This is a genomic window from Aeromonas sp. MaB10011B (assembly GCF_017939325.1).
In the GTDB taxonomy this organism is placed as follows: Bacteria; Pseudomonadota; Gammaproteobacteria; order Enterobacterales; family Aeromonadaceae; genus Aeromonas; species Aeromonas caviae.
In genome coordinates this window covers 1-41,618 of sequence record NZ_JAGKRK010000030.1, presented here as the reverse complement: position 1 = coordinate 41,618, position 41,618 = coordinate 1, and the positions used below count along the sequence as shown (strand labels likewise).

At 62.6% G+C, this 41,618-nt stretch carries 32 protein-coding genes and 1 other RNA gene; 19 read left to right on the top strand and 14 right to left on the bottom strand.

The window, feature by feature from the left end; genetic code table 11:
- Window positions 1-123: 123 nt before the first annotated feature.
- The 4 genes from J9893_RS09765 to J9893_RS09750 all read right to left on the bottom strand — a co-directional run bounded on the left by J9893_RS09765 (window position 124) and on the right by J9893_RS09750 (window position 4,611).
- Window positions 124-1,779: a cation acetate symporter gene (locus J9893_RS09765; protein WP_210600250.1), complete on the bottom strand. Its 1,656-nt coding sequence runs from the start codon at window positions 1,777-1,779 to the stop codon at window positions 124-126.
- On the bottom strand, window positions 1,776-2,087 hold the full coding sequence (locus tag J9893_RS09760; RefSeq protein ID WP_039039049.1) for a DUF485 domain-containing protein: 312 nt from the start codon (window positions 2,085-2,087) through the stop codon (window positions 1,776-1,778). The genes J9893_RS09765 and J9893_RS09760 overlap by 4 nt, the downstream gene beginning before the upstream one ends.
- 107 nt (window positions 2,088-2,194) lie before the next feature.
- Entirely contained in the window at window positions 2,195-2,821 is a 627-nt protein-coding gene (locus tag J9893_RS09755) for a 3'-5' exonuclease (RefSeq protein WP_210600249.1), read from the bottom strand.
- 2 nt (window positions 2,822-2,823) lie between these two features.
- A complete protein-coding gene (locus J9893_RS09750; protein ID WP_043156481.1) occupies window positions 2,824-4,611 on the bottom strand; it encodes a putative nucleotidyltransferase substrate binding domain-containing protein in 1,788 nt (595 codons plus the stop codon).
- A 157-nt stretch (window positions 4,612-4,768) separates the two neighbouring features.
- Between J9893_RS09750 and J9893_RS09745 the strand changes: the two genes are divergently transcribed.
- Complete coding sequence (locus J9893_RS09745; protein WP_109112109.1) at window positions 4,769-5,575, top strand: crotonase/enoyl-CoA hydratase family protein; 807 nt, start codon at window positions 4,769-4,771, stop codon at window positions 5,573-5,575.
- Window positions 5,576-5,642: 67 nt separating this feature from the next.
- Here the strand turns inward: J9893_RS09745 and J9893_RS09740 are convergent, their stop codons facing one another.
- Entirely contained in the window at window positions 5,643-7,142 is a 1,500-nt protein-coding gene (locus tag J9893_RS09740; protein WP_043156472.1) for an alanine/glycine:cation symporter family protein, read from the bottom strand.
- 375 nt (window positions 7,143-7,517) lie between these two features.
- Here J9893_RS09740 and J9893_RS09735 point away from each other — a divergent pair, with 375 nt between their 5' ends.
- Window positions 7,518-7,886 carry a GNAT family N-acetyltransferase gene (locus J9893_RS09735; RefSeq protein WP_246875543.1) on the top strand — a complete coding sequence of 123 codons (369 nt, stop codon included), beginning with the start codon at window positions 7,518-7,520 and terminating at the stop codon, window positions 7,884-7,886.
- 18 nt (window positions 7,887-7,904) lie between these two features.
- Complete coding sequence (locus J9893_RS09730; RefSeq protein WP_210600248.1) at window positions 7,905-8,714, top strand: M90 family metallopeptidase; 810 nt, start codon at window positions 7,905-7,907, stop codon at window positions 8,712-8,714.
- Between the two features lie 80 nt (window positions 8,715-8,794).
- On the opposite strand, the gene J9893_RS09725 is transcribed toward J9893_RS09730, so the two are convergent.
- The 8 genes from J9893_RS09725 to J9893_RS09690 form a co-directional block, all read right to left on the bottom strand.
- Entirely contained in the window at window positions 8,795-9,391 is a 597-nt protein-coding gene (locus J9893_RS09725; RefSeq protein ID WP_113977316.1) for a GPR1/FUN34/YaaH family transporter, read from the bottom strand.
- Between the two features lie 660 nt (window positions 9,392-10,051).
- Window positions 10,052-12,955, bottom strand: a complete 2,904-nt coding sequence (locus tag J9893_RS09720) for a DUF748 domain-containing protein (protein ID WP_246875541.1) — start codon at window positions 12,953-12,955, stop codon at window positions 10,052-10,054.
- Window positions 12,956-13,238: 283 nt separating this feature from the next.
- On the bottom strand, window positions 13,239-13,652 hold the full coding sequence (locus J9893_RS09715) for a MerR family DNA-binding transcriptional regulator (protein ID WP_010674587.1): 414 nt from the start codon (window positions 13,650-13,652) through the stop codon (window positions 13,239-13,241).
- 54 nt (window positions 13,653-13,706) lie between these two features.
- Window positions 13,707-14,678 carry a hydroxymethylglutaryl-CoA lyase gene (locus tag J9893_RS09710; RefSeq protein ID WP_210600246.1) on the bottom strand — a complete coding sequence of 324 codons (972 nt, stop codon included), beginning with the start codon at window positions 14,676-14,678 and terminating at the stop codon, window positions 13,707-13,709.
- Complete coding sequence (locus J9893_RS09705) at window positions 14,675-16,639, bottom strand: biotin carboxylase N-terminal domain-containing protein (RefSeq protein WP_210600245.1); 1,965 nt, start codon at window positions 16,637-16,639, stop codon at window positions 14,675-14,677. The genes J9893_RS09710 and J9893_RS09705 overlap by 4 nt, the downstream gene beginning before the upstream one ends.
- A 109-nt stretch (window positions 16,640-16,748) precedes the next feature.
- Window positions 16,749-17,597 (bottom strand): enoyl-CoA hydratase-related protein, encoded by an 849-nt coding sequence (locus tag J9893_RS09700; protein WP_042878770.1) that lies wholly within the window; start codon window positions 17,595-17,597, stop codon window positions 16,749-16,751.
- Between the two features lie 9 nt (window positions 17,598-17,606).
- A complete protein-coding gene (locus tag J9893_RS09695; RefSeq protein ID WP_210600244.1) occupies window positions 17,607-19,223 on the bottom strand; it encodes a carboxyl transferase domain-containing protein in 1,617 nt (538 codons plus the stop codon).
- On the bottom strand, window positions 19,220-20,368 hold the full coding sequence (locus J9893_RS09690; RefSeq protein WP_210600243.1) for an isovaleryl-CoA dehydrogenase: 1,149 nt from the start codon (window positions 20,366-20,368) through the stop codon (window positions 19,220-19,222). Before J9893_RS09690 ends, J9893_RS09695 begins: the two co-directional genes overlap by 4 nt.
- Window positions 20,369-20,634: 266 nt before the next feature.
- On the opposite strand from J9893_RS09690, the gene J9893_RS09685 reads away from it, so the two are divergent.
- The 10 genes from J9893_RS09685 to J9893_RS09640 all read left to right on the top strand — a co-directional run bounded on the left by J9893_RS09685 (window position 20,635) and on the right by J9893_RS09640 (window position 31,340).
- Complete coding sequence (locus J9893_RS09685; RefSeq protein ID WP_210600242.1) at window positions 20,635-22,146, top strand: CoA-acylating methylmalonate-semialdehyde dehydrogenase; 1,512 nt, start codon at window positions 20,635-20,637, stop codon at window positions 22,144-22,146.
- An 81-nt stretch (window positions 22,147-22,227) separates the two neighbouring features.
- Complete coding sequence (locus J9893_RS09680; RefSeq protein ID WP_210600241.1) at window positions 22,228-23,385, top strand: acyl-CoA dehydrogenase family protein; 1,158 nt, start codon at window positions 22,228-22,230, stop codon at window positions 23,383-23,385.
- A gap of 118 nt (window positions 23,386-23,503) precedes the next feature.
- Window positions 23,504-24,295: an enoyl-CoA hydratase gene (locus tag J9893_RS09675; RefSeq protein ID WP_041215244.1), complete on the top strand. Its 792-nt coding sequence runs from the start codon at window positions 23,504-23,506 to the stop codon at window positions 24,293-24,295.
- Window positions 24,296-24,373: 78 nt separating this feature from the next.
- Window positions 24,374-25,474, top strand: a complete 1,101-nt coding sequence (locus tag J9893_RS09670; protein ID WP_210600240.1) for an enoyl-CoA hydratase/isomerase family protein — start codon at window positions 24,374-24,376, stop codon at window positions 25,472-25,474.
- Between the two features lie 27 nt (window positions 25,475-25,501).
- A complete protein-coding gene (mmsB, locus tag J9893_RS09665; protein WP_210600239.1) occupies window positions 25,502-26,422 on the top strand; it encodes a 3-hydroxyisobutyrate dehydrogenase in 921 nt (306 codons plus the stop codon).
- Window positions 26,423-26,493: 71 nt separating this feature from the next.
- Window positions 26,494-27,255, top strand: coding sequence for an SDR family oxidoreductase (locus J9893_RS09660; RefSeq protein WP_103243199.1), 762 nt, complete (start codon window positions 26,494-26,496; stop codon window positions 27,253-27,255).
- A 365-nt stretch (window positions 27,256-27,620) separates the two neighbouring features.
- Entirely contained in the window at window positions 27,621-29,057 is a 1,437-nt protein-coding gene (gene arcD / locus J9893_RS09655; protein WP_201957260.1) for an arginine-ornithine antiporter, read from the top strand.
- A gap of 91 nt (window positions 29,058-29,148) precedes the next feature.
- Window positions 29,149-29,937 carry a sulfite exporter TauE/SafE family protein gene (locus tag J9893_RS09650; protein WP_171864759.1) on the top strand — a complete coding sequence of 263 codons (789 nt, stop codon included), beginning with the start codon at window positions 29,149-29,151 and terminating at the stop codon, window positions 29,935-29,937.
- A 102-nt stretch (window positions 29,938-30,039) separates the two neighbouring features.
- Window positions 30,040-30,136: signal recognition particle sRNA small type (gene ffs, locus J9893_RS09645), an RNA gene on the top strand.
- 85 nt (window positions 30,137-30,221) lie between these two features.
- Entirely contained in the window at window positions 30,222-31,340 is a 1,119-nt protein-coding gene (locus J9893_RS09640) for a site-specific integrase (protein ID WP_210600238.1), read from the top strand.
- A 223-nt stretch (window positions 31,341-31,563) separates the two neighbouring features.
- Here the strand turns inward: J9893_RS09640 and J9893_RS09635 are convergent, their stop codons facing one another.
- Window positions 31,564-34,230, bottom strand: coding sequence for a phage/plasmid primase, P4 family (locus J9893_RS09635; RefSeq protein WP_210600237.1), 2,667 nt, complete (start codon window positions 34,228-34,230; stop codon window positions 31,564-31,566).
- A gap of 490 nt (window positions 34,231-34,720) precedes the next feature.
- On the opposite strand from J9893_RS09635, the gene J9893_RS09630 reads away from it, so the two are divergent.
- The 6 genes from J9893_RS09630 to J9893_RS09605 form a co-directional block, all read left to right on the top strand.
- Window positions 34,721-36,694 carry a class I SAM-dependent DNA methyltransferase gene (locus tag J9893_RS09630; RefSeq protein ID WP_210600236.1) on the top strand — a complete coding sequence of 658 codons (1,974 nt, stop codon included), beginning with the start codon at window positions 34,721-34,723 and terminating at the stop codon, window positions 36,692-36,694.
- Window positions 36,691-37,980, top strand: a complete 1,290-nt coding sequence (locus J9893_RS09625) for a restriction endonuclease subunit S (RefSeq protein ID WP_210600235.1) — start codon at window positions 36,691-36,693, stop codon at window positions 37,978-37,980. Before J9893_RS09630 ends, J9893_RS09625 begins: the two co-directional genes overlap by 4 nt.
- Complete coding sequence (locus J9893_RS09620; protein WP_210600234.1) at window positions 37,977-38,933, top strand: DUF5655 domain-containing protein; 957 nt, start codon at window positions 37,977-37,979, stop codon at window positions 38,931-38,933. Before J9893_RS09625 ends, J9893_RS09620 begins: the two co-directional genes overlap by 4 nt.
- 5 nt (window positions 38,934-38,938) lie before the next feature.
- Entirely contained in the window at window positions 38,939-39,370 is a 432-nt protein-coding gene (locus J9893_RS09615) for a nucleotidyltransferase domain-containing protein (RefSeq protein ID WP_210600233.1), read from the top strand.
- Between the two features lie 8 nt (window positions 39,371-39,378).
- The gene (locus J9893_RS09610) at window positions 39,379-39,828 is read left to right on the top strand and encodes a DUF86 domain-containing protein (RefSeq protein WP_210600232.1); all 450 of its coding nucleotides are present in this window, start codon (window positions 39,379-39,381) and stop codon (window positions 39,826-39,828) included.
- Window positions 39,825-41,618, top strand: a 1,794-nt coding sequence (locus J9893_RS09605; RefSeq protein WP_210621917.1) for a DEAD/DEAH box helicase family protein, incomplete at its 3' end; no start/stop codon positions are given. The genes J9893_RS09610 and J9893_RS09605, both read left to right, overlap by 4 nt.

Genomic DNA, 41,618 nt, shown 5'->3' with positions numbered 1-41,618 from the left:
GGGGGGGGGGGAAGGTTTCACGACCAGGCCGGCAACGGGCTCCGGCTTCTCTTGCAGAGGGGAGGCGAGGGGCGGTCATGAAAAAAGCCGGCACTGGGCCGGCTTGGATGCGTGGGATGCCACTTAGTGGGCGGAGGCGCCGGAGGCACCGAGCCCGGTCTGGGATCTGACGAACTGCGGGAAGAACTTCGCATGCTCGTCGGAGGCTGCCTGGGACTTGTCGGTGACCGAGAAGAACCAGATCCCGATGAAAGCCAGCCCCATGGAGAAGAGCGCCGGGTATTCGTAGGGGAAGATGGCCTGGGCATGACCCAGCACCTTCACCCAGACGGTGGGGCCCAGGATCATCAGGGTCACGGCGCTGATGAGACCGAGCCAGCCGCCATAGACGGCGCCACGGGTGGTCAGGCGCGACCAGAACATGGAGAGGAAGAGCACCGGGAAGTTGCAGCTCGCCGCGATGGAGAACGCCAGGCCCACCATGAAGGCGATGTTCTGCTTCTCGAACAGGATGCCAAGGCCGATGGCGACCACACCCAGTACCAGGGTGGTCATCTTGGAGACGCGCAGCTCGTCGGCCTCGTTGGCCTTGCCTTCCTTGATGACGCAGGCATAGAGGTCGTGAGAGACCGCGGAGGCCCCCGCCAGGGTCAGCCCGGCCACGACCGCCAGTATGGTGGCAAACGCCACGGCGGAGATGAAGCCCAGGAACAGGCTGCCGCCCACCGCATCGGCCAGATGGACCGCCGCCATGTTGGTGCCCCCCAGCAGGGCGCCGGTGGCGTCCTTGAAGTCCGGGTTGGTGCTGACCAGCAGGATGGCGCCAAAGCCGATGATGAAGGTGAGGATGTAGAAGTACCCGATGAAGCCGGTGGCATAGAACACCGATTTACGGGCTTCCTTGGCATCGCTCACGGTAAAGAAGCGCATCAGGATGTGGGGCAGACCTGCGGTACCGAACATCAGGGCCAGCCCAAGGGAGATGGCGGAGATGGGGTCGGCGACCAGGCCGCCCGGGCTCATGATGGCCGCACCATTGGCATGCACCTTGACCGCTTCGCTGAACAGGGTACCGACGTCGAAGTTGACGGACTTCATCACCATGATGGCCATGAAGGAGGCACCGGAGAGCAGCATCATCGCCTTGATGATCTGTACCCAGGTGGTGGCCAGCATGCCGCCGAACAGCACGTAGAGCACCATCAGGATGCCGACCAGCACCACGGCCACGTGGTATTGGAGGCCGAACAGCAGCTCGATGAGCTTGCCGGCACCGACCATCTGGGCGATGAGGTAGAGGGCGACCACCACCAGGGAGCCGCTGGCGGAGAGGCTGCGCACCGAGGTCTGCTTGAGGCGGTAGGAGGCCACGTCGGCAAAGGTGTACTTGCCGAGGTTGCGCAGCCGCTCCGCGATCAGGAACAGGATGATGGGCCAGCCCACCAGGAAGCCGATGGAGTAGATGAGACCGTCGTAGCCCGAGGTATAGACCAGGGCGGAGATGCCGAGGAAGGAGGCGGCGGACATGTAGTCACCGGCGATGGCCAGACCGTTCTGGAAGCCGGTGATGCGCCCGCCGGCGGCATAGTAGTCGGAAGCCGAACGGTTGCGCTTGGAGGCCCAGTAGGTGATGAACAGGGTGGCGGCCACGAAGACCACGAACATCACGATGGCCGAGATATTGAGGGGTTGGCGTTGCACCTCGCCGCTGATGGCGTCGGCCGCCAGCAAGGGGGTGGAGATCAGACCTGCCAGCGGCAGCAGAAACTTGCCTTTCATGATTGCGCTCCCTTGAGGATCTTCTGGTTCAGCTCGTCGAACTCGCCGTTGGCACGAAATACGTAGATACCGGTCAGCACGAAGGCCGATACGATGAGACCAATCCCGACCGGGATACCACGGGTGATGCTGGAGCCTTCGCTCAAGGGGGTGCCAAGCCAGCCCGGTGCAAAGGCGATGAGCAGGATGAACGCCAGGTAGAGCCCCAGCATCAGGATGGAGAGGGTCCAGGCAAAACGCTGGCGTTTGGCGACCAGTGCCTGGAAGTTGGGATCTTGCTGGATCCGAAGATACGGTTGCTGTTCCATTGCAGTTCTCCATGACGTTGAGTGTCAGCGGTGGATGAGGGGTTCCCTACCGGACAGCACGGCTGTCCATGTAATCAAAATGTGAATCAAATGTTATTAGTGGACAATTAGACTTTGGGATAAGCCAGCGGGCCGCCCTGATGCAGGCGTACAAAGACAAGGGCGGCGGTGACGGCATCGCTCAGGGCGTCGTGGGGGGGCAGGGCTGGCAGCGCCAGATGGCGACAGATCGCGGCCAGGTGCAGATCGATGGCGGCATCGGGATAGCGGCGATAGAGGTGATCGTGATAGAGGCGGCTCACCTCGATGCCGCGCTGGGGCAGGGTGAGCCGCCACAGCCGTTGGCAGGCGAGGTTGAGAATGCGCAGGTCATAGGCTATGTGATACCCCACCAGCTCACGGGGGCCGATGAACTCCAGCAGCGCGCGCAGCGCGGGCTCCAGTGCCATTCCCTGTTGCAGATCCTGATGGCGCAGGCCGTGGATCACCACCGACTCGGCGGTGAGGTTGTCGGGTGGCAACACCCGCAGGGAGAGCGCTTCACCTGTCAGCAGCCGGTTGCCCCGAATGCGCACCGCCCCGATGGCGACGATCTCGGCCCGGTCGGGATCCAGGCTGGTGGTCTCGAAGTCGAGGGCCACCCATTCGTCGGCCGGGGGGGCGGCAAAGAGCGGGGCAAACTCCCCCTCCCGAAACGTCCTGCCAAGCCAGCGGCGGCGCCAGTGCATCCACATCGCTATTGCCTAAGACGAAAGTGCAAGGTGAGCCATTGCTGGAACTTCTTCACCTGGTGCAGGGCATGGCGCAGCAGATCCCGCTCTGCGGGGCCGAGGTCTGCCACCCGCACCCGTCCGTCTCCCTCCTGCAACTGGCTGCGCAGCCGAAGCCGCATGAACAGCCGGAAGGCCTCCGCCAGATTGGTGCCATAGTCCCGGCTGAGGCGTCCCTGGCCCACCAGGGCCTCGATGCGTCCTGTGGTCGAGGTCTCCAGGATCCCCGCCTCCAGGGAGAGCACCCGGACGCCGTGGACAAGGGGGAAGAGGCCGCCCCGCTTGAGATCCAGCCCCTCCGGGGCTTGCTCCAGTCTGCCAAAGAGGGTGAGGGGGGCGTGAAAGGCGACGGCGGCCCTTGCCATCTCCGCCAGCAGATCCGGCCGGTCGGCGAGGCAGGCCCGCAGGTGGCGGGCGACGGGGGCGAGCCGGGCGCGATCTCCCGTGATGGCCTGGGCATCGGCCAGGGTGGCGAGCCAGAGCAGATCCGCTTCGCTGGCGCGCACACAGGCCTGCTCTATCCCTTGCAGCCAGCCGCCAAGCGGCTTCACCCAGGCCGGGTTGTTGACCATCACCCTGCCCGGGCAAGGGGGATAACCCAGGCGCGCCAGCAGGGCGCTGAAGGCGGCCAGATCCGCCGACTGGGTGGGCCACGGCAGGCCATCCGGCAGGATCAGGGCATTGTCCTGATCGGTTTTCTGGATCTGCTCGCCACGCCCCTCCGACCCCAGCATCAGCAGGCACACCTGCTCTTGCTGCGCCGCAGGGATCACCAGGGAAAAGGCCTTGGCGATCAACTGCTCGTTGATGGTGGCGATGAGCTTCATCAGGAACAGGGTGTGGATCCCCTGGGCAAACAGGGAGCGAATGAGCTGCTGCTGCTCCCGGGCGACCGCCTCGAGGGCGGCCGGGGAGTCGGCGCGGGCGATGCGCAGGGTCAACACATGGGAGTGGGTGGAGAAGAGCCCGAGCACCTGGGTCAAATGCAGGATGCCTGCCACCTCCTGCCCCTGCCAGATGACCAGGCGCTTGATGCGGTGGCGGGTCATCAGCAGCAGGGCATCGAACAGATAGCTCCCCAGTGGCAGACCCGTCAGCGGGGTGGGGGTCAGCACCGCCAGCGGCGCACTGAGCGACAATCCCTTGAGGGTGAGGGCGTGGAGCAGGGTCTTGCGGGTGGCCAGGCTCAGGCTGCCGTCTGCTCCGGGATAGAGCAGGCAGTCGGTGCCCCTGGCCACCATGGCCTCGGTGGCGGCCAGGAGCGAGAGGCTGCTTTCCACGATCAGCGGCGCCTGCAGATGGTCGGGAGCGATGCGGGTCAGGATGAACTCTGCCAGGTTCTGCTGTCCGAGCTGGCCGCGGCGCTCCTGCTCCCGCTGGCGCTCCGCCAGGGTGGCGGTGAAGTAGCGGGCGATATGGGGGTGCTCGTCGCACAGGGCCAGAAAGACGGGGCGGGGAATGAGCTGGCAGAGGGTATCTTCCAGGGCGGCGAAACGGTGGCGGCAGTGCCCGTCAAACTGGGCACGGACGTCGAACATGTCCCCCTCGCCATAGTCGCCAAAGGATTGATGGGGGGCAGACTCTTCCACGGCCCCCTTGATGATGAGGTAGAGCCCGGCGGGCTCCTCCCCGGCGTGCTGCACCGTCTGGCCCGCGCGAAAGTAGCAGATGCTGAGGTGCTGACCGAGCCGCTGGCGTGCCTCCTCGTCCAGGCCGTCGAACGGTGGACGGGCAAAATTGAACAGAAGTGACATGAGAGGCTCCACCGTGACCATGGGGCCAGTCTGACAAAGGCTCCACCACCGGGCCAGCCGACTTTAGTCGCAGGCCTGGGGCGGCCTCCCTGTACCTGCCCATAACACTCTGGTAACGTTGTGGTATGACCAGTTGAATCAAAGGACGAAGACGGAGATGGAAAAGCCAAGGGTCAAATGGGTGTTTCAGGAGGGGATCGCCGAGGTGATGCTCTGCCGGGGGGACAAGCTCAACGCACTGGATCGGGCCATGTTCGACGCCATCGACGAGACGCTGAACGCGCTATCCCGGCAAAAAGGGCTGCGGGCCGTGATCCTGCACGGGGAGGGGCGGGCGTTCTGCGCCGGGCTGGATGTGAAATCCATGCTGAGGCAGCCGGTGGCGGCGCTGGAGATCCTCAAGCGCGAGGCGGACGAGGCGACCAACCTGGCCCAGCGGGTGGCCTATGGCTGGCATCAACTGCCGGTGCCCGTGATTGCGGTGACCCAGGGGGTCTGTTTTGGCGGCGGCCTGCAGATAGCGCTCGGCGCCGATTTTCGCTTCAGCACCCCGGATTGCCGCTTCTCGGTGATGGAGATCAAGTGGGGCATCATCCCCGACATGAGCGGCAGCGTCACCCTGCGCAACCTGATGGGGATGGATACCGCCATGGAGCTTGCCATGAGCGGGAGCGAGCTGGAAGCCAGCGAAGCCAAGTCCCTCGGCCTGGTGAGCCGGGTGTGCGCGGATCCTCTGGAAGAGGCGCGGGCCTTTGCCCGGACCCTGATCACCAAGTCGCCGGATGCGCTGGCGGGGATCAAGCAGCTCTACACCCAGGCCTGGGCTCGCAGTGACGAGGCCATGCTCAAGGAAGAGACCCGGTTGCAGAGGCAGATCCTGGGGCGCCCCAACCAGTGGCGGGCGACCCTCAACAGCCTGTTTCGCTGGCGCCTGCCATTCGGACCGCGCCGCAACGCGCTTTGAACCCCTCATCCATCCAACACAAATGAAAATGGCAGCCTAGGCTGCCATTTTGCATTGTGCCGTCTGATTACTTGGCAACGGTATCCGGGTCCGCCTCGAAGGGGTGGCCGGTTTGCTCGCGCATCAGGTTTACTTCGGCGCGGTTTTCAATCCAGTAGTCCGCGTTCTTGATGCCGAGCTTTTCCGGGTGGAACACGGGATCCAGACCCTTGGCCAGCTGTGCCTCGTAGTCCTTGAGGCAGGCGAAAGCCGGCTTTTGCAGCATCAGGATGGCACCGATGTTGAGCCAGGCCATCAGGCCGACCCCGATGTCACCCAGGCCCCAGGCCAGATCGGCGGTCTTGACGGTGCCGTAGACGGTGGCAGCCATCAGCGCAATCTTCAGCAGGAAGGTGAGCCAGGGGCGGTTAATCTTGCGGTTGACAAAAGCGATGTTGGTTTCGGCGATGTAGTAGTAGGCCACGATGGTGGTGAAGGCGAAGAAGAACAGGGCGATGGCGACGAAGTAGTTGCCAAAGCCTGGCATCATGCTTTCCATGGCGGTCTGCACATAGCCGGGGCCTGCCGCGATGCCGGCGATGCCGGTGTAGAGGGCGGCACCGTCCGGGCCCTGCACGTTGTACAGGCCGGTGATGAGCAGCATGAAGCCGGTGGCGGAGCAGACGAACAGGGTGTCGATGTAGACGGAGAACGCCTGCACCAGGCCCTGCTTGGCCGGGTGGCTCACCGCCGCGGCGGAGGAGGCGTGGGGGCCAGTCCCCTGGGCGGCTTCGTTGGAGTAGACCCCGCGCTTGACACCCCACATGATGGCCAGACCCAGAATGGCGCCGAAGCCGGCTTCCATCCCGAAGGCACTCTTCCAGATGAGCAGGATCACGCCCGGCAGTTGGCCGATGTTCAGGGCGATGATGACGCAGGCGACGATGATGTAACCCAGCGCCATGAAGGGCACCACGGTACTGGCGAAATTGGCGATGCGCTTGACGCCGCCGAAGATGATGAAACCGAGCAGCAGCGCCAGACCGGCGGCGGTGACGTTGGGATCGATGTCAAAGGCGGTCTGCAGGCTGGAGCCGATGGAGTTGGCTTGTACGCCCGGCAGCAGCACGCCGCAGGCGAAGATGGTGGCGATGGCGAAGGTCCAGGCATACCACTTCATGCCCAGGCCCTTCTCGATGTAGAAGGCCGGACCGCCGCGATATTCACCGTTGATCTTCTCCTTGTAGACCTGGCCCAGGGTGGACTCCACGAAGGCGGAGCTGGCGCCGAGGAAGGCGACCATCCACATCCAGAACAGGGCGCCCGGGCCGCCGAAGGTGATGGCAGTGGCCACACCGGCGATGTTGCCGGTACCGACGCGACCGGCCAGGGTCATGGAGAGTGCCTGGAAGGAGGAGACACCGGCATCGTTGCCCTTGCCCTGAAACATCAGGCGTATCATGCCTTTCAAGTGACGCAGTTGCAGGAAACGGCTGCGCAGGGAGAAGTAGAGGCCCACCCCCAGACACAGATAGATGAGCGCAGGGCTCCAAATCACGCCATTGATGGCATTGACGATCTCATTCATGTACAACAACTCCTTTGTTGCGCTGTCTTGGCGAGGTCTATATGCCTCGCTCCCTTAACATTGAAATATGCGGTGACCAAGGGGGTCACTCAGGATTGTGCGGGACTTTCGACTGGTTAGTCCGCGGGATTTAACATATCGGTTTGTTCAGGGCCTTCCTAGTGAAAAGTGTTGTGACTTTGTTAATTTGTGAATTGACATTAACAAATGGTGAATGGAACTGGACAAGATTCGGTACATACCCATCATCTGCCGCTTTGCCATGCCCAGAGGGCTGATTGGGGTAATGCAAATAGGAGGCCAGGAGTGGCAACAAGGGAAAACAGATACATCATTCGCCTCGCCGGGGAGGAAGATGGGGCCGGATTGACGGGGTTGTTTGCCCAGCTGGGCTACCCCAACCCTGACGGGGCGGTCAGCGCCAGGCTGGCCCAGCCCGATCCGGCGCGGGAGGTACTGGTGGCCCTGTGCGAGGGGATCCCGGTGGGGGTGCTGGTGTGGCACCACTTGCAACCCATGCACCTTGCACCAGCCTGGGGCCTGATCTCGGCGCTGGTTGTCGATGAGGGTGCAAGGGGCGGGGGCATCGGGGCCCTGCTGCTGGCGGCGGCAGAGCAGCGGGCGGCAGCCCTGGGGTGCGACCAGCTGGAGCTCTCCAGCAGCCTCAAGCGCGAAGGGGCGCACCGATTTTATCTGGCGCAAGGGTATTGCGAGCGTCCGAAACGTTTTGTGAAAGCTGTCTGATTGGCAAGAGGAGTCCGTGTGTTCTGGTCCAAGTTGAAAGAGGTATTGGGTGGTGCATCTCCCCGGGAGCCCCGTCTCCCAGAAGAGCAGGAGTGGCGCGAGGCGCTGGCGGCGGTGCCCATCTTGCAGGGGCTTGAAGAAGAAGAGGCGCAGAAGCTGATGGAGCTGGCGCGTCATTTTCTCTCGCGCAAGACCCTCACCCAGATCGGGGTGGAACTGACGCCCCGCCAGCAGGGGGTGCTGGCCCTGCAGGCAGTGCTGCCCATCCTGCACCTGGGGTTCGATTGGTATCGAGGTTTCCACGAGGTGATCATCATCCCCGAGCCCGTGACCCGTCGTCAGGAGGTGCAGGACGAGTTCGGGCTGGTGAGCGAATTTGAAGAGGAGAACGCCGGTGAATCCTGGCCCCAGGGGCCACTGGTGCTGGCCTGGAGCGAATTGCAGCAGGACGGGGACTGGGACGGATTCAACCTGGTGATCCATGAGCTTGCCCACAAGCTCGACATGCTGGGAGGGGATGCGGACGGTGCACCGCCCCTGCCGCGGGGCATGGATCCCCAGCAATGGACCCGGGCGCTGCAAGGTGCGTTTGACGAGATGAACGATCAGTTGACCAGAGAGGAGGTGACCGAGATAGACCCCTACGCCGCCTCGCACCCCGCCGAATTCTTCGCGGTGTGCAGCGAGAGCTTCTTCACCGATCCGTTGCGTCTGCGCGCCGTCTACCCCGCGGTCTATGACCAGTTCGCCCGCTTCTACGGCCAGGATCCCGCCGCCCGCTACCCGGCCACCCGATTGCTTGCTGGGGATCCCGGGGAGCAGGGCTGACCGGCACTGTGTCCGGGCGGCAGAAACACAAAAGGCACCCCTGAGGGTGCCTTTTTCGTGACAGCGATGTCGCCGGGTGCTTAGGCAGCGGCTTTGAGCTCGACGGGAGCGGCTTTCTTCTGCTCGCCGATGGGCAGCACGGTGCGGCCGAACTGCTCGTTGATCACGGTGGCCATGGCCAGGTAGATGGCGCTGGCGCCGCAGATGATGCCTTCGAAACCGGCGATGGTGCCGATCAGGGTGCTGCCGGTGAAGTCACGGGCGGCCAGCAGGAAGAACAGTACGGTCAGGGAGGCGAACACGAACTGCTTCACGCGCGGGAAGTTGACGGTCCCGATCAGCATGAACAGGGTGAACATGCCCCACATCAGCAGGTACCAGCCCATGTAGGCGTGGGGAGTGGCCTCGGCCAGACCCATGCCCGGCATCATCAGCAGGAACACCAGGCTCCACCAGAAGGTACCGTAGGAGATAAAGGCGGTGACACCGAAGGTGTTGCCACGCTTGTACTCCATGATGCCGGCGATGATCTGGGCCAGACCGCCATAGCACAGACCCATGGCCAGGATCATGGCGCTGATGGGGAAGAAACCTGCGTTATGGATGTTCAGCAGAATGGTGGTCATACCGAAACCCATCAGACCCAGAGGGGCAGGGTTGGCCAATTTTTCGCTCACGTGGCGTTCTCCAAAAATAGAGGTGGGGGTTGATAAAAGACGCGCGATTTTAGGCAGGCTCTTGGCCCCGGGCAAGAGGCGGAAGGGACGAAACAGTAAAAAAATAACGGAATTTTTTACCCGGCTAACCATTCGTGCGATCCAGGTAGATGGCAGGTAAATGAATGGTGCGGACAAGGTTGATAAATTGTATTGAGCAGAACGTTTCTGAAAGTTTCATACAGCTCGAGGCGATGGGCTGAGCCGCGCTGTCTACCGTATTTTCATCGCCAAACCTGAGCACCCCTGAGGCCAAAAAATACGCCCATATGCCATCAGACAAGAGGTATCAATAACCGGTTCAATGCAAGCAGCCTGACTGTCTGTCCGCGGCTTCGGCATGGTTGAGCAAGGGGCATTGCGCCGGGCTAGCGAGCTGACGAGGTGGATATCTGAAACAAAGGGTCAGGATGGGGGTGATAAAGTGTTGAACGCGAGCTTGGGTTCTGCAGTTGGCCTTATTCAGTGACGCAGATTGTTGCTGGATAGCCGAGAGGGCTGGCCGGATGAAGGGGGAAAGAAGGAACGCGGGCATGTGCTTGGCAACAGCCCTCGAAAGAAGGGCTCAATCCCAAAGAAGAGGGGGAATGGCATCCCCCTCATCCTGCTGATGTCACCGGCTCAATCGTCCAGGGTCAGTACCACCTTGGCCTCCTTGTCGGCCTCCTTGACCTGGCTGTCCAGCACAAACAGCCGCTCCGGCGCGATCCCCTGGCGGTCTACCAGAAACTCCTTGGTGTTCTGGGCGCGGCGCATGGCCAGATTGCGCAGGGACTTGGCGGTGATGAGCTGCTGATCCCGCAGCAGGATAACCGCCTGGGCGCGCAGGGCCGGACTCGCTTCATCGAGCTTCAGCCGATCGGCCAGATCCCCGAGATCTTCGTTGAAACGGGCCTCATAGGCCTCTGCCAGTGCCGATTGCATGGCGGGGTCCTGCTCCAGCAGATCGAGATCCACCGGATTGCCGGTGATCTTGGCCAGCACCCGCTCGAGCTTCTGGCGCTGTAAGATGGGGCGCTCCTCATTGAAGTTGACCTTGCCGCGAATGTTCATGCTGAGCTTGGGTCTGTCCTTGAGGGCCTGTGCCAGCTTGGTCAGCTTCTCCTGCTGAGTGGGAGTGAGATCCGGCTCACCAGGCAGGAAGGGCAGCTCGTCCAGATCCTCGCTGCCGCCCGCTAGGGAGGCGAGCAGCGAGAAGGGGGAGGTGACCGCCTTGCGCAGGGTGTTGCCGAGCACGTCCCAGAAGATGTTGCCGAGGCTGAAGTCAGGCTGATCCAGATTGCCCTTCACTTTCAGGTTCATCTGGATGACGCCGTTGGCATCGCTCAGCAGAGCAACCGCCAGCCCCAGCGGCAGATCCTTGGCCTGCTCGCTCTTGACCTTTTCCCCCAGTTGCAGCTTCTTGATGGTGATGTCGTTGTCCCCCTCCAGCCGGTTGCCGTGTAACTGGTAGTTGAGCTTCATGGAGAGCTGGCCCTTGTCGATGGCATAACCGGCGTAGGTGCTGGAGTAGGGGGTGAAAGTGGTGAGCTCCAGGTTGTTGAAGGTGACGGCCACGTCCAGCACCGGCTGCTCGATCAGCAGGTTGGTGCCGCCGCGAATGGTCACCGGGGCGTAGCGGTCCACCTTGCCGTTGAAGGCCAGCTCGGAGCGCTGGCCCGGGATGTTGCTGATGTGGCGGCTCTGGCCACTGAGGGAGGCGATGTCCACCACGAATTCCGGGCTCAGGCTGCGATCGGCAAAGCGCAGGTTGCCCTGCTCGGTGCGCACCTGGGCGATGCTGACGCGGGGGGCCGGGCCGCTGCTGGCGGGCTTGCCCGTGGCCGGTTGCGGCAGCAGCAGTTGCTGCACGTTGGTGACCCTGTCCTCGTTGATCTCGATGCGGGCGAAGGGTTTGCGCAGCAGGATGTCGTCGATCTTCACCTGCTGGCTGATGCCGTCGTAGTGTAGGCCGCTCAGTTGCAGTTGCTCAATTTGCAGCAGGCGCTGGTTGTCGGCCCGATCCAGCACGTTGAGTCGATCGATATCGAGCCCGCCGCTCAGCTCCAGCTTGCTCAATGCCCCCTTGGCATCGGTGGCCAGCGCCAGCTTGGTGCGGCTGGCAAGCTGGCCGTCGCGCACACTGATGCGCAGCAGATCTTGCAGGTAGGGCTGGGCCCAGCTGAGCGGCAGACCCTGTTGTTTGATCTCGCCGTTGAGGCTGAAGGGGGCGAGGGCGAGGTCGCCGTCAAAGTCCAGTTTTGCCTGGTTGTTGAGCGCCCCGCTCAAGGTGAGCGGGCTGCTCTGTCCGCTCTGACTGCCCAGCGGCCCCAGAGCCAGCGTCAGGGCGGAGAGCTCGCGCAGCAGCGGCTTGCCGCTGCTCGATTCGGTCAGCTTGAGCTGGCCCTGTTCGATGCGGGTCTGCTTGAGGCTCCAGCGCCAGGGTTTGGCCGGGGCGGCCGGTTTGGCGGCTTTACTGGTTTTGACCGGCGGCTGCAGGATCAGCAGGGTCGCCAGATCCAGCTGCTGGTTGGCATCGAGCATGGCACTGACGGCCGGGGCCTTGAGCGTCACCCGGTCGATCTGCAGCGCCTGCTTGCTGCCGTCGAGCGTGATGCCGGTCAGCGCCAGCTGCTTGAAGCGGGCAAATTCGCCGCCCTTGCGGCGCTGAAGCTGCCAGTCATTGAGGGTCAGCTTGCCCTTGGAGAGTTGCCAGCCTAGCCCCTGCTTGCCCTCGGCAATCTGGTAGGAGATTTCGGCACTGGCCTCGCCTTTGGCCAGCTTGACGTCGAGATAGGGGGCCCAGAGCGGGGCGAAAGGGGCGAGGGCCAGTTTGCCGAGGCTGATCTTGCCCTTGCCGGCGCCGCTCATCATGTCGAACTCCCCTTCGGCCTTGAGGGGGCTCTTCTCGTTGACGGTGGCGCTCAGGCGATAGGGGTTGAGCACCCCCTCTGCGGTGGAAAAGCCGGGCAGGTGCAGGGCGAGCTTGTCCAGGGTGAGGGGCGGGACCCACCCCGGGCTGCTCTGCTTGCGGCTGTCCCGGTAGCTGAGCCGGCCCTGCTCGACGGACAGCTTGCCGATGGTCACCAGCACGGGCTCGGTGGCGGCTGGCGGTGTTTGCTCCGGTGCAGGGGAGAGCAGGGAGGCCAGTGCATCGGTCAGGTTGAAGCGTCCCTCCCCCTTGAGATCCTCGAGGCGCACCAGATCTGCCCTGGGGGCGGTCAGGGTGGCCTCTTCCAGTACCAGGGCGCGCTGCTGCCAGCTCGCTTTCAAGGCGGGAATGAGCTTCAGCTCTTCAAATGACACCAGTGCTTGCTGCTGGTCATCGAGCAGGGTGCTGGGACCCAGCACGAGGGAGGGGGAGCGGATCCCCACCTCTATCTTGCCAAGGGAGAGGTGCAGACCGTAATGGGTGGCAAGCCAGCCGGGGAGATGGCGCTGGATGAGGGTCGGCGCCTGCCAGAGCAGGATGGTGATGCCGATGAGCAGGAGCGCGAGAAGATAGAGGGCATAGCGCAGCAGACGAGCGGGCAGAGGCTTGAGCATGATGGTCTCCATTTGATGCGCATATGGTAGCAATTAATCGTGCCCGGTTCATGGGAAGGACTCATGAGGTGCGCCGCACTCTGACCGGGCTGGGGAATTATTGTGCGACCAAGGCCGGATTTCCCCCGTTTGCCCCACCTCGCCGCTTGCCCAAACCGCCCACTCTGTCCGGCATGTCGCGACGGGCGATGTGGGGAACAAGGGGGTTGCCGGGTCAGGGCCTGCCACTGCGGATATCCACTGGAAAACCGGGATACCGGGGGCGAGATACCCCCAGAGTCTGTCAATCCCCGTCGGTTTTCAAGCCGCCGAGGGAGTGGATGCAGCGCTGCTCGGCGGCATCGAGCTCGGCCATCACCATCTGGATGTCCTCCAGCTGCTGGCGCAGGGAGTGGCGTCTGGCCTCGATGAGCTGGATCATGGAGTGAAGCTGCATCCGGCTGGAGCGGTCGGTGTCGTACATGTCGAACAGCTCGCGGATCTCCGCCAGGCTGAACCCGAGGCGTTTGCCGCGCAGGGTCAATTTCAGGCGGATCCTGTCCTTGTGGCTGTAGATGCGGGTCTGCCCCTCCCGGGTCGGGGTGATGAGCCCCTCGTCCTCGTAATAGCGGATGGTGCGTGGGGTGATGTCGAACTCCTGGGCCAGCTCCGAGATGCTGTAGGTCCTCTCCTTGCCACTGGCGTGTCTGGCTCTCATGGTGCGCCCTCCTGATGAGCTGGCGGGGTCCTGGCCCCGCGGCAAGGGCCGGGGTCATGATGCATGATGGCCTCCCGGGGTGCGCTGCTCGCGCTCTTGTGCTAGGCGCCGTCCCCTCCCGTGCAGGGCCTGGCCGACCCGGGAGCCGTTGGGGCGCCCCAGCAGCTCGCTCACCCACTGGCCGGTGGCGGCCAGCTGGTCGAGATCGACGCCGGTGTTCATGCCAAGGCCGTGCAGCAGATAGACCACCTCTTCCGACGCCACATTGCCGGAGGCGCCGGGGGCATAGGGGCAGCCGCCGAGCCCGGCCACCGAGCAGTCGATGGTGCGGATGCCGCGCTCGAGCGCCGGCAGCAGGTTGGCCAGCCCCTGGCCGTAGGTGTCGTGAAAATGAACCGCAAGCCGGCCCGCCGGGATCTCGTGCAGCACCGCATCCAGCATGGGAGCCACGGTGCCCGGGGTGCCGACGCCGATGGTGTCGCCGAGGGATATCTCGTGGCAGCCCAGATCCAGCAGCCGCTCGGCCAGGGCGGCGACCCGTTTCGGGCGGGTCGGGCCGTCGAACGGGCAGGCGATGACGGTGGAGAGGTAGCCGCGCACCTTGATGCCGAGGCTGCGCGCCTCCTGCACCAGGGGGGCAAAGCGCACCAGGGACTCCTCCACGCTGATGCCGATGTTGGCCCGGGTGAAGCCGTCCGAGCAGGCGGTGAAGAGGCCTATCTCGTCGGCGCGTGCGGCGATGGCGGCCTGCAGACCCTGCAGATTGGGCACCAGGGCGCCATAGCGGGTCGGCCCCCTGCGCGGCAGGGCGTTAAAGAGTGCGGCGGAATCCGCCATCTGCGGCACCTTTTTGGGCGACACGAAGGCCCCCACCTCGATGCGCTGTAACCCGCTCTCGGCCAGGCGGGCGATGAGCGCCAGCCGCTGCGCCAGGGAGAGGGTGGCGGTCTCATTTTGCAGGCCGTCCCGCGGCCCCATCTCCACCAGGCTGACCTTGTCGTCCCGGTTCTCGTGCGTGTGGCTCATGAGCGCTCCTCCTGCGCGGTATGGTCCTCGGCAAAGCGCACCAGCACGGCGCCCTGGCTCACCTGTTCCCCCTGGCGGCACTGCAGGGCCTCAATCACCCCGTCCCGGTCAGCCTTGAGGACGTGCTCCATCTTCATCGCCTCCAGCACCAGCAGGGGTTGCCCCTTGCTGACCGGCTGGCCGGCCTCGACCTGCAGCGCCACCACGATGCCGTGCATGGGGGCCAGGATGCCCGGGACATGGCTCGTGTCGTGATCATGGTGGAGCTGATGATGCTGATCATCGAGCGAGAAGCGGATGCGTCTGCCCGCCAGGTGCAGCAAATAGGCGCCCTCGCCGAGGGGCTGCACCGGATAGCGTTGCCAATGTCCACCTTGGCACAGGCGGATCTGATCTGACCCGAGTTCGAACGGGATCTGCTCGCTCTGCCAGAGCAGGGCGCCTCCTCGCTCGGTGAGGGTGAGAGTGCGGGTCTCCTCGCCGATGCGCACCGTGGCGCAAAAGCGGCGGGTGGGGCCCAGCCGAAAGCCTGCGGCCTGCTGCCAGGGGGAGGCATCGCGCTCGCAAGTGGCGAGCCAGAGGGTGGCGAGGGGCCAGGCGATCGCCGGAACAGGCAGGGTGTCGGTGGGAATGGGCCACTGGGTGTGGTGGCGCATCGCCAGCACCTCTGGCACTTCGCACAGGCGTTGCAGGAGCGGGCCGTTGTGCACCAGAGGGCCAAGAGCCAGGGCTGCCAGGGCATCGGCCAGGGTGGCAAAGGCTTCGCTGCGGCTCGGTGCGTGGGCGACGAGCTTGGCGATCATGGGGTCGTAATAGGGGCTCACCTCATCGCCGGCGCCGACGCCGGTGTCGATGCGCACCCCCTTGGGCCAGGTGAGCCAGTGGATGGGGCCGCTCGCTGGCAGAAAACCGGCGGCCACGTCCTCGGCGTAGAGGCGCGCCTCCACCGCGTGGCCACGCAGCACCACCTGCTCCTGGGTGAGGGGCAGCGGTTTGCCCTCGGCCACCGCCAACTGCCAGGCCACCAGATCCTGGCCGGTGATGGCTTCGGTAACCGGGTGCTCCACCTGCAACCGGGTGTTCATCTCCATGAAGAAGAACTCCTCCTTGCAGAGCAGAAACTCGATGGTGCCAGCCCCCTGATAGTGGATGGCCTTGGCCGCCGCCACGGCCGCCTCGCCCATGGCGCGGCGCAGGGCAGGGGAGATGTCGGGGGCGGGGGCCTCCTCGATCACCTTCTGGTGGCGGCGCTGCAAGGAGCAGTCCCTGTCCCCCAGATAGATGGCGTTGCCGAGGGCATCGGCAAACACCTGCACCTCCACGTGGCGGGCGCGGGGGAGATAGCGCTCCAGCAGCACATGGTCGTCGCCAAAGGCGGCACTCGCCTCCCGCTTGACCGCCGCCAGGGCCGCGTCAAAGTCGGCCAGCTGATCGACCCGCCGCATCCCCTTGCCACCGCCGCCGCTGGCCGCCTTGATAAGGAGCGGGAAGCCCACCTGGCTCGCCTGATCGCGCAAAAAGTCGGTGTGCTGATCCGCGCCGTGATAACCGGGCAGCACGGGGACGCCGGCTGCCTGCATCAGCCCCTTGGCCCCCGACTTGTCCCCCATGGCGAGGATGGCGCCGCCGCTTGGGCCGACAAAGCGCAGGCCCCGCTGCTCGCAGGCGGTGGCAAAGTCGCTGTTCTCGGATAGGAAACCGTAGCCCGGGTGGATGGCGTCGGCATTCGCCTCTTTGGCAATCTTGAGCACCTTGCCGGTGTCGAGGTAGCTCTCCCGGGCGGGGGCCGGCCCCAGATGCCAGGCCTCGTCGGCTTCGCGCACGTGCATGGCGCGGGCGTCGGCGTCCGAGTAGAGGGCGATGGTGTGAATGCCGAGGCGTCGTGCTGTCTTGATGATGCGCACGGCGATTTCACCGCGATTGGCGATCAGCAGGCGCTTGATGGGAGTGTGGTTGGTCATGCTACCTCCCTGCTGTTCAAGGTGCACATGTGCGAAGCGTGTTGATCCACACTCCAGTGATATTGACCACAGCTGGCGATCAGCAGGGGCTTGATGGGGTGGTATTGAGTCATGCTTCGTCCTTGAAACGGGGGCGCCAGGTTGGGGGGCGTTTGTCGAAGAAGGCCTGGATCCCCTCCTGGGCCTCGAGGCCGACCCGTACCCGGGCGATGGTCTCGACGGTCTGCTCTTCGTGCTGGTGGCCTGGGCGCCCTTCGAGGGCGGCCAGCAGCCGCTTGGTCTCCTTCATCGCCTGGGGGCCGTTGCGACACAACCGCAGGGCCATGGCGCGTCCCTCCGCCAGCAACTGATCAGGCTGGCTGAGCCTGTGCACCACGTTGAGTCGGCAGGCGGTGATGGCATCGAAAGGCTCCGCGCTCAGCATGTAGCGGCGGGCCTGGCGCATCCCCATGGCGCGCACCACGTAGGGGCTGATCACCGCAGGCACCAGTCCCAGGGTCACCTCGGAGAGGCAGAAGCGGGCATTTTCGCTGGCCAGCACGATGTCGCAGGCGCAGACAAGGCCTAAGGCTCCGCCGTAGGCGGCCCCCTGCACCAGGGCCACCGTGGGGAAGGGCAGCTCGTCCAGTGCCTGCATCAGGTGGGCCAGCACCCGGGCGTCCTCGCGATTCTTGTCAAAGGCGCGGGGGTCGAACGCCTCCCCTGCCATCTTGCGCATCCACTCGAGATCGGCGCCCGCGCAAAAATGCGGCCCCTCGGCGCGCAGCAGCAGCACGTGGGGGCGGTCGGCCAGCGGCTGGCCGTGGGCCAGCTCGTCGAGGCAGTCGAGCAGCCCCTGCATCAGGTCGGCATCAAGGGCGTTGTGACGGGCCGGGCGGGCGAGCACCAGCTCGATCACCGGGCCGTGGCGCTCCAGGCGAAAATGGGCAAGGGGATCGTTGAAGAGCGGGTCTGACATATGAACTCCTTACATCCGGAAGATGCCGTACTGCCTGGGGCCCGGCTCGGCCCCCTGGCAGGCCGCCAGCGCCAGGGCCAGCACGGTGCGGCTCTGGACCGGGTCGATGACGCCGTCATCCCACAGGCGAGCACTGGCGTAATAGGGGTGACCCTGGCGCTCGTACTGCGCTATCACCGGGGCGCGAATGGCGGCCGCCTCCGACTCGCCCAGAGTCTTGCCCTCGGCGGCCAGCTTGTCCCGGCGCACCTGCACCAGCACCCCGGCCGCCTGCTCGCCCCCCATGACGGAGATGCGGCTGTTGGGCCAGCTGAACAGAAAATCCGGTTCATAGGCGCGCCCGCACATGCCGTAGTTGCCGGCACCGAAGCTGCCGCCGACGATCAGGGTGATCTTGGGCACCCGGCTGCAGGCCACGGCGGTCACCAGCTTGGCGCCGTGCTTGGCGATCCCCTCTTTCTCCGCCGTACTCCCCACCATAAAGCCGGTGATGTTTTGCAGAAACAGCAGCGGGATCCCCCGCTGGTTGCAGAGCTGGATGAAGTGGGCCCCCTTCTGGGCGCTGTCGCTGTGCAGCACGCCGTTGTTGGCGAGGATCCCCACCTGCATGCCCTCAATGCGGGAAAAACCCGTCACCAAGGTAGTGCCGAACAACGCCTTGAATTCGTCAAACACAGAGCCATCCACCAGTCGGGCGATCAATTCTCGTGCGTCATAGGGGCGCTTGAGACTGGTGCCCACCAGGCCGTAGAGCTCCTCGATGGGGTAGTGCGGCTCATCATAGGAGGGAGCGGATGGGGCGGGTGACGCCGCCGTCTGGTTGTCACCCAGGTTGCTTACCAGGGTGCGGGTGATGGCCAGGGCATGGGCATCGTCCCGGGCCATGTGATCCGCCACCCCGGAGTGGACGCAGTGCACCTCGGCGCCGCCCAAGGCTTCTGCGCTGATCTCCTCACCGGTGGCGGCCTTGACCAGGGGCGGGCCCGCCAGAAAGAGGGTGGCCTGTTCCCTGACCATGATGGACTCGTCCGCCATGGCGGGCACGTAGGCACCCCCGGCGGTACAGAGCCCCATCACCACCGCCAGCTGGGGGATGCTCTGGGCCGACATGCGAGCCTGGTTGTAGAAGATGCGGCCAAAATGCTCCCGGTCGGGGAACACCTCGTCCTGCATGGGCAGGAAGGCGCCGCCGGAATCCACCAGATAGAGGCAGGGGAGGCGCAGCCGCTCGGCGATGGCCTGGGCGCGCAGATGTTTTTTCACCGTGAGGGGGTAGTAGGTGCCGCCCTTCACGGTGGCGTCATTCACCACCAGCATGCACAGGCGCCCCGAGACCCGGCCGATGCCGGTGAGGATGCCGGCGGCGGGCACCGGCTCGTCATAGACCTGCCAGCCAGCCAACGCCGACAGTTCGAGAAAGGGGGAACCCGGGTCCAGCAGCTGGTCGATGCGCTCCCGGGGCAGCAGCTTGCCACGGACCTGGTGGCGGGCGTTGTTGGCCGCGCCCCCGCCCTGGGCTATCTCCTCCAGGCGGGTATTCAGATCGTCGACCAGTGCCTGCATGGCGGCCCGATTGGCCTCATAGTCGGGGCTCGCGGTGTCTAGGCGGGAGTGGATCCTGCTCATGCGCGCTCTCCCATCAGCTCGCGGCCGATGAGCCAGCGGCGGATCTCCGAGGTGCCGGCGCCGATTTCGTAGAGCTTGGCGTCCCGCAGCAGGCGGCCGGTGGGGTATTCGTTGATGTAGCCGTTGCCGCCGAGCAGCTGGATGGCATCGAGGGCCATCTGGGTGGCGTTCTCGGCAGCAAACAGGATGGCGGCGGCGCAATCCTTGCGGCTGGTGCGGCCCTGATCGCAGGCGCTCGCCACCGAATAGACCAGCGCCCGGCTGCTGGCGAGACGGGTATACATGTCGGCGAGCTTGCCCTGCACCAGCTGAAACTCGCCGATGGCCTGGCCGAACTGCTTGCGCTCGCGCACATAGGGGAGCACCACGTCCATGCTGGCCTGCATGATGCCAAGGGGCCCGGCCGCCAGCACCACCCGCTCGTAGTCCAGACCGCTCATCAGTACCTTGACCCCGCCGTTCAGGGGGCCCAGCAGGTTCTCCTGTGGCACTCGGCAGTTGTCGAACACCAGCTCGCAGGTACTGGATCCGCGCATGCCGAGCTTGTCAAGCTTCTGGGCGGTGGAAAAACCGGGAGTCCCCGCCTCGACGATAAAGGCGGAAATCCCTTTGGGCCCGGCGGCGGCATCGGTCTTGGCATAGATGACGAAGGTGTCGGCATCGGGCCCATTGGTGATCCACATCTTGTTGCCGTTCAGCACGAAGTGATCCCCCTCGCGCACCGCAGTGAGGCGCATGCTCACCACGTCGGAGCCGGCACCCGGCTCGCTCATGGCCAGCGCCCCCACGTGTTTGCCGCTGACGAGGGAGGGCAGATATCTCGCCTTCTGATCAGGGGTGCCGTGGCGGTGGATCTGGTTGATGCAGAGATTGGAGTGGGCGCCGTAGGAGAGGCCGACCGAGGCGCTGGCGCGGCTCACCTGCTCCATCACCAGCACATGGGCCAGATAGCCGAGGTTCACCCCGTCATACTCCTCCGCCACCGTGATGCCGTGCAGCCCCAGCTCACCCATGCGGGGCCAGAGATCCCGGGGGAAAGCGTTGCTCTGATCGATCTCGCTGGCGCGCGGTGCGATCACTTTCTGGCAGAAAGCCTCGACCTGTTCGGTCAGGGCCTGGAGGGTTTCATCCATCAGGGCATGCATCCGTGCTCTCCTTGGTGCAGTGGACTGCCGATTTCCCCTGCCATCAGGGTGATGACTGGTCAGTCCATTCGTGATTCAAGTTTACGTTAGCGTAAACGTAAATGAGTTGTTAGTCTAAGGTAAATTCGATGGCAGCCCGTCGCAAGGGCTACCCGGGTAGATGAGCGCAAGGAGTGAACAGGATGTGCAACAGCAACATGGATGTGGCCGGCCTGCAGTGGCCTGCCATCGCCTGCCATCGCCTGCCAACGGGCTAGGAGGGGGGCATGAGCCAGCATCACACCCAGTACGGGGATCTGCCGCTCTACATCGGTGGCGAGGCGTGTCCGTCCGCAAGCGACGAGTGGATAGAGGTGACCGACCCGGCGGACCAGCATCTGCTGGCGCGGGTGCCGAAAGCTACCTCTGCGGAAATTGAGCTGGCGGTGCGCACCGCCCACGACGCCTACCTGCAGTGGCGGGAGGTGCCTCCCTCCGAGCGGGCTCGGGTGATGTTCAACTACCAGCATCTGTTGAAAGTGCATCACGACGAGCTGGCGACCCTGCTGGCCCAGGAAACCGGCAAGAACCTGGCGGATGCCAAGGGGGATGTGTGGCGCGGCATCGAGGTGGTGGAGCAGGCCTGTGCCATTGCCAGCCAGACCCTGGGGGAGACCATGGGCAACGTGGCGCGCCGGGTGGATGGCCACTCCTGGGTGCAGCCCCTCGGGGTCTGCGTCGGCATCACGCCGTTCAACTTTCCGGCCATGATCCCGCTCTGGATGTTCCCGCTGGCGGTGGCCTGCGGCAACGGCTTTGTGCTCAAGCCCTCCGAGCAGGATCCTCTCACCCCCATGCGCCTGGCCGAGCTGTTTACCGAGGCGGGGGCCCCCAGGGGCATTCTGTCGGTGGTGCATGGCGGCGCCGATCAGGTGGATGCGCTGCTGGCCCATCCCGATGTCAAGGCAGTCAGTTTCGTGGGCTCGGCCCGGGTCGGCGGTCACGTCTATCGCAGCGCCACGTCGCAGCTCAAGCGCGCCCAGTGTTTTGTCGGCGCCAAAAACCACATGGTGATCATGCCGGATGCCAACAAGGCGCAGGTGCTCGGCAACCTCGTGGGAGCCGGAGTCGGCGCCGCCGGTCAGCGCTGCATGGCCATCAGCGTGGCGGTGTTCGTGGGGAGCGCCAGGGAGTGGATCCCCGAGCTCGCCGCCGAGTTCGCCAAGGTGAAACCCGGCGTCTGGCACGACCCCGAGGCGGCTTATGGCCCCCTCATCAGCCCGGAGGCGAAAGTCAGGGTGGAGGGGCTTATCGAGGCGGGGATTGCCGAGGGAGCCGAGTGCCTGCTGGACGGCCGTTTTTGCGACGTACCCGGCTACCCGGTGGGCAACTGGGTGGGGCCGACCCTGTTTCGCGGCGTGACCCCCGAGATGCGCATCTACAAGGAGGAGATCTTCGGGCCCGTGCTGGCCTGCCTCGAGGTGGGGAGCCTGGATGAGGCGCTTGCCCTCATCAACGCCAACCCCTATGGCAACGGCACCTCCCTCTTCACCGGCTGTGGCGCCGCCGCCCGCAAGTTCCGCCACGAGGTGGCGGTGGGCCAGGTGGGGATCAACGTGCCCATCCCGGTGCCGCTGCCGTTCTTCTCTTTTACCGGCTGGCGCGGCTCCTTCTACGGGGATCTGCACGCCTACGGCAAACAGGCGGTGCGTTTTTACACCGAGACCAAGACGGTGACGGAGCGCTGGTTCGACGAAGACATTCCCAACGGCCCCAATATGACCATTCAGCTGCGCTGACGGCAGGGGTTGCCCACTTTGCCCGGGTGCCCCCATTGACAGCAACGGATCGACGGAACAAGTACAAAGGAAGCGAACAAGATGGATTTTACCCTGACCGAATCCCAACGGGCCTGTGTCGAGTCGGCCGGCGCCTTCGCCGATCTGGCGCTCAAACCCCATGCCGCGCGCTGGGACAGGGATCACGAATTCCCCATCCCCACCATCAAGCAGGCGGCGGCGCTGGGCCTGTGTGGCCTCTATACCCCGGAGCAGTATGACGGTCTGGGCCTGAACCGGCTCGATGCCAGCCTCATCTTCGAGCGCCTCGCCATGGGCTGCACCTCCACCACCGCCTATCTCACCATCCACAACATGGTGAGCTGGATGCTGGGCAGCTGGCTGCCTGCCGAGGTGGCCGAGGAGTGGGTACCCAGGCTCGCCAGCGGCGAGCTGCTGGGAGCCTACTGCCTCACCGAGCCAGGGGCGGGCTCCGACGCTGCGGCCCTCAAGACCCGCGCCGTGCGCGATGGCGAAGAATACCTCCTCGACGGCAGCAAGGTGTTCATCTCGGGCGCCGGCAGCACAGACGTGCTGGTGGTGATGGCCCGCACCGGTGGCGAGGGGGCCAAGGGGATCTCTGCCTTCATGGTACCGGCCCAGACCCCCGGCGTGAGCTACGGCAAGGCGGAGGAGAAGATGGGCTGGAACAGCCAGCCGACCCGGGAGGTGGACTTCAGCGCCGTGCGCATTCCCGCTCGCTTCCGGCTGGGGGAGGAGGGGGAAGGGTTCAAGTTCGCCATGCAGGCGCTCGATGGGGGGCGCATCAACATCGCCAGCTGTTCGCTGGGCACAGCTCAGCAGGCTCTCAACGATGCCCTGGCCCATGTGCAGCAGCGCCAGCAATTTGGACACCCGATCAGCGAATTCCAGAGCGTGCAGTTTCGCCTGGCCGACATGGCCACCGAGCTGGCCGCCGCCCGCCTGCTGGTGCGCCAGGCGGCCGCCAAACTCGATGAGGGCAGCCCGGACAAGAGTGCCTGGTGCGCCATGGCCAAGCGTTTTGCCACCGATGTGGGGCACCGCATCTGCGACGACGCCCTGCAACTCTTTGGCGGCTATGGTTATATCCGCGAGTATCCGCTTGAGCGCTATCTGCGCGACACCCGGGTGCACCGCATTCTGGAAGGGACGAATGAAGTGATGCGGCTCATCATCGCCCGCCGCCTGCTGGCCGACCCCGGCCTGTCGCTGGAATAGCGGGAGGGGCCTGCTCTGAGGACGCAGTCGGCACGTCCTCAGGCTTTGTGAGCCAGGTGCAGGTTGGCTCCATTCAACCCTGTCATCATGGGGCAGTTTTTTTGACAAGGACAACGCAATGACAAGGATCAGGCTCGAATATCACGGCCACGTGGCCTACATCACCCTCGATCACCCACCCGCCAACACCTGGACGCTCGCCAGCCTGAAAGCCTTCTTGCAGATGATGGTGGAGCTGGATGGTCGCCCCGACGTGGTGGCCCTGGTGATCCGCGGTGCCGGAGAGAAATTCTTCTGCGCCGGCGCCGATCTCAAGATGTTCGCCGACGGCAGCCTGGCGCATGCCCGCGAGGTGGCCGAGGCCTTTGGCCACGCCTTCGAGGCGCTGGCCCGCTTTCACGGGGTCAGCATCGCCGCCATCAACGGCTATGCCATGGGAGGGGGGCTCGAAGTCGCACTGGCCTGCGACATCCGAATCGCCGAGCAGCAGGCCAAGCTGGGGTTGCCGGAGGCCTCGGTGGGCTTGCTGCCCTGTGCCGGTGGCACCCAGCGCCTGACCGAGCTGGTGGGGCCGGGCTGGGCCAAGCGGATGATCCTCTGCGGCGAGAAAGTGAGCGCCACCCTGGCCTACGAGATGGGGCTGGTGGAGGAGGTGGTGACCGAGGGGCACGCCTGGGAGGCGGCGCAGCAGATGGCCCAGCTGGTGGAGCGCCAGAGCCCGAGCGCCCTGCGCGCCTGCAAACAGCTCATCAATCAGGGGCGAAGCACCCACAGGGACGCGGCGCTGCCGCTCGAGCGCAGCCTCTTTCTCGCCCTGTTTGACGATGCCAACCAGCGCGAAGGGGTGGCGGCCTTCCTCGAGAAGCGGGCCCCGCGCTGGCGTTACGACCAATCCAGGCCGAAAGAGTGAGGGAGTGAAGGATGAATGAGGTAATGATGGCGACCCGCCATGCCGCAGGGGCAGATACCCGGTCTGCGGGGGCCGACCATGACTGAGCCCGTGCGCATCGAGACCCTCCCCACGGCGGATGGCCGCCACATCGGCATGCTGACTCTGGACAGCCCCGCCTCCCTCAATGCCCTGAGCCTTGAGATGATCCAGTTGTTGCAGGGGGCGTTGACCCGCTGGGAGCAGGATCCGGCCATCGTCTGCGTGCTGTTGCAGGGGGCCGGCGAGAAGGCATTCTGCGCCGGTGGCGACATCCGCTCCTTTTATTACCGCAAGCAGGAGGGGAGCGAGTCGGCACTGTTTGGCTATGCCCGCGACTTCTTCGAACAGGAGTACCGGCTCGATCACCACATCCACTGCTACGGCAAGCCCCTTGTCTGCGTGGCGGACGGCATCTGCATGGGGGGCGGCATCGGTCTCTTTGCCGGGGCCGGGTTCCGGGTGGTGACCGAGAAGAGTCTGTTCGCCATGCCGGAGGTGACCATAGGCCTCTATCCGGACGTGGGGGCCAGCTGGTTTTTGAGTCGGATGCCGGGGCGGCTCGGGCTCTGGCTCGGCCTCACCGGTGCCCGCTTCAACGGAACGGACGCCATCGGCCTGGGGCTCGCGGATCATGCCATGGGGAGCCGCGAGCGGGCGGAGCTGCCGGCGCGCCTCGCCGCCCTCGACTGGTCCGCAGGCGACCCCTGCGAGCAGATCGAGGCGCTGCTCACCGATTTGCAGGAGGCCCCTGGTCAGGCATTGCCGCCTCCCGTACTGCTGCCCCACCAGGCCCGCATCGATGCGCTGTTGACCGGCCGCTCCCTGCAAGGGGTGCTGGCACGCCTCGAGGACGCCGAGCTGGACGAACCGGCGCTGACTCAGGGGCGGGAGACCTGCCTTCGCGGCAGCCCCATCAGCCGCGCCATTCTCTGGCGCCAGTTCTGGCAGGCACGGCGCCAGTCCCTGGCCGAGGTGTTTGCCGACGAGCTGACCCTCTCGGTCAACTGCGTGCTCAGAGGGGATTTTGTGGAAGGGGTGCGGGCTCTGCTCATCGACAAGGACAAATCCCCCCGCTGGCAGGCCCCGCAGACGGGCGAGGCCTGGCTGGATGCCTTCTATCGCTGGCCCGAGGGGGACAACCCCTTGCGCCTCCGCTGACGCGGGATCACACACAAGGAGCACACCATGACAAGGATTGGGTTTATCGGGCTTGGCAACATGGGGGGCCCCATGGCCGCCAACCTGGCCAGGGCGGGGCACAGGGTGCAGGTGTTTGATCTGGTGCCCGAGAGCCTGACCCGCGCCATCGAGGCCGACTGCCTCGCCACCGGCAATGCCCGGGAAGCGGTGAGCGGCTGCGAGCTGGTCATCAGCATGCTGCCAGCGGGCGAGCACGTGCGCAGTCTCTGGCTGGGGGAGAGTGCCGGTGAGCGGGGCGGCCAGGATCTGCTGACGGCCCTGTCGCCCGGTGCCCTGGTCATCGACTGCTCCACCATAGACGTGGCCTCGGCCCGTCAGGTGGGGGCGGCGGCGCAGGCGCGCGGCATCCGTTTTCTCGATGCACCCGTCTCGGGGGGCGTGGCTGGCGCGGCGGCGGGCACGCTCACTTTCATCGTCGGCGGCGAACAAGCGGATTTTGAAGCGGCCAGACCCGTGCTCGCCTGCATGGGGCATAACCTGTTTCACGCCGGTGCCCTCGGCGCGGGCCAGATCGCCAAGATGTGCAACAACATGCTGCTCGCCATCCACATGGCCGGCACCGCCGAGGCGCTGGCGCTCGGGGTCAAGGAGGGGCTGGATCCCGCCGTGCTCTCCACCATCATGGGCAAGAGTTCGGGCAACAACTGGAGCCTGGAGCGCTACAACCCCTGGCCCGGGGTGATGGAGAACGTCCCGGCATCCCGTGGGTATACAGGGGGCTTTATGACCCGGCTGATGGTCAAGGATTTGGGGCTCGCCATGGCGTTGGCGGAACATGCCCACAGCGCCGTGCCCATGGGGGCCCTGGCCCGCAACCTCTTCAACCTGCACGCGAGCCTGGGCCAGGAGAACAAGGATTTTTCCAGCATCCTCGAGCTCTATCGGGACAAGACAGCGCCGGGTTAAGGGCCGCTATCTACCTTTTTACCCGATAGTCTTTGACTCGACAGTCACCGGCCATCTCACCAGGAGCATTTATGGATATCACACGGAAAGTCATTGCGATCACGGGGGCGGGCAGGGGGCTCGGGCGCGCCATCGCCCTGAGTCTGGCGGAGCAAGGTGCCGTGCTTGCACTCATCGACGTCAACCGCACCGATCTGGAGGTGACCGAGGCGGAGGTGCGCAGCCGTGACGGCCGCTGCGCCCTGTTCGTCTGCAACGTGGCAAGCGAGCCGGAGGTCGAGGCGACCTTCGCCGCCATCAAGGATCAGTTGGGGGCCCTGCACGGCCTCGTCAACTGTGCCGGCATCCTGCGCGACGGCATGCTGATCAAGGTGAAGGAGGGGGCACTGACGGAGAAGATGAGCCTGGCCCAGTGGCAGAGTGTCATCGACGTCAATCTCACCGGCACCTTCCTGTGCGGGCGCGAGGGGGCGGCGCTGATGGCCACCGGCGGGGAGGGGGGCGTCATCATCAACATCTCCTCCATCGCCCGGGCCGGCAACATGGGCCAGAGCAACTATGCCGCCAGCAAGGCGGGGGTGGCCTCTCTGGTGGTCACCTGGGGGAAGGAGCTGGCCCGTCACGGCATCCGGGTGATGGGCATCGCCCCCGGCGTCTTTGCCACCGATATGACGGCGGCGATGAAACCCGAAGCCATGGCCCGCATGCAGCAGGCCATCCCGGTGGGCACCCTGGGGCAGGCGGCGCAGCTGGCCCAGACGGTGCAGTTCATCCTTGCCAACGACTATCTGTCCGGGCGGATGATCGAGCTGGACGGCGGCTTGAGGCTCTAGTCCCCCCTGCATATACCCTCTCTGACGCCCCTCCTGCAGGGGCGTTTTTGCAGAGGAAAGGCCCCAGAGCAAGGGTGCATAGCCATGCAGGTCCGCTTTTTGAAAAGCGGGGCGACATCATGAAAAGTCGTGAAATATCAACGGGTCTTTCTTAATTTGAACCAGCTCACAGGCACTCCGGGTCAGTGCTGTAAAATTGCGCGCGGTCAAGGCGGCTCATGATTGACGGCAAGAGGGATTGCGGCCGGAATAGTCATGCAATATAGTTGCCGCCTTTTTCACGGGGTACGGATTTCTAGCCCCTCCCATGTCGCGCGCTGTATGAATACGGATGCTCAGCCGCCGCCTAATAAAACAGGTTTGAGATGGACAAGAAACTGGGGCTGGGTGCCCTCATTTCGCTGGTGATCGGCTCCATGGTCGGTGCCGGGGTTTTCAGTCTGCCGCAAAACATCGCAGCGCACGCCAGTGCCGGGGCCGTCGCCCTGGGATGGGCCATCACGGGGATCGGCATGATCTGCCTCGCCCTGGTCTACCAGAATCTCTCCATGCGTCGACCGGATCTCGATGGCGGCATCTTCAGCTACGCCAAGGCGGGGTTCGGGGATTTCGTCGGCTTCAACGCCGCCTGGGGTTACTGGCTGTGCCAGCTGCTGGCCAACGTCTCCTACGCCATCGTGGTGTTCAGTGCGCTGAGCTATTTCTTCGACACGCCGGACAATGTCATCTTCGGTGACGGCAACACCCCGGTCGCCATCACGCTCGCCTCCCTGCTCATCTGGTCGGTGCATGCCCTGGTGCTGCGCGGCATCCAGGTGGCGGCGCTGGTGAACATCGTCACCACCATCGCCAAGATGGTGCCCCTCATCGTCTTCTGTGTAGCCATCCTGCTCGCTTTCAACATGGAGACCTTCACCCTGGATCTCTGGGGGCAGGGGAGTCCCGAGCTCGGCTCCGTGATGGATCAGGTCAAGTCCACCATGAAGGTGACCCTCTGGGTCTTCATCGGCATCGAGGGGGCCGTGGTGGTCTCCGCCCGTGCCCGCCATCGCAAGGACGTGGGCCGCGCCACCGTGCTGGCGCTGCTCGGCGCCCTGGCGCTCTACGTCATGGTGACCCTGTTCTCCCTGGGGGTCATGAACCAGCCGCAACTGGCGGCCCTCAAGAACCCCTCCACCGCCATGATCCTGGAAGCCGTGGTCGGCCCCTGGGGCGCCTGGCTCATCAACATCGGCCTGGTGATCTCGGTGATGGGGGCCCTGCTGAGCTGGACCGTGCTGGCGGCGGAAGTGCCCTACATAGCTGGCAAGACCGGGGTCTTCCCGGCCTGGTTCGCCAAGGAGAACAAGAACGGTTCCCCCAAGGTGTCGCTCTGGTGCTCCACCTGCCTGGTGCAGACCTTCCTCATCATCATCTACTTCCAGAACAGCACCTACCTGGCGCTGGTGAACATCGCCACCTCGGCGGCCCTGGTGCCCTATGTCTTCTCCGGTGCTTACGGTCTCAAGCTGGCGTTGAAAGGGGAGACCTACGCGGACCAGCCCCATCAGCGCAAGCGCGACCTGCTGCTGGCCCTGGTGGCCACCGTCTATGGCTGCTGGCTGGTCTATGCCGCCGGAGTGGAGTACCTCTTGCTGGTGGCGCTGCTCTACAGCCCGGGGATCTTCATCTACTGGAAGGCGCGCCAGCACCACGGCCTGCGCAGCCTCAACCGGCTGGAGCAGGGGATGACGGCAGCCCTGCTCGGTTGCGCCGTGCTGGCGTTCTACAAGGTGATGGACGGTACCATTCCCCTGCATTAATCGGCACAATAAAGAGATGGCAAGATGCCATCTCTTTTTTATGGATAATGGCGGTCAAGTTGACCGCTGTTTCGTTATTGAAGGAATGTTTATGCTGTTTGTGGGCTATCTGGTGTTGGGCGCCTTCGCGGGCATGCTGGCCGGGCTGTTCGGTATCGGCGGCGGACTCATCATCGTCCCCGTGCTGGTCCTGAGTTTTCACGCACAGGACGTGGCGCCGGAGATCATCACCCATCTGGCCCTCGGCACCTCGCTGCCCACCATGATCTTCACCGGTTTCAGCTCCCTGCGTGCGCACCAGGAGGCCGGGGCGGTGGACTGGGGAATGATTCGGCGCCTGGGCGCCGGCATGCTGGTCGGTGCCTGGCTCGGCGGCATGACCGCCAACCTGCTGAGCGCCAGCACCCTCAACATCATCATCGGCTGCTTCGCCTGGACCATGGCCCTGCAGATGGGGCTCAATTTGAGGCCAAAAGCGGAGCGACACATGCCGGGCCCCCTTGGTACCGGGATCGCGGGCACCGTCATCGGCTGGATGTCGGCCTTGTTCGGCATCGGTGGCGGCTCGCTGACCGTGCCTTACCTCACCTGGAATTCGGTGCCCATGCGCAACGCCGTGGCCGCCTCCGCCGCCTGCAGCATGCCCATCGCCCTGGCAGGCAGCCTCAGCTACCTCTATGCCGGTTGGGGAGACGCCGATCTGCCCGAGTGGAGCGTCGGATTCATCTATCTGCCAGCCCTGCTTGGCATCGTGCTCACCAGCACCCAGTTTGCCCGTCTGGGCGCCAGACTGGCACACCGAATGTCACCCCGGCGGCTCAAGCAGGCCTTTGCCCTGCTCATGTTGCTGGTGGGTGCCAAATTCATGCTCTTTAGCTGAACCCTTGGCCAGATTGTTGAAAAATAAGGCGAACGGCTCGTGATGCGGTAGAAAGCCATTGCATTGAGGGGCCAGTTTGCCTATTCTCCTCGCCGGTGGTCCTATTGGTCCTCTCGCATTGATAACCCGTCGACCTGGTCAGGACCGGAAGGTAGCAGCCAAGGCGGGGGACTCGAGTGCCGGGATGTGGCTGGTAGGGCCACCACTTGTTTCTGCGATTCAATAAGTTACCTCTCCTGAGCCGTCTGGTCATCCACTTTATGTGGACGACAGGAGCGCTCGCAATGAATCTCTGGCTCAGTCCCCACGGCATCTGGTATTACCGGAAAGTCACCACGCTCCCCTGTGGTCGTCGTAAAGAGATCAAACAATCCCTGCGTACCCGCGACAAACTATGTGCCCGCCACAAGGTTGCCCAATTGCTTGCCTGTGTGCGATCCAGGCCGACGTCTACCGTGCCGTCTGTTGGTGCCCCTGAGGAGCCAGTAAACCAGTCGAGCACCAAGCCGGTGGCTCGGGCGGCCAAACCGCTTGCTCCGCTCCTGTCGGTTCTGAGTGACCGCTATCAGAAGGAGAAGGCCCTCTCCTGGGCACCCAAGGAGCGGAAAAACCAGAAGCACTATCTCGGTTCCTTTATCGAGGCTCTGGGTGATAGACCTGCTGCCGACTATGGGAAAGAGGACGTGGTCAAGTTCAAGGAGGAGCTGCTGAACTCCGGCAAGAGCCCGACCACCATCAACAAGTATCTCCAGAAGCTCTCCCTGCTGTTTAACTGGCTGGCTAACCATCAGGATGGGGTCATCAACCACTTCGCTGGGCTCAAGTTACAGCGGGTCAAAGAGACCAAGGCCAGAAGTGGTTACACAATGGAGGAGAGGCAGAGGTTCATCCAATGGGCGAAAAGGCAGGAGCCCTATCGCCGCTGGATAGCCCTGTTGGGGCTCTACACGGGGGCTCGAGCCAACGAGATCTGCCAGCTCTATGCCGATGATGTGGTGCTGGTGGATAGCGTCTGGTGTATCAAGGTGCAGGCCAGCAGACCCGATCAGAAGCTCAAGACCGAGAACAGTGCCAGGCTCATACCGATCCACTCAGCGTTGCTGGAGACAGGCTTCCTGACGTTTGTGCAGGAGAGGGCAGGGGGACGGCTCTTCACCGAACTACCCCATCGCCAAGACGGCTACAGCCACCTGTGGGGACAGTGGTTCAGTCGCAACCGACCGGTGCCAAAAGACTTCCACAGCTTGAGGCACACGGTGGGGACCACACTGAAGGATAAAGGGGTGCCGCTACAATTCGCTGCTGCCATCCTGGGGCACGTTAACGGAGCGATCAGCTATGACCGCTATGGGGGTGGGATCTCGGTTGAAAAGCTCAAGGAGACCATTGAGGCTGCCTTGTAACCCCCATCCCTGCCGATGCTGGATAACAGGAAGGATGGGTCTGCTGGAACTGCCGTAATTTTGGCATTTTAAAGAACTTTTTCTACGATGATTCTCACAGGAAAAGTTCTATAAATAGCTGTTTTTTCAGCAGGTTGACCATCCGAAATGACCCCTTTGCCTTTGTTGGCGGGGAAAGCGGGGAAATCAAAAACGGCAGAGGGGCCTTCAGGCCCCCCATTCGTTACACTGTGTAGTTAGCTCCTGGCTCAGGCCGCTGTTCTCGGCTTGGCGTTACGCTCATGTCCGCCATCTCGCTGTCGAGCAGGGTCAACCCGATGACGGTGACCTTGTTGTTATAACGGGTAGTGACAAAGCCCTTCTCCGCCAGCTTCTTCTTGAGGGCGAGCTGCTTCATGACCCACTCGCCGTTCTGCTGGGCCCAACGGCCGTAGGCCGCGTAGACGTCGCTCATGGACACTTTGGCTCCTTCCCTGGCCTGGCTGCACTCCTCCAGGAAGCACCCCACCAGGTCTGACTCGGCACGGTAGCTCTCGACGTCCGCCTTAAGGCTGGCAGGCATGAACGCCTTGAGGCCCTGCTCCTGCCACATCTGGCAGCCTTTGATGGCCCAGTTGAGGATACCGGACATCTCGGCTTGCAGCTTCTCCATCAGCATCGGGTCCAACTGTGCCTTCGTGAAGGAGGCATTGAAGGGCAACATCATCATCCGACGCCACATGCCATTGCTGGTATCGCGGATCTCTGGCTTGTGATTCCCCACCATCACCAGCGAGAAGTAAGGGCGGAACTCCATTTCCTTCTTGGCGTAGGGGGCTCGAGCAACAATCACGTCATCCCCCGTCATGGCTTTCACAAGGTTTTCATCCATGCGAGACCCTTCTGGCAACTCGTTGGCAACCACCAGGCGGGCATCCACCAGCTTGGTCAGGGACGGGTTTGGTCCTGTGTTGCCATTGCGGTTGAACAACAGGACGTTACTGCTGATCTGCCGGCTGAACTCCCCCAGCAACTGCTGGATGACGGACATGAAGGTGCTCTTGCCGTTGCAGCCGCCCCCGTGGAGGAAGAACAGCAACTGCTCGTCAGTCCGGCCAGTGATCCAGTAACCCACGCAACGTTGCAGGAAGGCTGCGTATTCAGCATCCCCACAGGTGATCTCGCTGATGAACTGCTCCCATCTTGGGCAAGTGGCGGTCGGGTCATATGCCACCGGGCTATGGTGGGTCATCATAAATGCCCGTCTCGGTGCCAACAGGCGGCCCGTCTTCAGGTCGATGACGCCGTTCGCCGTGCCCAACAGCATCGGATTGGCGTTCAGCTCGTGCAACCTTGCCGTCATCATTGGCTTGGCCAGTTCCACCATGTTCTGGATGCCTGCCCGGTTAAGGCTGCTAGAGCCCTGTCTGAGCACCGAATATGCCCAGGCGAACTCTTCTTTCTTGCACGCCTGTTTGATCAGAGCCTGTCCGATTTCCTGGATCTCTTTGCCCACAGTTTGGGCAAGGGTCATGGGAGTCCAGTCATCTTGGGTCCAGTGCGTGCCATCAAAGTGGATGAAGCCACCTAACTCAGGGACGAACTTCAGGTTATGCCCGTGCATCTGTACGAACCGCTCGGCATTGGCTGAGTCATTGAGTTCGTTTTCAAAGATGGCAGTGCGAGACACAATCTTGACGACTTCCGGCCGTTGATCGTTGTCCTGGACGGCTTCGGCTTCGGCTTCGGCTTCGGCTTCGGCTTCGGCTTCGGCTTCGGCTTCGGCCACAGAATCGACCTGGGTGAATGCCGCCACCAGCTCCGGCAGGGGCAACGGGTTGTCGCCGTGCAGGTACTCGTCGATGTCCTTCACGCTTTCTGGCAGCTTGACCTGAGTCAGCTTGAGGCCGAGTTGGGCCACCTTGGAGCGGTACTTGTCGCCCGCCTCATCGGTGTCAAACAGGGTTACCACGTCACGCTCTGCCAGCTCACGGGCCAGCCACTCAAGTTGGGATTGTGACAGTGTGCCAATAGTGGCCAGTACAGGGCCTGGCCAACCGGCATCCACCAGAGACAGGCGGTCATTCTCCCCCTCTACCAGGGCAATAGTACCGAGAGCGTTCAGACTCTCTTCCCCGTAGAACTGCACGCCGTTGAGCCAGTGGTGGCTTGGCAACTGGTATTGAAGCTGCTTATTTGGGTCCTTGAAGGTAAAGCGGCTGACCTGCCCATTGCGGTCGTAGTGCGGGAACACATAGACGTCGCTCGGAAAGAAGTCACGGAGCTGGTCAGGGTCATCCTTGCGAGACTTGACCAGACCGGATGCCAGCCGCTCTTCTTGGGAGAAGCCTGCATCCCTCAGCGCCTTGTTCAGGCCACCGGAGAAGCCGACATCCAACCCCACCAGCACCTCTTCAGAGTGGCCACGCAGTTCCATCAGCTCGTCCACATCCAGACGAGCCTGATAGTGGCGAGCCGCGAGTGTGAAGAGCTCTTGCAGGCGAGCGGGTGGGGCCGTGTAGACGGGTTGCTCCAGCTTCACCACCTTGCGGATGGTCGGGGTGACGGACAGCTCTCCTAGCAGGAGCAGACGGGCTGCGTCAGATAGCTTGTTGGCCTGGCCGCATTTGACGATCAGGTCGAACACATCCCCGTTCTCTTCGCAACTAAAGCAGTGGAACCTGTCGTCGTCAGGATAGAGGGTGAAGCAGTCATTATGGCCGCACAGCGGACAACTGGCATCATCCAGCCGATAGGTGTTTGAGCCGACTTTCTTGACGTCTTGTCCGGTCAAGGCCGAGGCGACGTCCAGCATGGGGTACTGCTCTTTGACAGCAGCAAAGTCAATGGTCAGGGAGTGGCCAGCATCGGCCAGGGCAAATTCAAGGTCAACTTGGTTGGTTTGAGACATGGTGTCTCTCCTTCGATGACCGCAGCCGGAACTAAAATCAGTTGTGTAGGCGTTCCGAGCGGCGGTAATCAGTCGGGTAATTGGCGCCCCCCGAGGGCTTATGGCGTAGAGCCAAGGTTCGATGTGCGGGGGCGTCTGCCCGCCGACAACCCCGACTATACGGATCGGCAGATGCAATACAACCCCTCGTTTTTGCACCCCAAAGCCCCCATTTCGCGTTTTCGTTGTAAACAACGCAAAATCCACGATAAACAATTTTTTCATATGATCTCGATAGTGAGACCAAGTTCACAATATTGCTGATTTCCTAATCCTCTCCATGGACTGGCAGACCTTATCTACAGGCCCAAATCGCTCCGCTTGAGAATGCGACATGTACTTCCATCCAGGAAAGGAGGTGCCGTCGAGATCACAGCCACGGGTGGCGTCCCGTGATAGACTCCCCCCATTTCGTCTGTCTCAGACCGCCCAGCGGTCCATAGAGGTTCTCATGACTACCAATATCTCAACCCTTGCCAACCTCATCTGGTCGGTAGCCGACCTCCTGCGAGGGGATTTCAAGCAGTCCCAGTATGGCCGTATCATCCTGCCCTTCACCGTGCTGCGTCGCTTGGAGTGTGTGCTGGCCCCCACCCGTGACAAGGTGCTTGAAACGGCAGAGACCACCAAGGCCATGCCCGAGAATGCCCGCCACAAGCTGCTGCTGAGTGCCGCCGGACAGAGCTTCTACAACACCGCCAAGCTCACCCTGGACAACCTTGGCGAGAAGCAGATCGGCGACAACCTGGATGCCTATGTGCGGGGCTTCTCCCGTGAGGCGTTCGAGGTGTTCGAGCACTTCGGCTTTGCCGCCAGCATCGATCTGCTGGAGGATGCAGATCTGCTCTACAAGGTGGTTCGCAACTTCGCCAATGTGGATCTCTCCCCCGAGGCGGTGGACAACTACCACATGGGTCTGGTGTTCGAGGAGCTCATCCGCAAGTTTGCCGAAAGCTCCAATGAGACCGCCGGTGAGCACTTCACCCCCCGCGACATCGTCCGGCTCACCACCTCCTTGGTGTTTGCGGCCGATAACGAGGCTCTGACCACCGCTGGCGTGGTGCGGACCATCTATGATCCCACCGCCGGGACCGGCGGCTTCCTCTCCTGCGGCATGGAGTACCTGCACGAACTGAACCCGGCGGCCCGTCTGGCCACCTTCGGTCAGGAGCTCAACCCCGAGTCCTTCGCCATCTGCAAGGCCGACATGCTGATCAAGGGGCAGGACATCAGCAATATCAAGCTGGGTAACACCCTCTCCGATGATCAGTTGCCTACGGATCGGTTTGACTACTGCCTCTCCAACCCGCCGTTCGGGGTGGACTGGAAGAAGGTCGAGAAGCAGGTTCGGGACGAACACCTGCAAAAGGGCCACAGTGGTCGCTTCGGGGCGGGTCTGCCCCGCGTCTCCGACGGCTCGCTGCTGTTCCTGCAACACCTGATGGCCAAGATGAAGCCCGCCAATGGCCAAGGACAGGGTGCCCGTATCGGAATCATCCTCAACGGCTCTCCACTCTTTACCGGCGGGGCTGGCAGCGGCGAGAGCGAGATCCGCCGCTATATCCTGGAGCACGACCTGCTCGATACCCTGGTGGCCCTGCCCACCGACATGTTCTACAACACCGGCATCGCCACCTATATCTGGCTGCTCTCCAACCACAAACCAGCCGAGCGTAAGGGCAAGGTGCTGCTGATCAACGCCAGCGACATGCACAGTCCCATGCGCAAATCCTTGGGCTCCAAACGCAAGTTCCTGAATGACGAGGCCATTGAGGAAGTCGTCCGCCTCGCCAGCCGCTACGAGGCAGGCCCCATCGCCAAGATCTTCCCCACCACCGCCTTCGGTTATCGCCGTATCACGGTGGAGCGGCCGCTGAAACTGGTGTTCACCCCGCACGATGCTGAGCGGCTCGCTAGCCTCACCGCCGACAAGGGTTGGGACAAGCTAGATGCAAATTTGCAGCAAGCCATCCTGGCGGCCCTGCCAACGCTGCCGGAGCGACTGCTCTGCCGCGAGCAGTTCAAAAAGCAGCTCACCAAGGCGTTAGGCACAGTTAAGCTGCCAGCCCCCGCCTTTAAGCTGCTGGTGAGCACCTTGGGCGAGCAGTGTGATGAGGCAGAACCTTGCAAGAGCAAGGGGGAAGTGGAGGCCAGCTCCGAACTGCGGGACAACGAGAACGTGCCGCTAGGGGAAGACATTCACGAGTACCTCAAGCGGGAGGTGCTGCCTCATGTGCCGGATGCTTGGATTGATCTGGGCAAGACCGACCCGCTGGATGGCCAGGTCGGCATCGTCGGCTACGAGATCCCCTTTAACCGTCACTTCTACCAGTACCAGCCACCTCGTTCATTGGAGGCCATCGACGCCGATCTGGATGCGGTCGCCAAGGAGATTATGCAACTGCTGGCGGAGGTGCATTCATGATCGGAGTATTGGCGACCCAGCAGCAAGAACTGGCGGGCAAGTATCGCCCCTATCCGGAATATAAGGATTCGGGGATTACTCGACTAGGAGCAATACCAAGCCATTGGCAACCCAAAAAGCTCAAACGAATGGCATCCATCGAAAACGGTAGAGATTATAAGCATGTCGAAGCAACGGAGGGTTTTCCGGTAATTGGCTCGGGAGGTCAATTTACTTGGTCTGAACAATATCTGTACTCTGGCGAATCGGTACTCTTGGGTAGAAAAGGAACAGTGGATAAACCACTTTACATTAATGGTTCATTTTGGACTGTTGATACGATGTTCTATACCAAGGTGGGAAAGACGATTCCTGCTAAATTTCTTTATTATGCTGCGTTGACAATCGAGTTTGGTCTCTATTCAACCAATACGGCATTGCCAAGTATGACGCAGGAAGATCTTGGCAACATACATTTTGGCTCCCCGTCGTATGGTGAAGCAGAAAATATAGCCGCCTTCCTCGACTATGAAACTTCCCGGATTGATCGGCTGATTGCCAAGCAGCAGCAACTGATTGAACTGCTCAAGGAGAAGCGGCAGGCGGTGATCTCCCACGCCGTCACCAAGGGCCTCAACCCCGATGCCCCCATGAAAGACTCCGGCGTCGAGTGGCTCGGAAAAGTGCCAGAGCAATGGGAGGTTGTACCTACAAAGCGTTTTTTCAGATTGGTTGCTAAACCTGCTCCAGAAAATAACGACTTCGAACTACTCTCCGTTTACACAGATATCGGTGTGAAACCACGTAAAGAGCTAGAGCAACGTGGCAACAAGTCATCAACTACGGATGGCTATTGGCTTGTAAAGAAAGGTGATATCGTTGTCAATAAACTTTTGGCCTGGATGGGGGCTGTTGGTTATTCTGACTACAGTGGTGTAACAAGCCCAGCATACGATATTTTGCGTGCTACGAGACCAATAAATTCAAAATTTTATCACTACCTATTTCGTGCTGATATTGCACAAAAAGAATTTAAACGATGGTCTCGTGGCATTATGGAGATGAGACTGCGTTTATATTTTGACGAGCTTGGCCGAATTCTAATGCCGTTCCCTTCCAAGGATGAGCAAGATTACATTGTTGCTTATATCGAGAAAATGGAGCGTCAGTTCGAACATTTGGCAAGCAAAATGAGCGAGCAAATTGCATTACTCCAGGAACGCCGCTCCGCCCTGATCTCCGCCGCAGTCACCGGCAAGATTGATCTGCGAGGTTGGACGCAGCCCTCCAACGAGGTGGCCGCATGAGCGATATCAAGCTGTTTCGCTATGGCCCGCAAGGGGTGAACGAGCTGGAGGGTAGGGCCGCCGTGGTTGAGAAGCAGCTACAGGCTCTGATCGAGCAACAGATGACCGCCTTCCTCGGAGTTCGCTTCCTGGCCAGCGAGTACACCACCGGCAAGACCCACAAAGGGCGGATCGATTCCCTCGGGATCGATGAGAATGGCTGCCCGGTGATCATCGAGTACAAGCGCTACAGTAACGAAAACGTCATCAATCAGGGTCTCTTCTACCTGGACTGGCTGCTCGACCACCAGGCCGAGTTCCGCTGGCTGGTGATGGAAACGCTGGGGAAAGAGGTGGCTGACGGTATCGAATGGTCTGGCACTCGCCTGCTTTGTATCGCAGGTGACTTCACCCGCTATGACCTGCACGCCGTGCAGCAGATCAACCGCAATGTGGAGCTGATCCGCTACAAACTGTTTGGTGACGATCTGCTGATGCTGGAGTTGGTCAATGCGGTAACCAGCCAGGTCAATAAACCCTCTACCCCGACAGAGCCAGGTTTGCCGCCATCGATACCGGTGAGTGAGGCAGTCCAAGCGACCAATGGCCATGTTCGTACCAATGCTGAACGTTTGGCTGTCGCCAGTCCATCGCTGCGTACCCTCCACGAGTCAGTGTGCGATTTTATTGAGACGCTGGGTGATGAGGTACAACGCAAGGAGCTCAAGCTCTACACGGCCTTCAAGAAGATCCGCAACTTTGTCTGCGTGGTGATTGCCTCCACCCAGCAGGACCCGCACCTCAAGCTCTACCTCAATCTCGACCCCGATACCGTCGAGATAGCGGAGGGGAGGATTGTCGATGCCCGCAATAAGGGCCATTGGGGGACCGGTGATCTAGAGCTGACCATTCGTCACCAGCAAGACTGGGAGAAGGTTATCCCCCTGATCGAGCGTTCCTACCTGGAGAATTGATTAACATGGACAACAAGGCACGGGAAAGAGCCTCTCAGGACCCTTTCATCGGGCAACTGGCTACCTTGGCTGCCATCCATCTCGAGGTGGCGGTGCTCTGGCTCTATGGCTCCCGAGCCAAGGGGAATGCGGGGCCCCACAGCGACTGGGATCTGGCGGTGGCCTTCGATCCGGTGAAGCTGCCCGATATGCTGGATAACCGGTTGAGGCCCGAACTGCTGGCCCTCGACTGGCAACGAGCCTTGGGGCTGGCCGAGGGGCAACTGTCGGTAGTCGATATCAATCAGGCGCCTATTCCGTTGGCCTTTGCCATCGTCGATGCCAACCGGGTACTCTTTTGCCGCGATCAGGGTCGCCGCCTGCGTGAAGAAGCTCGTATCATGTCGCAGATGGAACTGAACTTCCGCTCTCCCAATCATTCTTCACACCAGGAGTGACGCTTCCCATGGCCGATAACGCCTATATCACCGCCCTTCGATTGAGCCTTAGCCACTATCAGGCCGAACTGCTTGAACTGCGAACTCTGCTGGGCCAGCGGGCCCTCTCTAATCTCGAATACCGGGCCGCCGAGCGGACCTTGCAAGTCTCCATCGAAGCCTGCATCGGGGTGGCCAAACACTGGGCCAAGGGGTTGGCGGGCCACAGTCCGCAGGACGCCTATCAGGCGTTCGAGATCCTGGTTCAGCGGGGGGCCCAGCCTGCCGAAGGGTTGAGCGGCTGGCGCAAGATCATCGGCCTGCGTAACGCCCTGGTACACGATTACCTCAATATCGATCCCGAGATCATTCGCAGCGTGATTGCTCAAGGCTATAGCGATCAGCTATTTACCTTTGCCGAGCAGGGGCTGGTGTGGCTTTCTTTGCAAGAAGAGCCAAAGCAAGGAGACCGGCCATGAGCCTGGATGATAAAGCACGGGAGAAAGCGTTTCAGGACCATATCATCGGGCAACTGGCCGACCAGGGCTGGCTGGTGGGCGAGTCGGCCTATTACGACCGCGAGCGAGCTCTCTACCCGGAAGATCTGATCGCCTATGTGCAGGAAAGCCAGCCGGAAGGGTGGCAGAAATACTGCAAGACCTATGGCGAAGAGCCTGAGCGGCACCTGCTGAACGCCACGGTGCGGGCTCTGGAGAGCGATGAGCGGGGCTCCCTGTGGCTGCTACGTCATCAGGTGGAAGACCGAGGGCATCGGTTGGCGGTAGCCACCTTCAAGCCCGACCACGACCTCAACCCCGAACTGGTCGAGCGTTATGCGAAGAACCGGCTACGGGTCGTGCCGGAGTTGGTCTACAGTCCCCATGGCTATGAGGGCCGACTCGATCTCACTCTGTTCCTGAACGGCATACCGGTGGCAACGCTGGAGCTCAAGTCTTGCTTCAAACAGAGCCTGGAGAACGCCAAGCAGCAGTACCGCTTCGACCGCCCATTGGTGACTGCGGGCAAGCGTGAGCCGCTGCTGGCTTTCCGTCGCGGAGCCTTGGTGCACTTTGCTGTGAATCAGTTTGAGGTGGCGATGACCACTCGGCTGGCTGGAGCAGATACCTTTTTCTTACCGTTCAACCGGGGTACCGCCAAGGGCGGGGCAGGGAACGATCAGCCTGAGACAGGCTATGCCAGCGAGTACCTATGGCAGGAGATTTTCGCGCCCGAGACCTTTCTCAATATTCTGGGTCGCTATCTGCATCTGCAGGTGAAGCTCGAAGAGGACGCACTGGGCCGCCTCAAGAAGAAAGAGACGATGATTTTCCCCCGCTATCACCAGTGGAAGGTGGTTGAGACGCTGCTGGCGACGCTCCAGCAGGAAGGGAGCGGCCAGAAGTACCTCATCCAGCACTCGGCAGGCTCCGGCAAGTCCAACTCCATCGCCTGGCTTACCCATCAGCTGGCCTCCCTGCGGCGTGACGGAGAAAAGCTGTTCAACTCGGTCATCGTGGTCACCGATCGGACCGTGCTCGATAGTCAATTGCAGGAGACCATCGCCCAGTTCGACCACGCATCTGGGGTGATCTCCCGCATCAATCGGGAAGAGGGCGATGGATCTAAGTCTGCCCAATTGGCCGAGGCACTGACCTGCGGTACCCCCATCATTATCGTCACCATCCAGACCTTCCCCCATGTGCTCAAGGCCATTCAGGAGAGCACCAGCCTGAAAGCCAGCCGCTTTGCGGTGGTGGCTGACGAGGCCCACTCTAGCCAGACCGGCAAGACCGCTCGTCAGTTGCGTGAGGTGCTGATGGCTGAGCAGCTGAATGATGAGGAAGAGTTCTCGGCCGAGGACGTGATGAACCTGACCCTGGCCGCTCGCGGTGGCAGCCAGAACATCAGTTACTTCGCCTTCACGGCGACCCCCAAGGCCAAGACGCTGGAGTTGTTCGGTCGCCCACCTAAGCCGAATCTGCCGATCTCGGATGAGAATAAACCCGAGCCGTTCCATGTCTACACCATGCGCCAAGCCATCGAGGAGGGCTTCATCCTTGACGTGCTTCGGAACTACACCAATTACAAGTTGGCCTACAAACTGGCGATGGACAGTGAAGCGGCAGACGCAGAAGTTGACAGCAAGAAGGCCAAACGCAAGCTCTCCCAGTGGGTGCGGCTGCATCCCCACAACATTGGCCAGAAGGTGCAGGTGATCGTCGAGCATTTCCGCCAGCATGTCGCACCACTGCTGGCTGGTCAGGCCAAG

Coding starts and splice junctions, on each gene's coding strand:
- J9893_RS09765 (WP_210600250.1), bottom strand. CDS start 1,779: ATGAAAGGCAAGTTTCTGCTGCCGCTGGCAGGTCTGATCTCCACCCCC.
- J9893_RS09760 (WP_039039049.1), bottom strand. CDS start 2,087: ATGGAACAGCAACCGTATCTTCGGATCCAGCAAGATCCCAACTTCCAG.
- J9893_RS09755 (WP_210600249.1), bottom strand. CDS start 2,821: ATGTGGATGCACTGGCGCCGCCGCTGGCTTGGCAGGACGTTTCGGGAG.
- J9893_RS09750 (WP_043156481.1), bottom strand. CDS start 4,611: ATGTCACTTCTGTTCAATTTTGCCCGTCCACCGTTCGACGGCCTGGAC.
- J9893_RS09745 (WP_109112109.1), top strand. CDS start 4,769: ATGGAAAAGCCAAGGGTCAAATGGGTGTTTCAGGAGGGGATCGCCGAG.
- J9893_RS09740 (WP_043156472.1), bottom strand. CDS start 7,142: ATGAATGAGATCGTCAATGCCATCAATGGCGTGATTTGGAGCCCTGCG.
- J9893_RS09720 (WP_246875541.1), bottom strand. CDS start 12,955: ATGCTCAAGCCTCTGCCCGCTCGTCTGCTGCGCTATGCCCTCTATCTT.
- J9893_RS09715 (WP_010674587.1), bottom strand. CDS start 13,652: ATGAGAGCCAGACACGCCAGTGGCAAGGAGAGGACCTACAGCATCTCG.
- J9893_RS09710 (WP_210600246.1), bottom strand. CDS start 14,678: ATGAGCCACACGCACGAGAACCGGGACGACAAGGTCAGCCTGGTGGAG.
- J9893_RS09705 (WP_210600245.1), bottom strand. CDS start 16,639: ATGACCAACCACACTCCCATCAAGCGCCTGCTGATCGCCAATCGCGGT.
- J9893_RS09700 (WP_042878770.1), bottom strand. CDS start 17,597: ATGTCAGACCCGCTCTTCAACGATCCCCTTGCCCATTTTCGCCTGGAG.
- J9893_RS09695 (WP_210600244.1), bottom strand. CDS start 19,223: ATGAGCAGGATCCACTCCCGCCTAGACACCGCGAGCCCCGACTATGAG.
- J9893_RS09690 (WP_210600243.1), bottom strand. CDS start 20,368: ATGCATGCCCTGATGGATGAAACCCTCCAGGCCCTGACCGAACAGGTC.
- J9893_RS09685 (WP_210600242.1), top strand. CDS start 20,635: ATGAGCCAGCATCACACCCAGTACGGGGATCTGCCGCTCTACATCGGT.
- J9893_RS09680 (WP_210600241.1), top strand. CDS start 22,228: ATGGATTTTACCCTGACCGAATCCCAACGGGCCTGTGTCGAGTCGGCC.
- J9893_RS09675 (WP_041215244.1), top strand. CDS start 23,504: ATGACAAGGATCAGGCTCGAATATCACGGCCACGTGGCCTACATCACC.
- J9893_RS09670 (WP_210600240.1), top strand. CDS start 24,374: ATGACTGAGCCCGTGCGCATCGAGACCCTCCCCACGGCGGATGGCCGC.
- mmsB (WP_210600239.1), top strand. CDS start 25,502: ATGACAAGGATTGGGTTTATCGGGCTTGGCAACATGGGGGGCCCCATG.
- J9893_RS09660 (WP_103243199.1), top strand. CDS start 26,494: ATGGATATCACACGGAAAGTCATTGCGATCACGGGGGCGGGCAGGGGG.
- arcD (WP_201957260.1), top strand. CDS start 27,621: ATGGACAAGAAACTGGGGCTGGGTGCCCTCATTTCGCTGGTGATCGGC.
- J9893_RS09650 (WP_171864759.1), top strand. CDS start 29,149: ATGCTGTTTGTGGGCTATCTGGTGTTGGGCGCCTTCGCGGGCATGCTG.
- J9893_RS09640 (WP_210600238.1), top strand. CDS start 30,222: ATGAATCTCTGGCTCAGTCCCCACGGCATCTGGTATTACCGGAAAGTC.
- J9893_RS09635 (WP_210600237.1), bottom strand. CDS start 34,230: ATGTCTCAAACCAACCAAGTTGACCTTGAATTTGCCCTGGCCGATGCT.
- J9893_RS09630 (WP_210600236.1), top strand. CDS start 34,721: ATGACTACCAATATCTCAACCCTTGCCAACCTCATCTGGTCGGTAGCC.
- J9893_RS09625 (WP_210600235.1), top strand. CDS start 36,691: ATGATCGGAGTATTGGCGACCCAGCAGCAAGAACTGGCGGGCAAGTAT.
- J9893_RS09620 (WP_210600234.1), top strand. CDS start 37,977: ATGAGCGATATCAAGCTGTTTCGCTATGGCCCGCAAGGGGTGAACGAG.
- J9893_RS09615 (WP_210600233.1), top strand. CDS start 38,939: ATGGACAACAAGGCACGGGAAAGAGCCTCTCAGGACCCTTTCATCGGG.
- J9893_RS09610 (WP_210600232.1), top strand. CDS start 39,379: ATGGCCGATAACGCCTATATCACCGCCCTTCGATTGAGCCTTAGCCAC.